This is a genomic window from Variovorax sp. GW821-FHT10B04 (assembly GCF_059415645.1).
The window spans coordinates 561,654-618,161 of record NZ_JBWKNQ010000003.1; the positions used below are offsets into that span (position 1 = coordinate 561,654).

Below are 56,508 nucleotides of genomic sequence, written 5' to 3' on the forward strand. Positions count from 1 at the left end.
ATCCTGCACGCAGACCACGAGCAGAACGCATCGACCTCGACCGTGCGCCTGTGCGGCTCGTCGGGCACCAACCCCTTCGCGGCGATTGCAGCCGGCGTGGCCTGCCTCTGGGGCCCGGCCCACGGCGGTGCCAACGAGGCGGCGCTCAACATGCTCTACGACATCCAGAAGCAAGGCGGCGTCGAGAAGATCGGCGAGTTCATCAAGAAGGTCAAGGACAAGAACTCGAACGTCAAGCTGATGGGCTTCGGCCACCGCGTGTACAAGAACTACGACCCGCGCGCCAAGCTGATGCAGGAAACCTGCAACGAAGTGCTGACCGAGTTGGGCCTGGAAAACGACCCGCTGTTCAAGCTGGCCAAGGAACTCGAGAAGATCGCGCTGGAAGACGAATACTTCGTGTCCCGCAAGCTCTACCCGAACGTCGACTTCTACTCGGGCATCGTGCAGCGCGCCATCGGTATCCCGGTGCCGCTGTTCACCGCGATCTTCGCGCTGGCCCGCACGGTTGGCTGGATCGCCCAGCTGAACGAAATGATCGGCGACCCGGAGTACAAGATCGGCCGTCCGCGCCAATTGTTCGAAGGTTCCGTCCAACGCAACGTCAAGCCGATCGCACAACGCTGATCGCCGGGCGCTCGTCGCAAAGGCTGCCTTCGGGCAGCCTTTTTGCGTTTTGGCTTACATGACGCACCGTTGGGGAGCCTTAGTTTCAGGGCTGGAGGGAATCTCCAACTCTGTCACTCTGTACAACCCAACGAATCGCAGGAGCCCAGTCATGAAGAAACTCGCCGCATTGATCGCAGTCACGTTCGTTTTCGGCGCATCGCTCGCCGGATGCAACACGATTTCCGGCGCAGGCCAGGACATCCAGAAGGGTGGCCAGAAGATCGAGAACGCGGCCGACAAGAAGAAGTAAGTCGTTCTCGACTGGACATAAAGCGGGCCGAGGCCCGCTTTTTTCATCGCGCCGCAGCAGCGGTGCCATCGTGGTTTGCGATGACAAGCCACCCCTTTGCATAGGACAATCGCAGGCTCAGCATCTTGCTCCACGATGCCCACGCTTGTGACCACCTCAGAACGCAACTTCGCCCGCCGCGTCGACCTCATGTCGCTGCAGCTGTTCGTTGCCGTTTGCGAACTGGGCAGCATCGGGCGAGCCGCCGAGCGCGAGTTCATCGCCGCATCGGCGATCAGCAAGCGCCTGTCCGATCTCGAAGCCACATTGGGCACGCCGCTGCTCTACCGCCATGCACGCGGCGTCGATCTCACGCCGGCCGGCGAAAGCCTGTTGCACCATGCGCGCTCGGTGCTCTACAGCCTCGAGAAGATGCAGGGCGAGCTCAGCGAATATGCGGACGGCGTGCGCGGCCATGTGCGGGTTCATGCCAACATTTCCGCGATCGTGCAGTTCCTGCCCGAAGACCTTGGCGCGTTCCGGCGTGCGCACGAGGAGATCAAGATCGACCTCGAGGAGCATCTGAGCAGCGAAGTGCTGCGCGCGGTCCAGGAAGGCGCCGCCGATCTCGGAATCTGCCATCTTGCAGACGGCGGCGGCGACCTGCAGAGCCTGCCCTACCGCCATGACCGGCTGATGCTCATCGTGCCGGTCGGCCACGCGCTCGCACGGCACGACAGCATCGATTTCGCGGCGTCGCTCGACCATGACCACGTCGGCCTGCACACCAACAGCTCGATCTATGTCGCGACGCGGCAGGCCGCGCTCGAATCCGGTCGAACCATCAAGTTGCGCATCCACGTGACCGGCCTCGACGCGATGTGCCGGATGATCGAGAACGGCCTCGGCATCGGCGTGATGCCGAGCCGGGCCTTCGAACTCATGCGCGGCGGCATCGGCCGTCAGCTCACCAGCGTCGCGCTGACCGATGACTGGGCGCAGCGCGAAATCCGCCTGGTGGCGCGCGATTTCTCGACACTGCCGGTCGCGGCGCGTTCGCTCGTGACGCATCTGCAAGCTTCCGAGCAGGCCGGCGCTCCAGCAGAGCACCCGGCACTCGTCGCCTGACCCGACGGCGGCCGGACCCACACAACATCACCCCCACGAAAGAAGAAGAGACCATGGCACGCACGCTCTACGACAAGCTCTGGGACGAACACGTCGTCCACACCGAGGAGGACGGCACGTCCGTCCTGTACATCGACCGCCACCTGGTGCATGAAGTCACCAGTCCGCAAGCTTTCGAAGGCCTGCGCGTCGCCGGCCGCAAGCTGTGGCGCGTGAGTTCGGTCGTCGCTACCGCCGACCACAACACGCCGACCACGCACTGGGAACGCGGCTACGACGGCATCGACGACCCGATCAGCAAGGAGCAGATCACCACGCTCGACAGCAATATCGCCGAGTTCGGCGCGGCCGCGTTCTTCCCTTTCCTGAGCCGGCGCCAGGGCATCGTGCACGTGATCGGCCCCGAGTCGGGCGCGACGCTACCGGGCATGACGGTGGTCTGCGGCGACTCCCACACCTCGACGCACGGCGCTTTCGGCGCGCTGGCGCACGGCATCGGCACGAGTGAAGTCGAGCACGTGATGGCCACGCAGACCCTGCTCGCCAAGAAGGCGAAGAATCTGCTGGTGAAGGTCGAAGGCAAGCTGCCGCTCGGCTGCAACGCCAAGGACATCGTGCTGGCCGTGATCGGCCGCATCGGTACCGCAGGCGGCACCGGCTACACCATCGAATTCGCCGGCTCCGCCATCCGCGACCTCAGCATGGAAGGCCGCATGACGGTGTGCAACATGGCGATCGAGGCCGGCGCGCGCGCGGGCCTGGTCGCGGTGGACGAGAAAACCATCGCCTACGTCAAGGGCCGCCCGCTCGCACCGACCGGTGTCGAATGGGACCATGCCGTGACCTACTGGAAGACGCTGCAATCCGACCCGGGCGCGCATTTCGACCTCGTGGTCGAACTCGACGCGACGCAGATCCCGCCGCAGGTCACCTGGGGCACCTCGCCCGAGATGGTGACCGCGATCAGTGGCCGCGTGCCCGATCCGGACAAGGAAAAGGACGCCAACAAGCGCGGCGCGATCGAGCGCGCCCTGACCTACATGGGCCTCGAACCCAACAAGCCGATGAACGACATCTTCATCGACAAGGTGTTCATCGGCTCCTGCACCAACAGCCGGATCGAGGACATGCGCGAGGCCGCCGCCGTCGTGAAGAAGCTCGGCCAGAAGGTCGCGAAGAACGTCAAGCTGGCGATGGTCGTGCCCGGTTCCGGCCTGGTGAAGGAGCAGGCCGAGCGCGAAGGCCTCGACCAGATCTTCAAGGCAGCCGGTTTCGAATGGCGCGAGCCCGGCTGCTCGATGTGCCTGGCCATGAACGCCGACCGGCTGGAGCCGGGCGAACGCTGCGCATCGACCAGCAACCGCAACTTCGAAGGCCGTCAGGGCGCGGGCGGCCGCACGCACCTCGTGAGCCCGGCCATGGCCGCCGCCGCGGCGGTGCACGGCCACTTCGTCGACGTTCGCCAATTCGCCTGATCCCGAGGAGACACCATGCAGAAATTCAACGTGCACAAGGGCCTCGTGGCCCCGATGGACCGCGAGAACGTCGACACCGACGCGATCATTCCCAAGCAATTCCTGAAGTCGATCAAGAAGACCGGCTTCGGCCCCAACCTGTTCGACGAGTGGCGCTATCTCGACCACGGCGAACCGGGGCAGGACCCGGCCAGCCGCAAGCCGAACCCCGACTTCGTGCTGAACCAGCCGCGCTATGCGGGCGCCTCGGTGCTGCTGGCGCGCAAGAACTTCGGCTGCGGCTCGTCGCGCGAACATGCGCCGTGGGCGCTCGACCAGTACGGCTTCCGCGCGATCATCGCGCCGAGCTATGCCGACATCTTCTTCAACAACAGCTTCAAGAACGGTCTGCTGCCGATCGTGCTGCCCGAAGCGCAGGTCGCACAGCTGTTCGACGAGACCTTCGCCTTTCCGGGCTACAGCCTGACGGTCGACCTGGAACGCCAGGTCATCGTCAAGCCGGACGGCAGCGAGCTCGCCTTCGACGTGCAGGCCTTCCGCAAGTACTGCCTGATGAACGGCCTCGACGACATCGGTCTGACGCTGCGTCACAAGGACAAGATCAAGGCCTTCGAGGCCGAGCGCCTCGCGACCAAGCCCTGGCTCGCGCATTCGATGATCGCCTGACCCGTATTCCTGAATTTCAACCCAAGACGCAACATGAAAATCGCAGTTCTCCCTGGTGACGGCATCGGCACTGAAATCGTGGCGGAAGCCATTCGCGTGCTCGACGTGCTCGAGCTGCCCTTCGAGATGGAATCGGCTCTGGTCGGCGGCGCCGCCTATGAAGCCCACGGCCATCCGCTGCCCGATGCCACGCTGAAGCTGGCCAAGGAAGCCGACGCCGTGCTCTTCGGCGCCGTCGGCGACTGGAAGTACGACAAGCTCGACCGCCCGCTGCGCCCCGAACAGGCGATCCTCGGCCTGCGCAAGAACCTCGGCCTGTTCGCCAACTTCCGCCCGGCCATCTGCTACGAACAACTCGTGGACGCGTCGAGCCTGAAGCCCGAACTGATCGCAGGCCTCGACATCCTGATCATTCGCGAACTGACCGGCGACATCTACTTCGGCCAGCCGCGCGGCCGCCGCACGGCCGTCGACGGCCACTTCCCGGGCGCCGAAGAGGCCTTCGACACGATGCGCTACTCGCGCCCCGAGGTCGAACGCATCGCCCGCGTGGCCTTCGAGGCCGCCCGCAAGCGCAGCAAGCGCGTGACCAGCGTCGACAAGGCCAACGTGCTCGAGACCTTCCAGTTCTGGAAGGACATCGTGACCGAGGTGGGCAAGGAGTATCCGGACGTCGAGCTCGACCACATGTACGTCGACAACGCGGCCATGCAGCTCGTGAGGGCACCGAAGAAGTTCGACGTGATCGTGACCGGCAACATGTTCGGCGACATCCTGTCGGACGAGGCGGCGATGCTCACGGGGTCGATCGGCATGCTGCCTTCGGCATCGCTCAATTCGACCAACCAGGGCCTGTACGAGCCGAGCCATGGCAGCGCGCCAGACATCGCTGGCAAAGGGGTTGCCAACCCATTGGCTACAATCCTGTCCGCTGCCATGATGCTCCGCTTCTCCCTCAACCAACCCGAAGCTGCCGACCGTATCGAGTCGGCGGTCAAGTCCGTGCTGGCTTCCGGCCTGCGCACGGGCGACATCTGGTCGGAAGGCACGAAGCGTGTCGGCACCCGCGAAATGGGCGACGCGGTCGTTGCAGCAATCACCAAAAAGACGATTACCGGCTAACCGCAGCCCGCTTCGTCACGCCCCTCCCCGGCTCGACGAGCCGGGCGCAAAGAAGACAACTTTCTTTTCTACAAAGGGCAATTGAAATGGCGAACGCATCCCAACCCCTGGTCGGCCTCGTAGGCTGGCGTGGCATGGTCGGCTCGGTCCTGATGGACCGCATGCAGGCCGAAGGCGACTTCGGGCTCATCGAGCCGGTCTTCTTCTCGACCTCCAACGCCGGCGGCAAGGCCCCGGCGATGGCGAAGAACGAAGGCACGCTGAAGGACGCCCACGACATCGACGCACTGCGCAAGTGCGACATCATCGTCACGGCCCAGGGCGGCGACTACACCACCGAAGTCTTCCCGAAGCTGCGCGCCGCGGGCTGGAACGGCCACTGGATCGATGCTGCGTCGACCCTGCGCATGCAGGATGACGCCGTCATCGTGCTCGACCCGGTGAACCTGCCCGTCATCCAGAACGCGCTCGCCAAGGGCGGAAAGAACTGGGTCGGCGGCAACTGCACCGTGAGCTGCATGCTGATGGGCGTCGGCGCGCTCTACAAGGCCGGCCTGGTCGAGTGGATGACCAGCATGACCTACCAGGCAGCCTCGGGCGGCGGTGCACAGCACATGCGTGAACTGCTGACCCAGTTCGGCACGCTGAACGCCGAAGTGCGCTCGCTGCTCGACGACCCGAAGTCAGCCATCCTCGAGATCGACCGCAAGGTGCTGCACAAGCAGCAGAACCTGAGCGCGGCCGAGACCGCCAACTTCGGCGCACCGCTGGGCGGCTCGCTGATCCCCTGGATCGACAAGGACCTGGGCGACGGCATGTCGAAGGAAGAATGGAAGGGCGGCGCCGAGACCAACAAGATCCTCGGCCAGGGCGCAGGCTTCGGCACCGCCGCCGTACCGGTCGACGGCTTCTGCGTGCGGATCGGCGCCATGCGTTGCCACAGCCAGGCACTGACCTTCAAGCTCAAGAAGGACGTGCCACTGGCCGACATCGAGGCCATGATCGCGCAAGACAACGCATGGGTGAAGGTCGTGCCGAACACGCGCGAAGCGACCGTGAAGGACCTGACGCCGGTCGCCGTCACCGGCACGATGAGCATCCCGGTCGGCCGCCTGCGCAAGCTGGCGATGGGCCCGGAATATCTCGGCGCCTTCACCATCGGCGACCAGTTGCTGTGGGGCGCCGCCGAGCCGCTGCGCCGCATGCTGCGCATTCTGTTGGACGCCTGAACCACGCGTGCGGCGCGAAGTTGCCGGCCGTTGCCGGTCGGCAACGAATTTGTGGACATACCGTCGCCGATGCGCGGCCTGTCGGTCCTGGGTTGCCTTGTCAGTGCTGGGTCATGATGTTAACGTCCACTTACACTTTCAAGGCCGCCGCGCCACATCAGCATGACAAGACATGAGTCGACCGCGCCGCGCCGCGCGGTCGCAGGCCGCCCTCCGAAATTCGCTGCATCTCTCTCATCCGTCGCCGCCCTGATCGCCGGCCTGGCAGTGAGCCAGGCGAATGCGTTGTCGCTCGGGCCGGTCAACGTTCAGTCTGCACTGGGTGAACCGCTGCGCGCGGAAGTCGATGTGTCCGACATCAGCGCCGCGGAGGCGGCGAACCTGCAACTCAACATCGCTTCGGCCGAACTCTTCCGGCAGGCCGGCATCGCGTACAACCCGGCACTCGGTGAGGTTCGCGCGAGCCTGCAACGCCGCGCAGATGGTCGCTACGTGATCCGTCTTGCAGGCACGCGTGCGCTAAGCGAGCCCTTCGTCGACCTGCTGCTCGAAGCCAATTGGAGCTCCGGACGGATCGTGCGCGACTACACGTTGTTGCTAGACCCGCCCAGCAATCGACCGGCCATCGCCCTTGCACCATCGTCACCTCAGGCCGACAACCCGCCGGCCGCGACGACTCGCGCCGTGCCGCTCCAGGCCGTGCCGCCGCCTCCGCAGATATCCGAAATGATTGCCGCGCGTCCGGCCCCGGCGCCCGCGCCAGCCGCTGCGCAGGCGCCCGCCGCGCGTCCGCCACTCTCAGAGGCGCGCAGCCTGCCGGTGATCCCGATTTCTCCCGCCGCTCCTGTCGCACCCGTCGATGCCGGCACGACGACGGCAAGCGCACCGCCCGCATCGGCAGAGCATCAAATCACCGTTCAGCAGGGCGACACCGCGGGGGAGATTGCGCGCACCTACAAGCCTGCCGAGATTTCGCTCGATCAGATGCTGCTCGCGCTGCTGCGCACCAACCCCAACGCCTTTATCGGAGGCAACGTCAACCGCATGCGATCGGGGGCGGTGATCAATCTGCCGACGGCCGCCGAGGCCGCTGCCGTGCCGCCTGCGAAGGCGCAGCAGACGGTCATCGCCCAGAGCCGCGATTTCGGCGAGTACCGCCGCCGCCTTGCAGACAATGCGCCCTCGGCGCGCATCGCCGCGGCAGATCACCAAGCCACCGGCCGGCTCCAGACGACCGTCGAGGACCGCAGCGCAGCCGCTCCGTCCGCCGACCGGCTCACCATCGCCCAGGGCGGTGCAGCCCCGGGCAACGACGAAGCACTGTTGAAGGCTCGCCAGGCCCAGGAAAGCCAGGCACGGCTGGCCGAGTTGTCCCGGAATATCAACGACCTGAACAAGCTGACGGCCGATGGCGGCAGCGCCTCGGGCGGAAGCGGAAGCGCGGCCACGACGCGAGGGTCGCCAGCGGTTGCAGCCGTGCCCGCCACCGTCGCGGTGCCGGCGCCGGGTGTCACGGGAGCCGCCACCGCCAGTGCAACCGCCCCGTCACGCACGGCGCCACCACCACCGCGCAGCTTCATCGACATCTTGCGCGCCAACCAATTCGTGCTTCTCGCCCTTGGGCTGGTGCTCTTGCTGCTGCTTCTGGCCTATCGCGTGCGTGGGCGCCGAAACACGCAAGACGCCGGAGAGAGCCTGTTCCTCGAAAGCAATCTGCCGAAGGACTCATTCTTCGGCATCAAGGGTGGCGAACCCGCTGGCCTCCAGAGCCGCCACTCGGCCATGCCGTCCGTTCCGAATACGCCCAGTCAACTCGACGGCGACGTCGACCCAGTCGCCGAAGCCGATGTGTACCTGGCCTACGGCCGCGACCAGCAGGCCGAGGAAATCCTGCGGGAGGCGCTTCGCATGAATCCGGATCGTCTGGCGATCCACTCGAAGCTGCTGGAGATCCATGCAAAGCGCCGCGATCTCCGTGCCTACGAGACGCTCGCCACGACGCTGCGCGAGCTGACCCACGGCACGGGTTCGGATTGGCAACGCGCTGCCGAAGCAGGCCAGGAACTCGACCCGGGCAACCCGCTGTACGACAGCGGGGCTCCGGCGTTCGCCGACACGGTCAGCGGCGCGCGGACCGGCACGGCCATCCCGGGTGCCGCAGAGGCGTTCAGCACGGCAATGGCCGCTGCAGGATCTGCGTACGTGCCCGCGCCGCCAACCAAGCCAACGGTCGCACCGATCGATTTCGACCTGGGCCTGGATGACGACGAATCTGAGCGGCATCCCGCCGCCATGCTGCCAGCCACGCCATTCCATGACACACCGGCGTTCGGACTGGCGAACTCGCCAAAGGCGGATCCGCTTTCCCGGCTGCCGTCGATGGGCGACTCCCGCCTTCTCGAGTTCGACCTGGGCGACCTGGCCGTGCCCGCGACGCGCGCAACGGATACCGATATCGACCGCCTGGGTGCCGCCTTCGACGCCGACGGTGAAAGCCCGCAAGCCATCAAGTTGTCGCTGGCACGCGAACTTCACGCGCTCGGAGACACCGAAGGCGCGCGCACCCTGGCCGAGGAAGTCGCCGCCGAGAGCTCGGGGGATCTGCAGGCAGATGCCGTACGCTTGCTGAGCCAACTGCATTGAGCACACGCCCGATGCAACCGCCATACCTGCATTGCCCAGGAGAACCACACCCGTGAGAATTGCGCTCGGGGTCCGCTACAACGGCCAGGCCTACCAGGGCTGGCAAAGCCAGTTGTCCGGCCGCACCGTCCAAGACAAACTCGAAGCCGCCCTTGCACGCTTTGCCGACCGGCCGGTGTCGACGCTGTGCGCCGGCCGTACCGACGCGGGCGTTCATGCGCTGATGCAGGTCGTGCACTTCGACACCGACGCCGAACGCACGCCTTTTTCCTGGGTGCGCGGCACCAACCGATACCTGCCGGACGACATCGCGATCCAGTGGGCCGTGCCGGTGCCGGACGCGTTTCATTGCCGTGCCAGCGCACTGGCACGGCGCTACGTGTATGTGCTGTCGCAGTCGCCGGTACGGCCCAGCCTGGACGCTGGCCGTGTCGGCTGGTCGATGCGCCGGCTCGACGGCGACGCCATGCGCGCTGCGGCAGGCATGCTGGTCGGCCAGCACGATTTCAGCTCCTTCCGCGCTTCGGCCTGCCAGGCCAAGTCGCCGGTCAAGACGATACGGCGCATCGAGGTGACGCGGCAGGCCGAAGGCCCTGACGAAGAACGCTGCCGCTGGCATTTCGAGTTCGAGGCGGATGCCTTCCTTCACCACATGATCCGCAACATCATGGGCTGCCTGGTGCGTATCGGCCATGGCGACGAGCGCCCTGAATGGATGGTCGACGTGCTGGCCGCGCGCAGCCGGAAAGTCGCCGCGCCGACCTTCTCGGCAGACGGTCTCTACTTTCTCGGGCCGCTCTACGACGCTGCCTGGACGCTGCCCGCCGAAGCGACGCTGCAGTCCGGGGGCGCTGCGTATGATGGCCCGCCATGAGTCTTTCGAGCCCACAGAACCTCCGCACGCGCATCAAGATCTGCGGTCTCACGCGTGAACAGGACGTCGATGCGGCTGTCGACGCCGGTGCCGATGCCGTCGGCTTCGTGCTGTATGCGCCGAGTCCGCGCGCCGTGAGCGCAGAACGCGCTGCGAGCCTCGCCGCCCGCCTGCCTCCTTTCGTCACGCCGGTGCTTCTTTTCGTGGACGAGCACACGGACACCGTCCTCGACGCCCTCGACGCGGTGCCCGGTGCCATCGCCCAATTCCATGGCAACGAATCGCCGGAGCAGTGCCGCAAGGCGAGCGGCAGCGGCGCCCACCGCTTCCTGCGCGCAGCGCGCATTCCCCTCGGCGCGGCGGGTGCCGGGTTCGACCTCGTAAAATACGCTTCCGATTTCTCCCACGCCCAGGCCATCCTGCTCGACGCCCACGTCGACGGATATGGCGGTGGCGGCAAGGCATTCGATTGGTCACTTCTTTCAACCGCCGTCGACGCTCACCTCGTCTTGAGTGGTGGACTCACACCTGCAAACGTGGCCGATGGCATTCGCCAGCTTCGGCCGCGCTGCAAATCGCTGGCCGTTGACGTGAGTTCCGGCGTCGAAGCTGCCAAGGGCATCAAGGACGCCGCCAAGATCCGCGACTTCGTCGCTGCCGTACGGGCAGCCGATCGCGCATTCCAAGCCTGACCGCCGCGCCGCTTCGATCGCGGGTGCGGCCCAACGATCGAGACCATGCAAACCTATCAGCAACCCGATGCCACCGGCCATTTCGGCAAATACGGCGGCACCTTCGCGAGCGAGACGCTCACCCACGCCATCGCAGAACTGCGCGACGCGTACGCGAAGTACAAGGACGACCCGGAATTCCTCGCCGAATTCCACTATGAGCTCAAGCACTTCGTGGGCCGGCCATCGCCGGTCTACCACGCTGCGCGCACCAGCCGCGAGATGGGCGGCGCCCAGATCTACCTGAAGCGGGAAGACCTGAACCACACCGGCGCCCACAAGATCAACAACGTGATCGGCCAGGCGATGCTCGCGCGCCGCATGGGCAAGCCGCGCGTGATCGCCGAGACCGGCGCCGGCCAGCACGGCGTCGCCACGGCCACCATCTGCGCGCGCTACGGGCTCGAATGCGTGGTCTACATGGGCAGCATGGACGTCAAGCGCCAGAGCCCGAACGTCTACCGCATGAACCTGCTCGGCGCCACGGTGGTGCCGGTCGAATCGGGCAGCAAGACGCTCAAGGACGCGCTCAACGAAGCGATGCGCGACTGGGTCACGAACGTCGAAAACACCTTCTACATCATCGGCACCGTGGCCGGTCCGCACCCCTATCCGACCATGGTGCGCGACTTCCAGAGCGTGATCGGCACCGAGTGCATCGCGCAGATGCCGGCCATGCTGGCCGCCGACGGCATCACCGGCGAGGCCGAAGGCAAGCAGCCCGATGCGGTGATCGCCTGCGTGGGCGGCGGCAGCAATGCGATGGGCATCTTCCACCCCTACATCCCGTTCGCGGGCACGCGCCTGATCGGTGTCGAGGCCGCGGGCGAAGGCCTCGACAGCGGCAAGCATTCCGCATCGATCCTGCGCGGCAGCGCGGGCGTGCTTCACGGCAACCGCACCTACCTGCTGCAGAACGAGGACGGCCAGGTGACCGAGACACACAGCATCAGCGCCGGCCTGGACTACCCCGGCGTCGGCCCCGAACATGCGTACCTGGCCGACATCGGCCGCGCGGAATACGTCGGCATCACCGACACCGAAGCGCTGGAGGCGTTCCACTACCTGTGCCGCACCGAAGGCATCATCCCGGCGCTCGAATCGAGCCACGCCGTCGCCTACGCGATGAAACTCGCGAAGACCATGCGGCCGGACCAGTCGATCCTGGTCAACCTGTCAGGCCGCGGCGACAAGGACATCGGCACCGTGGCCGACCTGTCGGGCGTCGATTTCTACGACCGCCCCTCGATGCGCGGCCTGAGCGTGAAGGGAGGCAAGTGATGAGCCGCATTGCCACCACCTTCGAAGCCCTGAAGAAGGACGGCCGCAAGGCGCTGATCCCCTACGTGACCGCCGGCTTCCCCTACGCGGACGTCACGCCTGAACTGATGCACGGCATGGTCGCCGCCGGCGCCGACGTGATCGAACTCGGCGTTCCCTTCTCCGATCCGATGGCCGACGGTCCGGTGATCCAGAAAGCCGGCGAGGAGGCCCTGGCGCTGGGTATCGGCATGGTGCAGGTGCTGGCGATGGTCGCCAGCTTCCGCCGCGATGACGACCGCACGCCGGTGGTGCTGATGGGCTACGCCAATCCGGTCGAACGCTATGACGGCATCCACGGCGCCGGCAGCTTCATCCGCGACGCGGCGGCGGCCGGTGTCGACGGCCTGCTGATCGTCGACTATCCGCCCGAGGAGTGCGAGGCTTTCGCGGGCGAACTGCGCGCGGCCGGCATCGACCTGATCTTCCTGCTGGCGCCGACCAGCACCGACGAGCGCATGGCGCAGGTCGCGCGCATCGCGACCGGCTACGTCTACTACGTTTCTCTCAAGGGTGTGACCGGTGCCGGCCATCTCGACACCGACGCGGTCGGCCAGATGATTCCGCGGATCCGCGCGCATGTGAGCATCCCGGTGGGCGTGGGCTTCGGCATCCGCGACGCGGCCACCGCCCAGGCGGTCGGCGCGGCGGCAGACGCGGTCGTGATCGGAACGAAGATCATCCAGCTGATCGACGGCCAGCCGCGCGACCAGGTCGTGCCGAAGGTCGCTGAATTCCTCGCGGGAATCCGCCAGGCGCTCGACGCGCTGCCTGGCGCTACCCCCTCTTCCTCGGCTGGCCGATAATCCCGGCACTTCAGGAGATGCCATGAGCTGGCTTGAAAAACTGCTACCCGCCAAGATTGCCCAGACCGACCCGAGCGAACGCCGCCAGGTGCCGGAAGGGCTCTGGATCAAATGTCCGAGCTGCGACACCGTCCTTTACAAGACCGATCTGGAACACAACCAGAACGTCTGCCCCAGCTGCAGCCACCACCATCGCATCGGCGCGCGCGCGCGCCTGGACGCGTTCCTCGACCCCGAAGGTCGCTATGAACTCGGCCAGGAAGTGCTGCCGGTCGACGCGCTCAAGTTCAAGGACAGTCGAAAGTACCCCGAACGCCTCAAGGATGCGCTGGAGAGCACCGGTGAGACCGATGCGCTGATCGTGATGGGCGGCTCGGTCCTCAGCATCAGCGTCGTGGTCGCCTGCTTCGAGTTCGAGTTCATGGGCGGCAGCATGGGCAGCGTGGTCGGCGAGCGCTTCGTGCGCGGCGTCGAAACCGCCATCGAGCAGAAGGTGCCCTTCATCTGCTTCACCGCCACCGGTGGCGCGCGCATGCAGGAAGGCCTGCTGTCGCTGATGCAGATGGCCAAGACCAACGCCGCGCTCACGCGCCTCGCGAAGAAGGGCCTGCCCTACATCAGCGTGCTGACCGACCCGACGATGGGTGGCGTGAGCGCCGGCTTCGCGTTCGTGGGCGATGTGGTGATCGCCGAACCGAAGGCGTTGATCGGCTTTGCCGGCCCGCGCGTGATCGAATCGACCGTGCGCGTGACGTTGCCGGAAGGCTTCCAGCGCGCCGAGTTCCTGCAGACCAAGGGCGCGATCGACTTCATCAGCGATCGCCGCGAGCTGCGCAAGACGATTGCACGGACGCTGGCCATGCTGCAGCGCCTGCCCGCCGACGCGGTGGGCTGACCTACAGCCTGAAGACGGCACCCATCAGGCTGCCGAGCACGATGCCGGCAACCTGCAACAGCACGATCGCGGCGAGCGGCGACAAGTCGACGCCGCCGATCAGCGGGATGTAGCGTCGCAGCGGGCGCACCAGCGGCTCGGCGAGCCGCGCGATGAGCTCGCTCAGCATCGACGACGTGTTCGGCAGCCACGAAAGCACGGCATAGACCACGAGCAGCGCGGTCAGCCCGGAGACGGCAAGCTGCAGCAGGCCGACCAGCGACACCAGCGGCAGGATCGCGAGCCGGCCCAGGTTGCCGAGAAGCAGCGACAGCAACAGAAACTTCACCAGGACGAGCAGCCAGGCGGCAATGGCGCTGGCCAGATCCCAGCGCCGGAACGATGGCACCACGCGCCGCAGCGGCATCACGATCCAGTCGGTCACGGCGAAGATGAAGCGGCCCAGCGGATTGCCGAAGGGCACGCGGTGGTACTGCATGTACAAGCGCAGCAGGCACGCGCCACCGACGAGGCCGACGATGACGTCCAGCAGGAACGAGGGAATCTGATAGAGCATGGCGCGCCGCAGGTGGAGGGAATGCGATGATAGTCACGCAAGGTTCCTCGATGACGACACAACCCCTACTGCACGCCCTCCCTTTGTTCCCGCTGAGCTCGGTGCTCTTCCCCGGGGGCATCCTGCCACTGCAGATTTTCGAGGTGCGCTATCTCGACATGATCGGCAAGTGCCACAAGCATGGCGCGCCCTTCGGCGTCGTCAGCCTGACGCGTGGCGCAGAAGTGCGCGCCGCGGGCGCGGCCGTCGAGGCCTTCAGCGACATCGGCACGCTCGCCCTGATCCGCGAACTCGAATCGCCGCAAGCCGGCCTGATGCGGATCGAATGCATCGGCACCCAGCGTTTTCGCGTGCGCGCCAGTTCGTTGCAGAAGAACAGCCTCTGGACTGCCGAGGTCGAGGCCATACCCGACGATGTCGACGTCGCCATCCCCGGCGACCTCGCCCATACCGCGACGGCGTTGCGTCGCGTGGTCGACACCCTCGAAGCGCGCCGCACCGCGGAAGACGCCCAGGGCCTGCGCCTGCCGGTGCGCGAGCCTTATCGCTTCGACGACTGCGGCTGGGTCGCGAACCGATGGTGCGAGCTGCTGCCGCTGCAGAACGCGCTCAAGCAGCGACTGATGGAACTCGACAGTCCGCTGATGCGGCTCGAACTGGTCAGCGACCTGCTGGCACGCGGCGGCATCGGCGACTGAGAGCACGCTGCAGGGGCCGGCCGGCTCAGAGGGCAGCGGGCTAAAATGGCGGGTTTCGCGCGGCGCCGCCCGCGCCATCCAGCCTCCCCTCTCCCATGACCGAATCCACGACCTCCCCTGCGCCAGCCAACGACGACAACCAATTGATCGCCGAGCGGCGCGAGAAGCTCGGCGCGCTGCGCAGCGCGCAGGCCGCGGGCAAGGGCGTCGCTTTCCCGAACGACTTCAAGCCGAAGCACCGCGCCCTGGCCTTGCTGCAGGCCCACGGCGATACCGAGCCCGACGCACTCGAAGCGCAGGCCATTCCGGTGAGCGTGGCTGGCCGCATGATGCTCAAGCGCGTCATGGGCAAGGCCAGCTTCGCGACCGTGCAGGACGCCACCGGCCGTATCCAGCTGTACGTCCAGCGCGAAGTCATCGGCGACGAGATCTATGCCGACTTCAAGCGCTGGGACCTCGGCGACATCATCGGCGCCGAAGGTACGCTGTTCAAGACAAAGACCGGCGAACTGTCGCTGAAGGTCACGACGCTGCGGCTGCTCACCAAGAGTCTGCGGCCCCTGCCCGACAAGTTCCACGGCATGGCCGACCAGGAGCAGAAGTACCGCCAGCGCTACGTCGACCTGATCACTGACGAGACGGCACGCCAGCGCTTCACTGCACGCAGCAAGGCCGTGAGCGCCCTGCGCGAATTCATGGTGGCCAACGACTTCCTCGAAGTCGAGACGCCGATGCTGCACCCGATCCCGGGCGGCGCGAACGCCAAGCCCTTCAAGACGCATCACAACGCGCTCGATCAGGAAATGTTCCTGCGCATCGCGCCCGAGCTCTATCTGAAGCGCCTGATCGTCGGCGGCTTCGAACGCGTGTTCGAAATCAACCGCAGCTACCGCAACGAAGGCATCTCGGTCCGGCACAACCCCGAGTTCACGATGATGGAGTTCTACGCCGCGTACTGGAACTACCAGGACCTGATGGACTTCACCGAGATGATCATCCGCACGATCGCGAAGAAGACGGTCGGCAGCGAGCAGCTGACTTATCAGGGCAAGCCGGTCGACCTCAGCCAGCCCTTCGAACGCCTCACGATCCGCGAAGCCATCGTCAAGTACACCGAGGCCGGTGCGCCGCTGGAAGGCGTCGAAGCGATCGCGCGCGTCGACAGCCGCGACTGGCTCGTCAACGCGCTGCGCAAGCTCGGCCTGAGCGAGGACAAGAACAAGCTGTCGCTGCGCAGCCTCGCCAGCCTGCAGGTGCTGTACTTCGAGGAAACCGTCGAAGAGAAGCTCTGGCAGCCGACCTTCATCATGGAACATCCGACCGAGATCTCGCCGCTGGCGCGCGCCAACGACGACCGGCCGGAAGTCACCGAACGCTTCGAGCTCTACATCACCGGCCGCGAATTCGGCAACGGCTTCAGCGAGCTGAACGATGCCGAAGACCAGGCCGCACGCTTCAACGCGCAGGTCGCCGCCAAGGATTCGGGCGACGACGAAGCCATGTTCTACGACCACGACTTCGTGCGCGCGCTCGAATACGGCATGCCGCCGACCGGTGGCTGCGGCATCGGCATCGACCGCTTCATGATGCTGCTGACCGACTCGCCGAGCATCCGCGACGTCATCCTGTTCCCGGCCTTGCGTCGCGAAGCTTGAAGACGTCGACACCCGCAATCGGCATCGATTTCGGTACCTCCAACTCCGCCATCGCCTTCGCGCTCGAAGGCGGCCTTGCGCAATCGCTGCCGCTCGAAGGCACGGCGACCACGATGCCGACCGCGCTCTTCTACAACGCCGAGGACCGCAGCACGCATTTCGGCCGCGAGGCGGTCGCGCTCTATCTGTCGGGCGTCGAAGGGCGGCTGATGCGCTCGCTCAAGAGCCTGCTGGGCAGCTCGCTGATGCAGGAAACCACCGCCGTGTACGACGGGCTGGTGAGCTTCCAGGACATCGTCGCGCGCTTCCTGCACGAGCTCGCCACGCGCGCCGAGCAGACGCTCGGCCAGCGGCCCGAGCGCGTGGTGCTCGGCCGGCCCGTGCACTTCGTCGACGACGACCCCAAGCGCGACCGACAGGCCGAAGACAGCCTGCGGCAAGCCGCGCGCAGCGCCGGCTACCGCGACATCTCGTTCCAGCTGGAACCGATCGCCGCGGCCTTCGACTACGAACAGCGCGTCACGAAGGAGTCGCTGATCCTGATCGTCGACATCGGCGGCGGCACCTCCGACTTCACCGTCGTACGCCTTGGCCCCGAGCGCATGGCACGCGCCGACCGCGCCAGCGACGTGCTCGCCACCAGCGGCGTGCACATCGGCGGTACCGACTTCGACCAGCGCCTGAACCTCGAATGCGTGATGCCGCTGCTGGGCTTCCGGCACCGCGATGCGCGCGGGCGCGAGGTGCCGAGCAAGGTGTTCTTCGAGCTGTCGTCCTGGCACCTGATCAACTGGCTCTATGCGCCCAAGGCCGTGCGCCAGGCGCAGGAGCTGCGCAGCAGCTACGCCGACATGCGCCTGCACGATCGGCTGATGACGGTGCTGGAAGAGCGCTACGGCCATCGGATCGCCAACGAGGTCGAGCAAGCCAAGATCGAGAGCTCGGTGAACGATGCACCGTCCACCATCGACCTGTCCTTCGCGGAAGCCGGCCTGAGCGCCTCGCTGACGCCGGCCGACATGGAGCAGCAACTTGCGGAGCTGCTGACCAAGACGGTGGCCAGCGCCCACGAATGCGTGCGGCGTGCGGGCCTGCGCAGCAATGACCTCGACGCGATCTACCTCACGGGCGGCTCGTCCGCGCTGCGCCCCTTCCAGCAGGCGCTGCGCCGCGGCTTCGCAGGCGTGCGCATGACCGAAGGCGACCTGTTCGGCGGCGTGGCCGCGGGCCTGGCGTACTCGGCCCGCGCCGCCGGAGTGCACGGCCGCGCATGAAATACCTGGCGCACTACCCGCCTGCGCTGCAGGCGCAGGTGCGGCAGTTGATCGCCGAAGGCAAGCTCGGCGAGCTGCTCCTGAAACGCTACCGGACGGCGCACGAGGTCCGTACCGACCGTGCGCTCTACGACTACGTGATGGGACTGAAGAACGACTTCCTGCGCAACGCCGAGCCGCTGTCGAAAGTGGCCTTCGACAGCAAGCTGCACGTGATCCGCAACGCGCTCGGCACGCACACGACGGTGTCGCGCGTGCAGGGCAGCAAGCTCAAGGCCAAGCGCGAGATCCGCGTGGCCAGCCTGTTCAAGGAAGTGCCGCTCGAGCTGCTGCGGATGATCGTCGTGCACGAGCTCGCGCACATGAAGGAGCGGGAACACGACAAGGCGTTCTATGCGCTGTGCACGCACATGGACGCCGACTACCACCAGCGCGAATTCGACCTGCGCCTGTACCTGACGCACCGCGACAACGGCGGGGCGCGGCTGTGGACGCCCGAGGCCGACCCGGCCTGACCCAGGTCGCCGACAGCCGGCAGGCCGTTCAGGCCGCGAAGCGCGCCGACATGCGGCCCAGCACGCCGAAGTCGGCCACGACCTCGTCGCCGGGCACGATCTCCAGCGGCGCGATGCAGGCGCCGGTCGTGACCAGCGCGCCTTCGGCCAGCGTCATGCCGTGGGCGCTCAATTCGTTCGCAAGCCAGGCCAGGGCAATGCGCGGATCGCCCAGCACATTGGCACCGATGCCGTCGCGCGCATAGCTGCGCGCCGTGCCGGTGACCGTTGCCTGCACACGGTGGCCGGCAAGGTCCAGCGTGCGCCAAGGCACGGCCGACCGCGGACCGAGCACGAAGTCGTGTGCGCAGGCGTTGTCGGCGATCAGTTGCGCTTCGCCGGCGCTCACGAAATCCGCGAAACGCGAGTTCGGCACCTCGATGCCGAGCCACAAATCGTCGACCGCATCGAGCACCTCGTCGAGGCTGTAAGGCACCGCGCGCGGCACCAGGTCGCGCGCCATGCGGAACACGAATTCGGCCTCGGCGACGGCCATGCGATTGCCCGCCATCGACAGCGCGTCGCCATCGGCACGCACGCGCTCGGCGAACAGGCGGCCTGCCAGCGGCCCGGACACGTTGATGTGGCGCTGCCCGGCCACGCTGGTCGCAGCGATCTTCCAGCCGGCGATCGGCCGCGGGCTGTGCGTGGCGAGTGCGGCCTGCACCGCATACCCCGCAACCCGCGTGGTCGGCCGGCAGGCATCCGGCAAGGCCGTCAGCGCGGCGCCGAGCTGCCAGGCGTTCCAGAGCAGATCGCCCGCCTGGCGGGCGTGCAGGTCGAAACCGGACGAAGTCATGTCGATATCTCCAAGGTAGGTCCTGGGTGGCACATCGGTCCTTGCGGAAGACGGCGTCGGCGCCGCGTTCAGGACGCCAGCATGGCGACCGCACGGCGGTAATCGGACGTGTCCTGCAGGGTGTCCCACGCGAGCGCTTCTCCGCGCGGCAGCAGCGCCCGGCGACGCGCTTCGCTCGCGGCGCTCGGCTGCCAGCGGCCCGAACGCTGCGCGGCTGCAAAGCCATCGAGCAGTTCGTCGAGCGGCAACCCCTGGCCGACGCTCTGGTTGCAAAGGAGCGCCAGATCGCAACCCGCATCGAGCGCCGCCAGCGCGGCATCGGTGTAGCTCAGCAGCTGGCCGTCGATGCGGCGCGCGGCTTCCATGCTGAGGTCGTCGCTGAACACCGCGCCATCGAAGCCGATGCGCGTGCGCAGGATCTCGCCCAGCCACTTCTTCGAAAAACCCGCGGGGCGCGCGTCGACCTTCGGATAGATCACATGCGCCGGCATCACCGCGGAGAGCGCGCCGCCCAGCCAGCCATAGGGCTGCGCATCGTCGGCGAGGATGGCCTTCAGACTGCGGCGATCGACCGGGACGGCCACATGCGAGTCGGCCTTGACGAAGCCATGCCCCGGAAAGTGCTTGCCGCAATTCGCCATGCCGGCCCGCAGCAGCCCGTGCGACAGGCTCTTGGCGAGCAGCGTGGCCACGCGCGGATCGCGGTGGAAGCTGCGGTCGCCGATCACGCTGCTTTCGCCGTAGTCGAGGTCGAGCACCGGCGTGAAGCTGAAGTCGACACCGCAGGCGCGCAGTTCGCTGGCGAGCACATGGCCGACGGCGGTGGCGCGCTGCGTTGCGGCCATCGGGTCGTGCATCCAGAGTTCGCCCAGGGTGCGCATCGACGGCAGCCGCGTGAAGCCGTCGCTGCGAAAGCGCTGGACCCGGCCGCCCTCATGATCGACACAGATGAGCAGGTCGGGCCGCAAGGCCTTGATCTCGGCATTGAGTGCCGAGAGCTGGGCTCGGTCCTGCCAGTTGCGCGCGAAATGGATCACCCCGCCGACCAGCGGATCCGCGAGCCGCCGCCGGTCGGCCGGCGTGAGCGCAGTGCCGGCAACGTCGACGATCAGGGGCGCATTCATGCCTTTTCCACCACGACGAAGCTGGCCGCGTACTCGGTCTCGTCGGTGACCGTCACGTGCGCAGTCAGGCCCTGCGCCTCGAACCATTCCTTCAGGCCGCCGTGCAGCACGATCACCGGCTTGCCGCTCTTCAGGTTGGCGATCTCGCAGAGCCGCCAGCTCATCGGCATGCGCATGCCCAGGCCGATCGCCTTGCTGAAGGCCTCCTTGGCCGAGAAGCGCGTGGCCAGGTAGCTCAGCCCGCGCTTCGGCCAGCGTGCGCTGCGCGCCTGCCAGATCGTGAATTCGGCATCGCTCAGCACCCTGCGCGCAAAGCGCTCGCCTTGCCGTTCATAGGTCGCGGCGATCCGCCGCAGGTCGCAGATGTCGGTGCCGATGCCGTAGATCACGCCGCGTCCTGGATGCAGCGCAGGTAGTCGCGGGTCGTGGCGGCATAGCCGAGCTCAAGTGCGTCGGCGACGAAGGCGTGGCCGATCGACACCTCTCGCACGCCCGGAACGGCCTTCAGGAAGGCGGCGAGATTTTCGCGGTTCAGGTCGTGCCCGGCGTTGAGTTCCAGTCCTGCCGCCTGCGCGGCGCGGCCGGCATCGACATAGCGCTGCAGCACCTCGTCGGCCTGGGGCGTGCCGCGCGACGAGGCATAGCTTTCGGTGTAGAGCTCGATGCGGTCGGCGCCCAGCGCCTTGGCCGCCGCCATCATGCGGGCGTCCGGGTCCATGAACAGGCTCACGCGCACGCCGAGCGCCTTGGTTTCGGCAATCAGCGGGCGCAGGCGCTCGGCGTCGTCGGGGAAGGTCCAGCCGTGGTCGCTGGTCGACTGGCTCTCGCTGTCGGGCACGAAGGTCGCCTGGTGAGGACGCAGCGTGCGCACGAAATCCATCAGGTTGTGGAACGGATTGCCTTCGATGTTGAACTCGGCCTGCGGCCAGTCGCGCGCCAGCAGCGCCGAGAGGTCGCGCACGTCATGGGCGCGGATATGGCGCTCGTCCGGCCGCGGATGCACGGTGATGCCATGCGCGCCGGCCTCGAGGCATTTCGTCGCCGCCACGCAGACGCTGGGGATCTCGAGGTGCCGCGTGTTGCGGACCAGCGCGACCTTGTTGAGGTTGACTGAAAGGGATGTGCCGGATGTGCTCATGCTCATAGCGCCTGGAGTTCTCTCATCATTTGCCGCGTGCGCAGCGTGGTGACGCCGCAATGGTAGTTGAGCAGCACGCGCAGCTGCGTGCGCAGCGCGCCGTTGCTGCCGGCGTTCAGCATGGCCACGCCACGCAAGGCGGCGGTGAACGGCGCCGGGTCGTCGAGCGTGGCCTGCAGGGCCTGCCATTCGGCGCCGCGCAACCCCGCCTCCTGCTCGTCCGCGTGGCGCAGGCCGGCCTCGGGCACCAGCCGGTAGCGAACGGTGCGCTCGAGCGGCGACAGCGTCAGCGTCTGCACGTCCAGTGCGGGCAGGAAGCCGGCTTCGCGCAGCAAGAGCAGTTCGAAGGCGCGCAGCGCCGCCGAGTGCGTGGCCGCCTGTGCGCCCCCGTGTTCGCCGGCCAGCACCTGGACCACGCCGGCATAGGCGTCGAACAGCGCTTCATGCGGGTCGTCGCGCGCCAACAGGCGCATCAGCAGTTCGTTGACGTAATAGCCCGAGAGCAGCGCCTCGCCGGTCGGCATCACATGGCCGCCCATCCATTCGGCACCCTTGAGCGTGCGGATCTCGGCGTCGCCACCGTAGTTGAGCTGCAGCGGCTGCAGCGGCAGCAGCACCGGCCGGAAGTTGGAGCTCGGCCGCTTCGCACCCTTGGCCACCAGCGCGATACGCCCGTGGTGCCGCGTGAACACCTCGAGGATCAGGCTCGACTCGCTCCAGTCGTAGCGATGGAGCACATAAGCCGGTTCGTGGGAAACGCGATGGGCGGCGGCCACTTCACTCGTAGCCGAAGGAACGGACGCGCGCTTCGTCGTCAGCCCAGCCGGAACGCACCTTGACCCAGAGTTCGAGGAAGACCTTCGCATCGGCCAGCTTCTCGAGCTCGACACGGGTTTCCATGCCGATGCGCTTGATGCGCTCACCCTTGTCGCCGATCACCATGGCCTTGTGGCCATCGCGCTCGACCACGATCGTCGCGGCGATGCGCAGCAGGCGCTTCTGGCCCTTCTTCTGCGGCGGCTCTTCCTCAAACTTGTCGATCACGACGGTCGAGGTGTAGGGCAGCTCGTCGCCGGTCAGGCGGAACAACTTCTCGCGCACCAGTTCGCCGGCCAGGAATTTCTCGCTGCGGTCGGTGAGCTCGTCCTCGTCGTAGAACCAGGCCTGCTCGGGCAGGTACTTCTCGCAGATGCCGAACAGGCGCTCGACGTCCTTCGGGTTCTTGGCCGACATCGGCACGAATTCGGCGAACTCGTGCTTCTTCTGCATGTCCTGCAACCACGGTGCGATGTCGCCGCGGCGATGCACGTTGTCGAGCTTGTTGGCCAGCAGCACGGTCGGGATGCCCTTGCCGAGCAGCTTGAGCACACGCTCGTCGGCCGGCGTGAAGCTGCCGGCCTCGACCACGAACAGGATCAGATCGACGTCGCCGACAGCGCCCTGCACCGTCTTGTTGAGCGACTTGTTCAGCGCATTGGCATGCAGGGTCTGAAAACCCGGCGTGTCGACGAACACGAACTGCGTGGCGCCCAGCGTGCGCATGCCGGTGATGCGGTGGCGCGTGGTCTGCGCCTTGCGCGAGGTGATGCTGATCTTCTGGCCGACCAGTGCATTCAGCAGCGTCGACTTGCCGACGTTCGGCTTGCCGACGATGGCGATCAGGCCGCAGTGCTGTGGGCCGGTCGGTTCGCCGCTCTCGGGCGGGGCTTCGTTGGGGACGACGTCGTTCATGGGTTCCTTGTTGCGCGTTCGGGTCCGCGCGGGTGCGTCAGGTGCGGTGCGACTTGAGCTTGATCAGCATCGCAGCGGCGGCTGCCTGTTCGCCGGCACGCCGGGAACCGCCGATGCCGCGCTCGCTGAGCTTCAATTCGGGCACTTCGCACTCGACGTCGAAAGTCTGTTTATGGGCTGCACCGACCGTGCCGGCCACGCGGTAGACCGGCAGCTTCATTTTGTGGCCCTGCAGCCATTCCTGCAATTCGGTTTTCGGATCCTTGGCGGCGGCATCCATGCGTGGATTGATCGCAACCGACTCATAGAGCCGGTGAACCAGCGCCTCGGCCGCCGCGTAACCAGCGTCGATATAGACCGCGCCGATCAGCGCTTCCACCGCATCGGCCAGGATCGACGGACGGCTCGAACCGCCCGACTTGGCCTCGCCTTCGCCGAGCCGCAGCAAGGGCGACAGCGCCAGCTTGAGCGCGAGCTGATGCAGCGTTTCCTGCTTGACCAGGTTGGCCCGTACGCGCGACAGATCCCCCTCGGGCAGTTCGGACAGGCGTCTGTACAGAAGATGCGCCACAGCGAGGTTCAGCACCGAATCGCCGAGGAATTCGAGCCGCTCGTTGTGGTCGGCCGAAAAACTCCGGTGCGTCAGCGCGAGCTGAAGCAGCTTCGCGTCGACAAACGAATGCTGGAGACGCGCCTGCAGCGCAGCGAGACCGTTTTCAGCCACGATCAACGGGACTGGCCCTTGTATTTCAACAACAGGAAGGCCGGACCCACAAGATGGATCTCGCGCTCGTAGGCATACGAGACCACGACCTTCTCGCCGACCTTGCGCACGTCGAGATCCTTGCCGCTGATCGCGGTGAAGTCGTCGACGGCCTGGGCCCGATCGAAGATGGCGCGGACTTCGGGCACCGTGGTGCCTTCCTTGGCCTTGTTGACGGCTTTTTCGATCGCCTGGTATTCGATCAGCGTCGGAATGACCTGCGCCGCGACCACGCCGACGCATCCCAGCACCGCGACCACGAAAAGCAGCCCGAGGAACGAAATGCCTCGCTGCCCGCCGCGTCGAATCGACCCGTTCTCGCTCATGAACCTATCGAGCCGCCACGTGTCACTGGAAGCCGCCGATGCGCTTCAGGTCACCGAAGTTCATCCAGACGAAGAATGCGCGGCCGACGATGTTCTTGTCAGGCACAAAGCCCCAATAGCGCGAGTCCAGCGAGTTGTCGCGGTTGTCGCCCATCATGAAGTACTGCCCTTCAGGCACCTTGCACACGACGCCTTCGACGCTGTAGCGGCAGTTGTCCTGGTTGGCGAAGGGCATGATCTCGACCTCCGAAATACCGGCCCGGCGGCCATCGTCGTTCAACAGCCTGTGCTGCTTGCCGCCGAGGTTCTCGTTGTACTGCTTGAGGTAGCGCATCGACTCTTCGTCGAAGAAGTCGGGCATCGCGTCCTTGCTGACGGGTTGGCCGTTGATCGTGAGCTTCTTGTTCAGGTAGGCGATCTCGTCGCCAGGCACGCCGACCACACGCTTGATGTAGTCGAGGCTGGGCTTGGGCGGATAGCGGAACACCATCACGTCACCGCGCGCCGGCGGCGTGCCGCTGGTGATCTTGGTGTTGACGACGGGCAACCGCAGGCCATAGGTGAACTTGTTCACCAGGATCAAGTCGCCGGTGAGCAGCGTCGGCATCATCGAGCCCGACGGGATCTTGAAGGGCTCGAACAGGAACGAGCGCAGCAGGAACACGACCAGGATGACCGGGAACAGCCCGGCGGTCCAGTCGAGCCACCAGGGCTGCATCAGCAGGCGCTCGCGTGCCTTGATGTCGACCGTGTCGACCTGCGTGATGCCCTGGCGCGCGAGCTCCTCGCGACGCTGCGTCAGCGAGGCGTCCAGCGTCGCAGCCGCACGGCGCCGCTTCGGCAGGAAATAGAAACGCTCGGCCAGCCAGTAGAGGCCGGTGACCACCGTTGCCAGAAACAGCAGCAGCGCGAAGTTGCCTTCGACCGCACCGAAATACCAGGCACCGATGTAGGCCGTGAAAGCCGCGAGGATGAGGGACGTGAGGAGAGGCATATTCAGTCTTCGACTTGCAGGATCGCGAGAAAGGCCTCTTGCGGGACCTCGACCGAGCCGATCTGCTTCATTCGCTTCTTGCCCGCCTTCTGCTTCTCGAGCAGCTTCTTCTTGCGGGAGATGTCACCCCCGTAGCACTTGGCGAGCACGTTCTTGCGGAGGGCTTTGATTGTCTCACGCGCGATGATGGTGACCCCGATGGCCGCCTGGATCGCCACGTCGTACATCTGGCGTGAAATGATCTCGCGCATCTTCGACACCACGGCCCGGCCGCGGTACTGCGACTGGCTGCGGTGCACGATGATCGACAGCGCGTCGACCTTTTCGCCGTTCAGCAGGATGTCGACCTTGACCACGTCGGACGCACGATATTCCTTGAACTCGTAGTCCATCGACGCATAGCCACGGCTCTGCGATTTCAGCTTGTCGAAGAAGTCGAGAACGATCTCGCCGAGCGGCATCTCGTAGGTCAGCATGACCTGGCGGCCGTGGTAGGCCATGTTCATCTGCACGCCGCGCTTCTGGTTGGCGAGCGTCATCACGGCGCCGACGTATTCCTGCGGCATGTAGAGATGCACGGTGACGATCGGCTCGCGGATCTCGCTCATGCGACCCACGTCGGGCATCTTCGATGGGTTCTCCACCATGATGACTTCGCCGTCGCTGCGCACCACCTGGTAGACCACGCTCGGCGCCGTCGTGATCAGATCCTGGTCGAACTCGCGCTCGAGACGTTCCTGCACGATCTCCATGTGCAGCAAGCCCAGGAAACCGCAGCGGAAACCAAAGCCCAGTGCCTGGCTCACCTCGGGTTCGTAGCGCAGCGAAGAATCGTTGAGCTTCAGTTTTTCCAACGCATCGCGCAGCGACTCGTATTCGCTCGCCTCGGTCGGATAGAGGCCGGCGAACACCTGGGGCTGGATCTCCTTGAAGCCGGGCAACGCTTCGGTTGCCGTGGCGGCCGCGCCGCCGGTGCCGGCCTTGATCAGCGTGACGGTATCGCCCACCTTCGCTGCCTGCAGTTCCTTGATGCCCGCGATGATGTAGCCCACCTCACCGGCCTCGAGCGACTCGCGCGGCTCGTTGGCCGGCGTGAACACGCCGATGCTGTCGGCGTTGTACATCGCACCCGACGCCATCATCTTGATGCGCTCACCTTTGGCCAGCCGGCCATCGACCACGCGCACCAGCATCACGACGCCAACATAGGAATCGAACCAGCTGTCGATGATCATCGCGCGCAACGGGCCATCGGGGTTGCCGCGCGGCGCAGGCATCTTCGCGACGATCGCTTCGAGGATTTCGTCGATGCCCAAGCCCGTCTTCGCAGAGCACGGGATCGCGTCGGTGGCGTCGATGCCGATGACGTCTTCGATCTCGGTGCGTGCGTTGTCCGGATCCGCGTTGGGCAGGTCCATCTTGTTGAGGACCGGGACCACTTCAACGCCGAGGTCGAGCGCGGTGTAGCAGTTGGCCACGGTCTGTGCTTCGACGCCTTGCGATGCATCGACCACGAGCAACGCACCTTCGCACGCGGACAGCGAACGACTCACTTCGTAAGAGAAGTCCACGTGGCCCGGCGTGTCGATCAGATTGAGGTTGTAGACCTGCCCATCACGTGCCTTGTAGTGAAGCGCTGCGGTCTGCGCCTTGATGGTTATCCCACGCTCCTTCTCGATGTCCATCGAGTCGAGAACCTGTGCCTCCATATCGCGTTCCGCAAGGCCGCCACAGCGCTGGATCAAGCGGTCTGCGAGCGTCGACTTGCCATGATCGATGTGCGCAATGATCGAGAAATTTCTGATGTGATTCATCAACGGGAACGCTTAAGTACTTGAATTGCCTCGTACGCAGAACGCGAAGGGCAAGAAAAAAGGGCGCGTCTGAAGGAGACGCGCCCTGAACCAACAAGCAATGGCAACTGCAGTAGTTGGAGCTTCATTGTAGGCAAAAAGGGGGGCGCGTACATGACGGAAGCTCAGCTGGAAGGGTCGTTGCAGGTCAGCAACATGGAAGTTATAAACAACTTATCAACAGAATCGGTGGATGAGTTTTGGGACAACTTGTGGGCGAACTGTGGAGCGTCGGTGGACGGCTCCAAGTCATACCGCATCGTGGGGCCAGCCTGTGTACTTATGCAGGAGGATGGCTCTCTCACACCGTTATTCTACTAAAAAGCATCGTTACAACTTCAAAAAAGTTGGCAATCACTAACAAACTGCATCCAAAGCGGCGCTTCAAAATTCAGATACGGGCGCATTGCCGGCGCATCTTTCGCAAGAAAAAGGCCCCAAATCCGACTAGCGGGTGGGGCCACTTGACGGTGAAACGGATGTCAGCGACTGCCGCGGATCAACGCATACTGCGCCCACTCACCGCGGCGGAACAACACACTGACGGGTTTGCTGCGATCCGCCCGCCCGATTGCAGCGTCGAACTCCTTCATGTTCGACACCTCGACGTTGCCCACGGCCAGAATGACGTCCCCCTCGCGCAGGCCGGCGCGTGCGGCGGCCTCGGTTGCCGCGTCGATCTTCACGCCGCCCTTGACCTTGAGTTCCTTCTTCTGCGCATCGGTCAATTCACTCACCGCCAGCCCCAGCGACTTGGCCGCCGCCGACGAGGACTGCTTGGGCGTCGGCTCCTCACGCTCGGGAGCGCGCGCAGTCGGCTTGTCCGGCTCGATCTCCGCAATCGTCACAGCGAGGTCGCGCGACGCACCACGGCGGAACACCGTCAGCGTGCTCTTGGTTCCCGGCTTGGTATTGCCCACGAGACGCGGAAGATCGCTGGGTTTCTCGATGGCCTTGCCGTCGAATTTCGTGATGATGTCACCGGGCTCGACCCCTGCTTTTTCGCCAGGGGAACCGACTTCCACACCGCGCACCAGCGCGCCCTGTGCCTTGCCCAGGCCGATCGACTCGGCCACGTCCTTCGTGACCTGATCGATCTGCACGCCGATCCGCCCTCGCGACACGCGGCCGGATGTCCTCAGCTGCTCGCTCACCCGGATCGCCTCATCGATCGGAATCGAGAACGAGATGCCCATGAAGCCGCCCGAACGCGAATAGATCTGGCTGTTGATGCCGACCACCTCGCCACGCATGTTGATCAGCGGTCCACCTGAATTTCCGGGATTGATCGCGACGTCGGTCTGAATGAAGGGCAGGTATTCGCCCGTGTCACGCTGCTTCGCGCTCACGATGCCAGCCGTGACCGTGTTTTCCAGGCCGAACGGTGAACCAATGGCCATCACCCACTCGCCGACACGCAGGCGGGAGATATCGCCGACCTTGACAGCAGGAAGGCCTGTGGCGTCGATCTTGACGACAGCCACGTCCGTGCGCTTGTCCGCGCCGACGATCTTGGCCTTGAATTCGCGCTTGTCGGGCAAGGTGACCAGCACCTCCGACGCGTCTTCGACCACATGCGCATTGGTCATCACGTATCCATCGGCGCTCAGAATGAAGCCGGAGCCGACACCACGCGGACGCTCCTCTTCCTGCTGGGGCTCCTGGGGACGATTCGGCCGAGGTGTCTGCTGACGCGGGGCGCCGGGCGCCGGTTGACCGAAAAAGCGCCGGAAGAACTCCTGCATCTCCTCGTCCATCTCGCCATTCGCGGCACCGCCACGCTGCACTTTCTCGACCGTACGGATATTCACCACGGACGGTCCGACCTGGTCGACCAGGTCCGTGAAGTCAGGCAATGTACGGGTCTGCGCGTGGACGGCCTCGATCGGCAGAAATGCACTGACGGCTGTAGCGGCCAATGCGCCAGCCAACAGACACGAACGAAGTCTTCTGGCTTCGATTTTGAACATCATCGGATTTCTTTCCTCGGAAGAACTGCGAACAATCACAGGAAGCTCTGGACCGGTGCCGCTCACTTGCCTCGGCATCAGCGCGTGCGAATCAATCCCTGCGCAAATGCCTCAAGCGTCTGCGCAGGAACCTCACCTACCGCAGTCAACCACCAGTCGCCGTTCTTGTCGATCAGACGACGCGTCAGCGTGTGGGTCGCGCCAAGCACCAAAGTCTCTTCGCGCGCCGCGCGTTGTGCATCGAAAGGCTCTATGAACAGCGACACCGAGGCCAGACCATCGGAGAACGTCCACTGCATGGTGCGTTCGGGCTTCGCAGCGCCGTCCAGCGCGCGGCGATAGCAGCTGACAGGCTTGAAACCTGCCACGGGATTCTTGAGCTCCCATCCCTCGACGGCAGCGGTCGTGCGTTCGAGTTCGGATTTTTCGACCCGATAGCCGGCCGTATTCCCCATCATCTGGGCCAGCACGTGCGCCTTGACCGGGGCATCGAGTTGGAGCTCGGAAAAAGCCGACTGTTCGACGACGCGACCTTCGCCATCGATCGTCTGCAATGCGATCACGAGGCCGGAACGCCGCTCGCTCCAGAGCCGATAGCCAAAACGCAGTCGATCGCGCGGCGCCAGTTGAACCACGTCTGCATCGAACCCGGCAACGCGGCCCTTTCCCAGCAGTCCAGCGCTGTAGAGCTCGCTGATCGACGAGTCGGGCTTGCCCGGAAGGTTGGGGAACAACTCCAGATTTTCGCGCGTCTCGCTCTTCGCAACCTTCGTGTCGGGGAGGAAGGTCATGACCTGCTCGTTGCGACGGAAGGTCGAACGTGCGGGCCCGGTGAGGACCTCGATTCGCTCCATCAGCTGCCCGGCTTCCGCCACATGCCATATGCGCGCGCTCGACAGATTGCCGGTCGGTGCCGATACGACAAAAGTACCCACATAGCTTCGCTGACGCGAAGCCACATGCATGCGTCGCAACCACTCGACGGCATCCAGAGAGGGTGGGGGTACATCAGCCAGTGGCGGCGCATGCGAGGCCGTACCTCGCGTCTCAGCGATCACCCAAGGCACCACGCAAAACGCTGCAAGCGCGAGCACGGCCCGGCGTGCAGGATTCGACATCGAAACGGTCATTGATGTCAGCGCGAAGGCCCTTCGAAAGTTGCATTGCGAAGGAAGCCGGACGGCATCTGCGAGGCGCCACCCGCCTGCTGATGAGCCTCGAGCAACTGGTCGAGTCTCGGATCGCGCAACATCACTTGTGGACGGTTGCCAACCAACACCTGATTGGACTCGAGCTGCGGAACGATTGCAGGACGGGTTGTTTCCGTCGCCGCCAACACGGCCGTACCTTGTTGCTGCGCCAATTGCGGCCCCGTCGGCGCACCAGCACTGCCGACCCAGTTCCAACCGATGGCCGCAGCGGCAGCAAGCGATGCGGCTCCGGCAACCAGCTTCCAGCGAAACACAGGCTCATTGGCTGCTTCGATGCGCGGTACGACAACCGGCGCGACAGGCACTGCGACTGGCGCAGCCACCGCAACGATGGGCTCCCGTTCGAGTCTTTGCTGCAGGCGTGCCATGAAAGCGGTGCTGTTGGTGCAAGGCGAGTGGGCGCCCGAGCGAAGCACGTCTCCGATCAGGTGGTAAGTCGACCATGTCGAGCGCAGCGCATCCGCTTCGTCCATCCGATCCATCGTCTGTGCGAACTCGCTACCTCGCAGTTGCCCGTCCACCAGGGCGGAAATCTGCTCACGCGTCATTTCTGTGTGCTTCATCTGATTCACCTGCTTACCAACGCTTCCCGGACTGGTTGTCGAGCAACGGCTTCACCCGTGCCGAAATGGCTTCTCGTGCACGGAATATCCGTGAACGCACCGTGCCGATCGGGCAGTTCATGACCTCGGCAATCTCTTCATAACTCATCCCCTCGATTTCGCGCAGCGTTACAGCCTGCCGCAACTCCGCCGGCAAGGCCGCCATGGCAGCCTCGACGACAGCCGCAATCTCGTTGGCGGCCAACACTGTTTCGGGGGTTTCGTCGGACGTTGGTTCGTTTCCGGGGCGGTAAGTTTCATCTTCGTCATCGGAAGACGGGCGCAACGCGCTTTCGGAGACCGTTGGATCGCGCTTCATGTCGACCAAGGCCTTCTTCGCCGTGTTCACCGCGATGCGGTATAGCCAGGTATAGAACTGGGCTTCCCCTCGGAACTGGTGGAGCGCGCGATACGCGCGAATGAACGTTTCCTGGGCGATATCTTCGACCAGGTCCACATCACGCACCATGCGGCCGATCAGTCGCTCGATACGTCGCTGGTATTTGATCACCAACAATTCGAACGCCTTCTGGTCTCCGGCGATGGTGCGCTGCACCAACTGGAAGTCGACTTCGCCCGGACGCGGCTCGGCAGGAAGGCTGTCGGGAGCGGCATTGTCCGGCGGTGCCGGCGGAGGGGAGGCTGTCATGAAAGGGATGAAGACGCGCCGGAATTCGGCAAAGTCGCCGCAGAGGTCGCGCGACGCGTCGCTGGGGCGCGCGAATATACAGCACGCCGCAGATCGTGCCAGCGTGATGGCAAGGACGATCGCTCCAGCCACATCCAGCGCCGGCGAGCCCCTGCAGGCCCGCTCAAATTCAACAGCATCAAGGACTGGAAGTCCAAACAGACCTCCAGTCGACCCTCGCTGGAGGACGGTACATCGGACAGCGACCATCCCTGCCCGTCGAAATACAGCGACTTTTCGGCAGCGGATGCTGCGCGGCCGGACACTAGCTGACGGGCCGATCCAGCCGCCACAACGATCGAAAGAGCGAGCACCGCAGTGCGCCAACCCGACATGCCGCCCGCGAATCCCGCTCCGGCGGCACACGCCACACCACCGCACCAAAGCGCGATGATCCAGCGGCAGGCCAAGCGCGAGCGCCCCACCGGGTAGCTCACCGACGGGGCGCTGTGCATGAAAGGCAGGAAATCAAACGCGTTTGAACACCAGCGTGCCGTTGGTACCACCAAAGCCGAAGTTGTTCTTCACAGCGACATCGATCTTCACGTCACGTGCCTCGTTGGCGCAATAGTCCAAGTCGCACTCGGGGTCCTGGTTGAAGATGTTGATCGTCGGCGGGCTCTTCTGGTGGTACACCGCGAGCGTGGTGAAGACCGATTCGATGCCTCCGGCACCACCCAGCAGATGGCCTGTCATGGACTTGGTGGAGTTCACGACAAGCTTCCTGGCATGGTCGCCGAACGCGAGCTTGATCGCGTTCGTCTCGTTGAGGTCACCGATCTGCGTCGACGTGCCGTGCGCGTTGAGGTAGCTCACCTCGTCGGCATTGACGCCCGCATTGGCCAGCGCCAGCGCCATCGAACGGCGCGGGCCATCAACGTCGGGGGCCGTCATGTGATACGCATCGCCAGTCAGGCCGAAGCCCGACACTTCCGCGTAAATCTTGGCGCCACGGGCCTTGGCATGTTCGTACTCTTCGAGCACCAGCACACCAGCGCCTTCCCCGAGCACGAAGCCATCACGGTCCTTGTCCCACGGACGAGAAGCCGTGGCAGGGTCGTCGTTGCGAGTGCTCAGGGCACGAGGCGCAGTGAAGCCCCCAATGCCCAGCGGAGAAATCGTGGACTCGGCACCGCCGGCGATCATCACGTCGGCATCACCGTATTCAATCATTCGGGCCGATATGCCGATGGCATGCAAGCCCGTGGTGCAAGCAGTCACGACAGCGAGGTTGGGGCCTTTGAAACCATACCGGATCGAGACGTGGCCGGAGATCATGTTGATGATCGAAGCCGGCACGAAGAACGGCGACACACGGCGCGGCCCGCGACTCATCAGCTCGCCATGCGTTTCCTCGATCATCGGCAGACCGCCGATGCCGGAACCGATGTTGCAACCGATGCGGACGGCTTGTTCATAGGACAACGCATCGCCAGTAGGCAACCCGCTGTCCTGCACGGCCTGCACCGCTGCGGCCAACCCCAGATGAATGAAGCGGTCCATGTGACGCGCTTCCTTCTCCGAGATGTATTGGGTGATGTCGAAACCCTTGACCTCACCGGCGAACTTGCAGGCAAATGCGCTTGCATCAAACGCTGTGATGTTCGCAATGCCCGATTTTCCGGCCAATAGATTCGCCCAGGACTCTTCTACAGAGTTCCCGACGGGGGCCAAGCAACCGAGCCCAGTGACAACGACACGGCGTTTGGTCATGCCGGCATACCTTTCTGGAAGCGCTGAAGTCGACGCCCTTCGCACGTGGACACATAAGCCACGAGCTGGAGCGGGATTTCAACGTACGGCCTGATCAGGCCTTTTGATTCTTGGTGGCGTAGTCGACAGCGTTTTGCACCGTCGTGATCTTCTCTGCGTCTTCGTCAGGGATCTCGATGCCGAATTCGTCTTCCAGTGCCATCACGAGTTCGACCGTGTCGAGCGAGTCGGCGCCGAGGTCGGCCACGAATGCTTTTTCGTTGGTGACTTGCGACTCTTCAACGCCGAGTTGCTCGGCAATGATCTTTTTGACACGTGCTTCGATATCGCTCATTTTGTTCCCTCTGGGGGTTGTAAAGAATCGGTGGATTTTAACTGGCCGGCGTGAGGCATTTGCCCCACCCGCCGTACGGGGAAAAAGGACGCGTCACAGACGCTACATGTGCATGCCGCCGTTGACGTGCAGTTCCTGGCCTGTCACGTAAGCGGCTTGCGGCGATGCGAGATAGGAGACCGCATGCGCGATGTCCGCCGGCTTGCCCAGATGGCCCAGCGGGATCTGCTGCAGCAAGGCCTGCTGTTGGGCTTCGGGAAGGCTGGCCGTCATGTCGGTTTCGATGAAACCAGGCGCCACGCAGTTGACGGTGATGTTGCGGCTGCCCAGTTCGCGCGCCAACGCGCGTGTCATGCCGGCAACGCCCGCCTTGGCGGCTGCGTAATTGGCCTGGCCTGCATTGCCTGCGGCACCGACCACGCTGGTGATGCTGATGATGCGCCCATAGCGCTGCTTCATCATCGGACGGATCACTGCTCTCGACATGCGGAAGACGCCCTTGAGGTTGGTGTCGAGCACCGCATCCCAATCGGCATCCTTCAGACGCATGGCGAGCATGTCGCGCGTGATGCCTGCGTTGTTGACCAGCACATGCAGTGCGCCATGCGTCTTGACGATGTCGTCGACGAGCGCCTCCAGCGCGGCGCCATCGTTGACATCGAGCGCAACGCCGCGGCCATCATGGGCGGCAAGTGCGGTCGTGATCTTGGCGGCACTGTCGGGCGTCGTACCGGTCCCGATGACCTTCAGGCCGCGCTGTGCGAGTTCGAGCGCAATGGCGGCACCGATACCACGCGAGGCGCCCGTGACCAGAGCGATTTGACCTTCGAATTTGGGAATGCTCATGACGAAGCGCTGAGGAGTTGACGGGTATCGGCCAAGGTCGCCGGATCGTAGATGGAAGCGGCAGCCACCTCGGGCGCGATGCGCTTGGCCATTCCGGCCAGCACCTTGCCAGGACCGCATTCGACGATCGCCTCGACACCGCGCGCACGCAATGCCTGCACACTTTCGACCCAGCGCACCGGTCCCGCCGCCTGGCGTACCAGCGCATCACGGATGCGATCCGCATCGACCTCGATGGCAACATCGATGTTGTTCACCACCGGTATCTGCGGCGCGGCGAACGTCACCGACGCTAGCCGCTCGCGAAGCGCTTCTGCGGCCGGCTTCATCAGGCTTGAATGAAAGGGCGCCGAAACGGGCAGCAACAACGCGCGCTTGGCGCCGTTGGCCTTCAAGACTTCGCAGGCCTTGTCGACCGCCGCCTTGCTCCCAGCGATCACCGTCTGCAGGGGATCATTGAAATTGACGGCCTCGACCACTTCGGCGCTGCCTGGACCGAAGGTCGCGGTGGCATCGGCGCAACCGGCCACGACCTTGGCCGCATCCATGCCGAGCACGGCGGCCATCGCACCGACGCCGACCGGCACCGCCTGCTGCATGGCCTGCGCGCGAAAACGAACCAATGGCGCAGCCTGTGCGAGCGAGAGGACGCCCGAGGCGATCAGCGCCGAATATTCGCCGAGCGAGTGACCGGCGACCACGGTCGGCTTGTCGCCACCTTCAGCGAGCCACGCCCGCCAAGCGGCCACGCCTGCCACCAGCATCACGGGTTGGGTGTTGGTGGTCAGCGCGAGTTGCTCTTTGGGGCCATCGTGGATCAGCGCCGCGACGTCTTCGTCCAGCGCGTCCGAAGCTTCACGCAGCGTCTCGACAACGGCCGGATGATCGCCCCAGGCGTCGAGCATGCCGACCGCCTGCGAACCTTGTCCGGGAAAGACAAAAGCAAAAGATTTCATGGTGTTCTTCTTATCTATCGGCGACAGCTGCGGCACGGTGAGGTGCCCCAGGCCTGTCTACAGATTCAGGAGCACGGCGCCCCAGGTGAAGCCGCCGCCCACGCCTTCGAGCATGAGCGTGTCGCCCTTCTTCACCTTGCCGCTGCGCACCGACTCGTCGAGCGCAAGCGGGATGGACGCGGCGGACGTATTGCCATGCTCGTGCACCGTCACGATCAATTTCTCGCGAGGCAGCTTCAGCTTCTTGGCCGTACCTTCCATGATGCGGATATTGGCCTGATGCGGAATCAACCAATCGATGTCGGCGTCGGTCTTGCCTGCCTTTTCGAGCGTGGCGCGCGCAGCCTCTTCGAGTACGCGGACCGCCAGCTTGAATACCGCCTGGCCGTCCATGTGAAGCAGTGGCGTACCGGACACCTGACCGCCCGATACGTGGCCCGGGACACACAGGATACCGACATGCTTTCCGTCGGCATGCAGATCACTGGCCAGGATGCCAGGCTCGTCGCTCGCTTCGAGCACGACTGCGCCAGCGCCGTCGCCGAACAGCACACAGGTTGTACGGTCGTTGAAGTCGAGAATGCGCGAAAAAACCTCGGCGCCAATCACCAATGCGCACTTCGCAGAGCCGGTCTTGATCATCGCATCGGCGACGGTCAGCGCGTACACGAAGCCGCTGCAGACGGCCTGCACGTCGAAGGCCGGGCAACCAGCGATGCCCAGCTTGTGCTGAAGAATCGCGGCGGAAGATGGGAACACCATGTCCGGCGTCGATGTCGCAACCACGATCAGATCGATCTCGTTGGCATTGCGGCCTGCGGCCTCCAGCGCTTTGCGCGAAGCCTCCAGGGCGAGATCGCTGCTGTTGACATCCGGCGCAGCAAAATGACGAGCGTGGATACCGGTGCGCTCCACGATCCACTGATCGGAAGTTTCGATACCACGCTCGGCAAGGTCGCGTGCCAGATCGTCATTGCTGACGCGGCGCGGCGGCAAGTAACTGCCGGTGCCGGTGATGCGTGAAAAGCGTGAGGAAAAAGTCATCAAGCGTGAAGCGCCGCGGCATCGGCCGGCGCCGCCGATTCCTGACGCGCCAACAAAGGCGCGGCGTGGGCGATGCGGGCCCGCACGCGATCGAGCAGGTTGTTGCGAGCGGCATCATAAGCGCGATCCAACGCGTGTCCGAATGCCAGCTCATCCGCCGAGCCATGGCTTTTGAAAACCAGTCCACGCAGGCCGAGAAGAGCGGCGCCGTTGTAGCGACGGTGATCAAGTCGACTTTTAAGCGCTTTTAGAACAGGATAAGAAACGATCGCAGCAAATTTGCTGAAGATCCCGTTCGAATACTCTGCTCGCAGGAAATCCACGATCATGGAAGCCACGCCTTCGGAAGCTTTCAACGTGACATTGCCCACAAACCCGTCGCACACCACGATATCGGTCGTTCCCTTGAAGATATCGTTGCCTTCTACATTGCCATAGAAGTTCAGATCCTGCGACTTGCCCGCAGCTCGCAGCAGTTGTCCGGCTTTTTTGATGGTTTCGCTGCCTTTGATGGCCTCTTCACCCACATTCAGCAAGCCCACGGACGGCGACTCATTGCCCGTCAATGCCGACACGAGTGCAGAACCCAGGACCGCGAACTGCAACAGATCTTCCGCGTCGCAATCGACATTGGCGCCCAGATCAAGAACGGTCGTTGCCCCGCCCTTTGCGTTGGGCAGCTGCGGCGCAATGGCAGGACGGTCGATGCCTTCCATCGTTTTCAGCAGATAACGTGCGATTGCCATCAATGCGCCCGTGTTGCCGGCGGATATGGCGGCCTGCGCCTTTCCATCCTTGACTTGCTGGATGGCAACGCGCATCGAGGAATCCTTCTTCTTGCGAAGAGCAATCTCGATCGAATCGTCCATATCAACGACTTCGCTCGCACCGATCACCGTGGCGCGCGGATGGTTGAAATCGCCCAGCGCATCCGGCATGCCGACCAACACCAGTGCCGCGTCCGGATGGCGTTCCAGAAACGCGCGGCAGGCAGGCAGCGTGATGCGGGGACCGTGATCACCTCCCATGCAATCCACGGCAAGCGTGATCACGGAAGGCGCGGACGCAGGAAAAGTCGGCGAGACCATCAAAACAAAGGCCCGACGCTACTGCAAGCGTAGCTTCGGGCCTCGGCCTTGGGTTGCTGGATCAGGCTTCGGACTTGTTTTTCAAGACCTGACGACCACGATAGAAGCCGTTCGGGCTGATGTGGTGACGCAGGTGGGTTTCGCCGGTGGTCGGCTCGACAGCGATGCCCGGCACGACCAGAGCATTGTGCGAACGGTGCATGCCGCGCTTCGACGGCGACTTCTTGTTTTGTTGGACGGCCATGATGGCTCCTGGAAAATTCGGTTGGGTGGGCGGGCATGCGAGGCAGCATCAAAAGCTCGGCAGATGTTGGAGACCGAACTTCGACGGCGGCGCGCGCGAAGCCCATGATTATAGCGCGACCAGCGGCACTGCGCCAGCCCGCCCGGTCTGGGCGCTCATTCGGACTTGCGCGGACGCAATGAGCCCAGTACCGCAAACGGATTGGGCCGCTCTTCTTCCGCCGCCTCGAAGGCCGGGTCAGCGACCGACAGCCGCACGGGCTCCGGACAAACGTCGTGCGTCGGCGTGATGGGAATGTCCATCAGCAATTCGTCCTCGATCAATGCATGAAGATCGAATTCCCTGCTCGTCACCAGCACATCCTCATCGGACAGCTCGTCTTCCGCAGCGGCCGTTTCCTCATCGGCGGCAAACCGAAACCAGCGATCGACCTCGAGCGTCGCATCGACCGGCGACAGGCAACGCTGACAGACCAACGGCAGCGTCGTGGCAGCCTGAAGATGCAGCCAAGCCTGCACCGATCCATCCGCACCGCCCCGGTCGTCGCCCTGCGCTTCCCACTGGACAGTGGCATCGGGCGCGGGCACTGCGAGCTCTGCGCTCAGGCGGCGGTAGTTCTGAAGCGGGTCGGCTGCGGCCAACGTGGCGGCGGCCTCGGCGAAGGCACGGATGTCGAGCCGTGCGGGCGTGAATTCTCTTTTCATCCCGGCCAGTCTAAACCTCTCGCGCACAATCTCCGCCCATGCAACGCCCCTTGATTCTTGCCTCGACCTCCCGCTATCGCCGAGAACTGCTGCAGCGCCTGCGACTGCCCTTCGACGTGCACGCCCCTGAAGTCGATGAAACCCCGCTTCCGGGCGAAACGCCGGCCCGGCTCGCGCAGCGCCTGGCGCTCGAGAAAGCCCGCGCTGTCGCATCGCGCTTCCCGGACGCGGTCGTCATCGGCTCCGACCAGGTCGCCGATCTTGCGGGCGAGCCGCTCGGCAAGCCCGGCGACCACATTCGCGCTACCGCCCAGCTCCAGCGCATGCGCGGCCAGACGCTGATATTCCAGACGGCGGTGGCGGTGGTCTGCCAATCCAGCGGATTCGCCGAGCAGGATCTGGCACCGGTGCGCGTGGTCTTTCGCGACCTCAGTGATGCAGCGATCGAGAGCTACCTGCGCGCCGAACAGCCGTACGACTGCGCAGGCAGCGCCAAGAGCGAGGGCCTCGGCATCGCCTTGCTCGAGGCCATCGACAGCGACGACCCGACCGCCCTGATCGGCCTGCCGCTGATCCGAACCTGCCGGATGCTGCGCGCCGCGGGCGTTGAACTGCTGTGAGTACGGGCAAGCTTTATCTCGTGCCGGCGCCACTGGACTTCGGCTGCGACGACCAGGCGCCGCTGCAGGATGCGCTGCCGCTCGGCACGCTGCAGATCGCCGCGGGGATCACGCACTGGATCTGCGAAAACGCCAAGTCTGCGCGCGCCTACCTGAAACGCATCGACGCGGTCGTGCCGCTGGCCGCGCCACTGCAGTCGCAGCAGATCCATGAATTGCCGCGCGAAGTGCACAAGAAGGGCGACCATGCCGGCCAGTTCGACGCTCGCCCCTTGCTGGCGGCGGCGCTGGAAGGACACGCCGTCGGGTTGCTCAGCGAAGCCGGCATGCCAGCCGTGGCGGATCCGGGCTCGTCGGTGGCACGCGCCGCGCACGATCTCGGGATTGCCGTCGTCCCGCTCACCGGACCGGTCTCGCTGCTGCTGGCACTCGCGGCCAGCGGCCTCAACGGCCAGAATTTTGCGTTCGTCGGCTACCTGCCTCAGGATGCGGATGCGCGCACCCAGCGAATCCGCGAATTGGAAGCGCTCGCCCTGCGCACAGGCCAGACACAGCTCTTCATCGAGACGCCGTACCGCAATGCGACGCTGCGGCAGGCGCTGACGAGCACGCTGCAGCACAACACGCGGCTCGCCGTGGCACGCGGCCTCACGCTGGGCAGTGCAGACGTCCAGAGCAGGACGGTCAAGGCATGGCGCACTTCAGCACCGCCTACGGACGATCGCCTGCCGGCGGTCTTCGCGATCGGGCGCTGAACTTTTGACGGCCACAACCAACCCGGTCTCGGCGCGCACACGCTGGGCCTCCCGCGCGCTGTTCTTCTGCTCGGGATTCATCTTCGCGACCTGGGGCGTGCACATCCCCACGGTCAAGGCGCACTATGGCATCGACGAGGCCGCGCTCGGCCTGGCGATGCTCGCTGCGGGCTTCGGCGCCCTGCTCGGCCTGAGCCAGGCCGGCCGCTGGATCGGGCATCATGGCGCACGTCGCGTTGCAGGCCTCTGCGGCACGGTGTATGCCGTACTGCTCGGAGGAATCGTGCTGATGCCGAACTACGGCGCGCTGCTCGCGCTGCTGGCGATGTTCGGGCTCGTGACAAGCGTGTTCGACGTCGCCATCAACACCGAAGCGGCGCAACTCGAGCTGCGGGGTGGCCAGCCGCTGATGAGCGGCATGCACGGCATGTTCAGCCTCGGCGGCATGGCCGGTGCCGTCACGGGCGGTGCGGCACTGGCCGCCGGGCTGCCGCCACAGCAGCACCTGTGGCTGGTCGCCGCGGCGATGGCCCTCGCCGTGGCATGGGCCGCCACTGCCATGCTGCCGCGCTGGGCGACGGCGTCGAGCCACACCGACAACGGCTTCCGGTTGCCGCGCGGGGCGCTCGCCATGCTCGGGCTGCTGGCAGCGCTGGGCCTGATCGCCGAAGGCGCGATCTACGACTGGAGCGTGCTTTATCTGCAACAGGAACTCGGCAGCTCGCAGCAAAAGGCCGCGCTGGCCTACGCCAGCTTCTCCGCAGCAATGGCCGCCGCCAGATTCGGCGGCGATGCCATGCGCGCCCGGTTTGCACCCGCCACGCTGCTGCGCGGCAGCGCCCTGCTCGCGGCGCTGGCGATGACGCTCGTGCTGTTCACAGGGACGCCCTGGGTCGCCCTGCTCGGTTTTGCCGGCGTTGGGGTGGGTTTCGCGAATGTGGTGCCGATCCTGTTCGCGGCCTCGGCGCGCGTGCCAGGCGTGGATCCGGCGCGCGGCATTGCGTCGGTATCGGCCGCGGCCTATCTGGGGTTCATGGCCGGGCCGCCGGCCATCGGCCTGTTGGCGCGCGCCATGTCACTGACGCTGGCGCTCAGCGTGGTGGTGATTTTTGCGTTGGCGCTCGCAGCCTCAGCACGCCACGCGGCGGCGCGCTGAGGAAAACGGCCGATCGATCGAGCCGCCGAGCCGCCTTCCGCGCCGGCTGACGCCGATCAGCGCAAGGCCGGCAGCGTACGCAGCGCGCCGACCGTGCCCTCGCCGATCGCCGCGCCGAACTTCTTCGCCAGCTTCTCGGCGACATTGTCGCGACGCGTGTAATCGATGACGTCTTCCGCCTTCACGACCTCGCGGGCGACGAAGTCCACGTTGCCCAGCTGATCGGCCAAGCCGAGTTCGACGGCCTGCTGGCCACTCCAGAAGAGCCCGCTGAACAGGCCTGGCGTGTCCAGCTTCAGCCGGTCGCCGCGCCCAGCCTTCACGACATCGATGAACTGCGTGTGGATCTGGTCGAGCATCTTCTGCGCATGCGCGCGCTGCGCGTCGCTCATCGGGCTGAATGGATCCAGGAAGCCCTTGTTCTCACCGGCCGTGAGCAGCCGCCGCTCGACACCGACCTTTTCCATCAGGCCGGTGAAGCCGAAGCCATCCATCAGCACGCCGATGCTGCCGACGATGCTGGCCTTGTCGACGTAGATCTTGTCGGCCGCGGCGGCAATGTAATAGGCGGCCGAGGCGCAGGTCTCCTCCACCACGGCGTAGACCGGCTTGTTGTGCTTGGCCTTCAGGCGCTTGATCTCGTCATTGATGATGCCTGCCTGCACCGGGCTGCCGCCAGGCGAATTGATCAGCAGGATCACGGCCTTGGCACCTTCGTCCTCGAAGGCAGTCTTCATGGCGGCCACCACGAATTCGGCGCTGGCATCGCCGCCGTTGGCGATCTCGCCCTTGATCTCGACGAGGGCCGTGTGTGCAGTGGTCTTGGCCGTGCTCGGCGCCGCGCGGGACATCACGGCCCATGCAAGGAAGATGAAGAAGACCAGCCAGCAAAGACGCACGAAGGTCTTCCAGCGACGCGTGGCGCGCTGCTCGCGCAATGCGGAGAACGCCAGCTTTTCGAGCGTCGCGCGCTCCCAGCCGGCTTGCGATGTGGGGTCGTTTTTGGCCATGGATGGTGCGCCTGCGGGCGCGGAAGAAAGAGGGGCGGCGCGCTCGAAAGGCTCGAAGCCCTCGGGTTCGGTACGCGTGGGGTCGGTCATTCAGAAGGCCAGGGGTTGGAGGTTCCAGTCAGTATGCCAGTGCACCACACCGTCACGTTCCGTGAGGGCGATCTTCACCAGTCCGCCGCGACAGGGGCCGCCCGCGCATTCGCCGGTATCCGGCGCGTACGCCGCACCGTGCGTGGCGCACAACAGCCATTGCCCGGAATCATCGAAGAAGCGGTCGGGCTGGAAGTCCATTTCCATCGCCACGTGGGTGCATCGATTCAGGTAGGCGTGCGGCGACCCGTCGTAACGCACGGCGAAGGCGCGGCAGGTTTCGCCACCGTAGACCACATCGAACGGAACGGCTCGACCGCCCTCGGCGAGGTCGGCCGCATTGCACAGGGGAATCTGTTCACTCACGACGGAACGCTCCAGCGGATTCACTCAGGCATTGTCGAGCAGCCAGGCGCTCAGGTCTTCCACAGAATGAGCGATGTGCAACGGCTTCAGCACGTCGAAACTGGCCGGCTCGTGCGCGCCATAGCTCACGCCGACGCTGGCGCAACCCGCGTTGAGCGCCAGTTGCAGGTCGTGCGTGGTGTCGCCGATCATCAGCGTGCGTTCGGCCGGCACATCCAATTCCTCCATCAGCTCCAGCAGCATGCGCGGATGCGGCTTGCCTTGGGTTTCGTCCGCGGTACGTGAGGCGTCGAAACGCTCTCGCAACGCCGAGCTGGCCAGCACCTCGTTCAGGCCCCGGCGCGACTTGCCGGTCGCCACCGCGAGCAGATGGCCGCGAGCCCGGAGGGCTTCGAGCATCTCCAGCACGCCATCGAACAGCACCAGGTCGTCCTGATGCTTCAGATAGTGATAGCGGTAGCGCGCGCCCAGTTCAGGGTATTTCTCCTTCGGCACGTCCGGCGCGGCACGGGCCAGCGCCTCGCCAAGGCCCAGGCCAATGACCCAGGCGGCATCGCGCTCGGTCGGCTGGGCGCCGCCGACGTCGACGACCGCCAGCTGGATGCAGCGCGCGATGAGCCGCGTCGAGTCGAACAAGGTGCCGTCCCAGTCGAAAGCGATCAGGTCAAAGCGGCGGGCAGAGTTGTCAGTCATGGTGTGGGGTCGTGGGTGATGCGGCGAGCGCGTCGCGCAGATTCTTCGGAACGAGCACTTCGAGTTCGGGTGGAAGGCCGGCTTGCAGCGCAACGCGCTTGCCGCCAACGGGATGATTGAACTGCAGTCGCCAGGCATGCAGGAACATGCGCTTCAGGCCGAGCTTCTGCAACTGCCTGTTGCGCTCGAAGGCGCCGTACTTGTCGTCGCCCGCGATCGCATGGCCGGCTGAAGCCAGGTGCACGCGGATCTGGTGCGTGCGCCCGGTCTTGATGGTGACGGCCAGCAGCGACATGGGCTGCGTGTCGCCCGGCAGCGTCAGGCTGCCGACCACGCGCACCAGTGTGATGGCGCGCATCGCGTCGGGATGATCCTTGGCGACCACGCGCACACGGCGCTCGCCCGGCTCGCTCGAACCCGCTACGCCAGGCAACAGGTATTTGGCCAGCGGCGCGTCCAGCACTTTCCGATTGGCCGGCCAGACACCATCGACCAGCGCCAGATAGGTCTTGCCGGTCTCTCGCTCGCGAAACTGGTCCTGCAAGGCCGTGAGCGCGCTGCGTTTTTTTGCGACCAGCAACACGCCCGAGGTTTCACGGTCCAGCCGGTGCACCAGTTCGAGGAATTTCACGCCCGGCCGCGCCGTACGCAATTGCTCGATCACGCCAAAGCTGACACCGCTGCCGCCGTGCACGGCGACGCCGGCCGGCTTGTCGATGGCGAGCATCACGTCGTCCTCGAGCAGCAACGGGAATTCGCGCCCGGGCGCGGGCGGCGTGGCGCCCTCCTCCGAACGCGCGGCCACGCGAACCGGCGGCAGGCGCAACACATCGCCGGGCTCGAGCCGGCTGTCGGCCTGCGCACGGCCCTTGTTGATGCGCACCTCGCCCGACCGGATGATCCGGTAGACGTGGGTCTTTGGAACGCCTTTCAGATGGCGGAACAGGAAATTGTCCAGTCGCTGACCTGCCGAATCGTCATCGACTGTCAAAAAACGGACTTCTGCCGCCGAGGGCTCAGGCTTCGCACCTATAATGTTTTTCACCAGCGCGTTTCTGTAAGTGCTTGATTAAACAGAAGTTTAGAGCACCACCGAAAGCGCTGTGAGGTCGATGCCGCTTTGGTGCCCCACCTGCAAACCCCGCGCTCCAGCGCAAAGTGGCAGGTCGGATGTCCGAGTCAAGCCGACGCCCACGAAACACCGATACGGAATACCCAGCCGGCAGGCTTCAATCTGCCGGCGGATCGAAGCGAGTCCACTTGTGTTGATGCTGCTGGTTCGAATATGTCTGCGTTGCCTCCACTGGCTGTTGCCAGCGGCCCGCGGCATTGAACCGCCCGCAGCGCGCGCTACCCCTGCGCACCCGGCCATCACCCACCTGGCCAATCGACACCACATCGGGCTCGCACCCATCCACGCCCCCCCACCCTTGCTGTCCTTGGGCTGACGCCCGAGACGGCTGCGCGCAGATCGCGCTGCAGCCAAGACATCCTGGAACAGCGGCAATTCCCCCTCGTTTCACAGGCGTCGTCCGTGCATCGTTGGCCCGTCATGGGCCGGTTCGAACGCATACCTATAAGGACAACGCATCATGAAGCGGATGTTGATCAACGCCACGCAGCCGGAAGAGCGCCGCCTGGCCATCGTCGACGGGCAGAAGCTCCTCGACTACGAAATCGAAATCGAAGGGCGCGAACAGCGCAAGGGCAATATCTACAAGGCGGTCGTGACACGCGTCGAGCCCTCGCTCGAAGCCTGCTTCGTCGACTACGGCGAAGACCGCCACGGCTTCCTGCCGTTCAAGGAAATCTCCAAGCAGTACTTCGCCGAAGGCGTGTCGGCCAGCCAGGCCCGCATCCAGGACGTGATCCGCGAAGGCCAGGAACTGGTCATCCAGGTCGAGAAGGAAGAACGCGGCAACAAGGGCGCCGCCCTGACGACCTTCATCTCGCTGGCCGGCCGCTACGTCGTGCTGATGCCGAACAACCCGCGTGGCGGCGGCGTCTCGCGCCGCATCGAAGGCGACGACCGCGCCGAGCTCAAGGAGGCGATGGACCAGCTGGAGTACCCGAAGGGCGCCAGCATCATCGCCCGCACCGCCGGCATCGGCCGCTCGGCACCCGAGCTGCAATGGGACCTGAACTACCTGCTCAAGCTCTGGAGCGCCATCGACGGCGCAGCCAAGGGCGGCAAGGGCGCCTTCCTGATCTACCAGGAATCGTCGCTCGTCATCCGCGCCATCCGTGACTACTTCAATCACGACATCGGCGACATCCTGATCGACACCGACGACATCTACGAACAGGCGCAGCAGTTCATGGCGCACGTCATGCCCGAGCATGCCGCCCGCGTGAAGCGCTATCGCGACGACGCGGCGCTGTTCAGCCGCTTCCAGATCGAGCACCAGATTGAATCGGCCTACGCCCGCACCGTGCAGCTGCCCTCGGGCGGCGCGATCGTGATCGACCACACGGAAGCGCTGGTCTCGGTCGACGTGAACTCGGCTCGCGCCATCAAGGGCGGCGACATCGAGGAAACCGCGACCCGCACCAACCTCGAAGCCGCCGACGAAGTGGCCCGCCAGATGCGTCTGCGCGACCTGGGTGGCCTGATCGTCATCGACTTCATCGACATGGACGAGTCCAAGAACCGCCGCGAAGTCGAAAGCCGCCTGCGCGACGCGCTGCGCCAGGACCGTGCCCGCGTGCAGTTCGGCTCGATCAGCAAGTTCGGCCTGATGGAAATGAGCCGCCAGCGCCTGAAGCCGGCACTCAGCGAAGGCTCGTCGATCCCCTGCCCGCGTTGCGGCGGCTCCGGCCACATCCGCGACACCGAATCGAGCGCGCTGCAGATCCTGCGGATCATCCAGGAGGAGTGCCTGAAGGACAACACGGCCGCCGTGCACGTGCAGGTGCCGGTCGAAGTCGCCTCGTTCCTGCTCAACGAGAAGCGCCCCGAAATCGCCAAGATCGAGCTCAAGCAGCGCGTCACCGTGCTGATGGTGCCGAACAAGACCTTCGAGACGCCGCACTACAAGCTCGAGCGCCTGAAGCACGACGACCCGCGTCTCGATCACATCGCCGCCAGCTACAAGATGGCCGAAGACCTGGACAACACGACGTCGGTCACGCGCCGCTCGCAGGAGCCGACCAACAAGCAGACGCCGGTGATCAAGGGCGTGCTGCCCGACGCTCCCGCGCCGGTCGTCGTGCCCAAGCCCGAAGCCGTGCGCCAGCCTGTGGCAGCGCCCGCACCAGCTCCTGTCGCAGCGCCTGCTCCAGTTGCCGCACCGGCACCCGCGGAAGCCGGCTTCATGGGCTTCATCAAGAAGCTTTTCGGCCTGGCCCCCTCGGCTGCACCCGCGCCGGCACCTTCGGCAATCCCGGTGGAAGCACCGAAGCCGATGCGCCGCGATGGTCGCCCGTCCCGTGACGGCGAAGCTCGCAGCCCGCGCGATGGCGACGCACGCCGCGGTGGACGCAACGGCGAAGGCCGCGGTGAAGCACGCGGCGCCGATGGCCGCAACACCGAAAGCCGCGGTGGACGCGGCGAAGGCCAGGGCCGCGACGGTGGCCGCAATGGCCGCTCGGGTGAGCGCCGCGACACGCGCGAAGGCCGTGGCACGGAAGTCCGCGCCGACGCTGCGGTGCGTGAACCACGCGAACAACGCGAAGGCCGTGGCCCGCGCGACGGCGAGGCACGCCGCAATGGTCGCGGCCCGCGCGAAGGCGAAGCTCGCCCGGTGTCGCTCGACGCGGCAGCCGTGAACGCCACCGAAGCATCGGCCCAGACCGCACTGGCGGACGACGGCCAGACCGAGCGCACGCCACGCCCGCGCCGTGAACGCGGCGAACGCACGGAACGCCCCGAGCGCAGCGAACGCGGCGCCGAAGGCACGCGCGAACGCAGCGAACCGAACGACAGCGCCCCGACGACTTCGGTCTACGCCGAACGGGCCCAGCGTGAAGAGCGCGCGCCACGTGAAGACCGTGCACTTCGCGAAGAGCGGGCACCCCGTGAAGAGCGGGCACCGCGCGGTGAACGTCGCGAACGGCGCCCTGACGCCGCACCGGGTACCGATGGCGTTTCGCAGTCGGCACCGCTCGAAGCCGCATCGGCCGTCGACGCTGATGTCGGCAGCGATGGTGTGCAGGGCGCCGAGGCCGCGCCGCGCCGGGACGGCGAAGAGCCGCGCCGCGGACGCTCACGCGACCGTTATGGCCGTGACCGCCGCGAGCGCGCACCGCGCGAAGAAGGCGATGCGGCCGCGCCAGCAGCACCCGCTGTCGTTGCAGAAGCGGGCGAGCAGGCCGCCGTTGAACCCATCGCGCCGGCCGTCGCCGCAGCGCCTGTCGTGGCCGAAACCGCCGCAGTTGCAGCTGCGCCGGCTCCTGTCGCTGCATCGGTGGCTCCGGCTGCGCCCGCTCCGGTCGCACGCACCGAGCGGCCGGTTGAACGACCGGCCACAGTGGCACCGAAGGCTGTTGAATCGGTCGTCAGCAAGCGCGCACTGCCCAAGGTGCAAGCCTTCGAGCTGCCGCTGGCGGAACTCGCTCAAGTGGCTGAAGGCTCGGGCCTGCAATGGGTGAACTCCAACCCGGAGCGCATCGCGCAAGCTCGCGCTGCCATTGCGGCAGAGGTGAAGCCGGCGCATGTGCCGCGCGAACGCCCGCCAGCGATCGTGATTGACGAGGGCCCGCTGGTCCTGGTGGAAACGCGCCGCAGCCTGTCCGGCATGACGCTGCCCTTCGAGAAGACGACCGAAGGCGCGGACGCATCGGCGCAGTAAGCACGCTGGAACATGCAAGACGGAGAGAGGGCAACGCACCTTCTCCACCTTGCTGCAAAAAGACAAGCCGGCCCTGTGCCGGCTTTTTTTGCGAGGAAATATGGTGATCGCCGGGGAAGAAGGATCGCCAAAGCCATGCAGCGATGTGCGGCGAGACCGCGGCCGCCTCGACTCTGGGCCCGGTGATCAGCAACCAGGCGAGCCCGCACTCGCCCCGGGTCCGACTCCGGTCAGGCGGCAATGCCGGCCTGAGCTGCGCGCTTCCAGGCAATGGCTGCCTGCTCTGCGTCGCCACGATCCTCGGCCAGCTGAGCCAACGCCAGCCATGCGCGCCGATAAAGCCCGATGTCCTGCAGCCCCATGCCGGCCTGGGCCAACAACTGCTGCGCCTTGCCCCACAGCTGGCGCTTCACGCAGGCCATGCCGGCCAGATATTGCAGATTGGCGTCGCGCGGGTTGCTCCGCTGTGCCGCCTCGATGCGCGCCAGCCAATCGGCGTCGACGGAATCGAGGCCGGCCTCCAAGGCGTTCACGAGCTTGACGCGCAATGCGTCCGTGAGCTCATGCGGTCGCGATGCCAGGATCTCCCACACGGGCAACAGCCAGCTGCGCGCGAGCGCCAGATCGCCATGCAGCGACACCATGCGCTGGGCAGCCTGGATCGCGACCTCGGCCATCTCGCGCTCGGCAGGTTCGAGCTCGCCCCAGGCACGGATCAGTTGCGCCGGATCGTGCGCACCCGACAACAACTCGGTCGCCAGACCACGCACGATGCTGTGTGCCGCGCTCGGCGAAAAGGCGCGGTGCTTGGCCAGCATCCGCGCTGTTTCCAGCGCCTCCAGCGTGCGCCGGTCCTGGCGTGCCGCCTTGAGGCGCAGACGCAACGCCAACGTGCGCCGCTGTGCGCCCTGCGGCAGTTCCTGCAGGCGTGCCAGCGCGGCGGCGGCGTCGCGGTCTTCCAGCGCCCAGCGCGCCGAACGCAGTTGCACGCCTTCACGGACACCGGACTGCAATGCGCTGCGATCGGTGCTCTCGTTCAAGGCAAGCTGCAGATGGGCATCGCGCGCCGCGCGGTCCTGCAAGGCCTGCGCGCTCTCGGCTGCCAGCAGATGCGACAGCACGCGCACCTGCTGCGCCTGAGGCAGGTCCACATTCATCGAATGCAGCGTGCGCTCCTGCACCAGCGCCGCCTGCGCGGCCTTGCCCGCACGGGAGAAGCGACCCGCCAGCAGTTGAGCGATCGCGTCGAGGATCGAGGCGTTCAGCGCACGCTCTTTCTGCTGCATGCGCCATTGGCGTGCCTGGTGCGGCAAGGAAAACAGTGCGGCGAGCGCGCGCAATGCCACGTGCAACAGCACGAACATCGCGATCACCAGCACGAGGACCAGATTCAGGGACAGGTCGACGCGCCAGGGCGGCCAGAACACGGTGATGGTGCCCTGGTTATTGCCTGCGAACAGCGCCACTGCGGCTGCAATGCCGAAGAGCGCGAGAAGCCAGAGAGCAGCGCGCATGGATCAGCGCCCGGCAGCGGCGGTGGCCAGTGCCGCGAGCGTTTCGTCGATGCGTGCGGGCGCGGTGGCCTTCACCAACAGCTGCAGTTGCTGCAACAGCGTGGCCGCGCTCTGGACCCTGCGCGAAGCAGGATCGAAGTAGCGATTCAGCGCGGTGGACACCGCGCCAAGTTCGGCGCGTGCCGTGTCGACCTGGCGCGACAGCAGCGCGAGCCGCGCACTCAACAGCTTCAGCTTGAGGTTCTCATGCAGGAAGAAAGTCTGGTCCGGCGCGAGCAGGACCGCATCGGGTTGTTCGATGCGGCCGACGCGCAGCAATGAACGCGCCTCACCGCGCACGGCCAGCAGAAAACGCTGCCACCACGGCGCATCGGCCGGCACCGGCTCCGCCTGCCAGCCATTGAAGCTGCCGCCGCGTGCGGCCACGGCATTGAGTGCGGGCAGATCGTCGATGCCGCGCATCAATTCGTCGAGCTTCTGGAGCGCTTCGGCGCTGTCGCCGTTGGCACCGGCGCGCAGCCGGTCGGCATCGCGCTGCATCGCACGCTGCAGCGGCGCAAGACGCGGCTGAGCGGCACGCGAGACACGCAGATCGCCGGCCCGCAAGGCCGCAAGCAGCGGCTCGATGTTGCCGGTCACCTCGGCCTGCTGAAGGGCCAGCCGCACAGCCGATTCGATGTCGACCACCAGGTTCTCGTCGCGCGAGCGCGACAGACTCTGCATGAGCTCTTCGAGCTGGGCGCGCTGCAACGAGACTTCGGCGAGGCGTGTTTCGTGGAGCGCGACGCGGGCCGCCGTGTCCCGCACCATTTCACTGGCCTGGCGCGCCAGCGTGCGCGCCTCGGTGGACTGGGCGATGGCGTCGGCACTCTGCCGCGCCAGTTGCTCCTGCATGCCGTTCACGCGTTGCCACAACACCAGCGCAAGCACCAACGCCACCACGGCGAACAGCGTCAACAGGCCCAGCGCGATACGCGACAGCAGGAGGGAGGCGGCAGCATGGGACGTCTGCAGCGTGGCCGGCACGGGCGCTCGCGGTGCAGGCTCCGGCGTGGTGTGATCGGTCGGGGAAGCAGCACTCATCCGAGGGATTCTATCGACGCCACCAGCGCAGGCAGGGCCGGCAGGCTGACGTGAACAGCGCCAAAACCGGCGCCGCGCGCGGCCTGCGCGATGCGGGCGTGCGTGACCACGGCGGTGGCGGCTTGCCAGTGCAGATCGGGCGCCGCATGGCACAGGTTGCCGATCGCTTCGGAACTGCTGAAGAGCCACAGCGCCCGCCCCGCAGCGCCTTCGGCGGCCAGATGCCGACCGGCCCCGTCGAGCGGAGGTGGAAGCCGCCTGTAAGCGACCACGGTGTCGACCCGGCCACCTGCAGCAGATATCTCGCGGGCCAGCCAGTCGCGGCCCGACGGCCGCCCCTCGGCATCGCCACCCCGCACGACGAGCACGCGCACGCCTGATCGAACCTGTGGACGGACGTGCGACCAGAGCGCCTCGGAGTCGAACTGCGCCGCATCCTCCGGCGGCATGTCGATCGATTCGGCCGCAACGCCGGCCTGGCGCAGCGCACGCGCCGTGCCCGGACCGGTGGCCCAGCATCGCAAGGACGCCGGCATGGCCATCGCTCCATCGAAGAAATGCACCACGGCGGCGGCACTCACGAACATCAGCGCCCCATAGTCGCGCAGGCGGTCGCGCGCCTGCTGCAGCGCACTCGCGTCGCTCACCGGCTGGATCAGGATCAGCGGCAGCGGCACGGCGTCGAAGCCGGCCGCGCACAGCGCATCGACCCAGCGTGCCGACTCCTGTGCCGGACGTGTGACGATCACTCGCCGCGGAGCCATCTAGCGTGCGCCAGCCTCGCGCAATCGCTGCGCCGCCAGCTCACCGAGCGCCTGCGCGGAAGCGAAATCGCCCGCATCGCCCGTGCAATCGATGCGCAGCAGCGCAGCGCCACCCTCCGGGTCGCCCCAGGCCGCGTCGACGCGCAGTGCGCCATCGGGCTGCCAGCGCGCGTGCGCCGCGAGCGGCATCGAGCAACTGCCGCCCATCGCACGGCTGACCGCGCGTTCGGCCGTGGCAACCAGCCAATCGGTGGCATGCGCGAGCGGCGCCAGCAGGTCGATCAGATCCTGCCGGTCGGCACGCACCTCGATGCCGAGCGCGCCCTGCCCTGCGGCGGGCAGCATCGTGTCGGGATCGAAGGCCACGCGGATGCGGTTTTCCAGCCCGAGCCGCTTGAGGCCCGCGGCCGCCAGCACGATCGCGTCGTAGTGGCCTTCGTCGAGCTTGCGCAGCCGCGTATCGAGGTTGCCGCGCAACGGCTCGATGCGCAGGTCGGGTCGCAACGCGCGCAGCAGGACGACGCGGCGCAGGCTCGATGTACCGACCACTGCGCCCCGAGGCAAGGCGTCGAGCGACTCGTACGCAGGCGACACCAGCGCGTCGCGCGGGTCCTCCCGTTCCAGCACGCAGCCGAGCGTGAAGCCCTCGGGCAACTCCATCGGGACGTCCTTGAGGGAATGCACGGCGATGTCGGCACGCCCCTCTTCGATGGCGAGTTCGAGTTCCTTGACGAACAGGCCCTTGCCGCCGACCTTGCTGAGGGTGCGGTCGAGGATCTGGTCGCCGCGGGTGGTCATGCCCAGCAGGCTGACCGTGTGGCCTCTTTCTTGCAGCAGCGCCTTCACATGCTCGGCTTGCCAGAGGGCCAGGCGGCTTTCGCGCGTGGCGATCACGATGTTGCTCAAGGCCGTTTTCCAGGTGTGACTAAGACCCGCGGGATGCTAGCATGTTGCGCCGCAGCAACGCTGTGGGCGTATCCCCAACGAGAGAGGAGAAACCGCGAATGACGACAGCGAAGAAGATCAAGACAACGACGCCGGCATCCAAGCGAGCCCGCAGCGAAGACCAGCCGCTCATCGACGACATCCGGCTGCTCGGCCGCATCCTCGGCGACGTGATCCGCGAACAGGAGGGCGAAGACACCTACGCGCTGGTCGAGAAGGTCCGGACGCTCTCGGTGGCCTTCCGGCGCGACGCCGACCAGGCCGCAGACCGCGCGCTCAAGACGCTGCTGAAGGGACTCAGCGCCAACGAAACGGTGCGCGTCATCCGCGCCTTCACCTACTTCAGCCACCTCGCCAATCTGGCCGAGGACCGGCACCAGATCCGCCGCCGCACCGAGGCCGACCGCGCCGGCGACAGCGCCGACGGCAGCCTGGAAACGGCGCTCGCGCGCATCCGCAAGGCGGGCGTGTCGCCCGAGGCGGTGATCGAATCGCTGGCGCACAGCTACGTGTCGCCGGTGCTCACCGCGCACCCGACCGAAGTGCAGCGCAAGAGCATCCTGGATGCCGAGCGCGCCATCGCACAACTGCTCACGGCACGCGACGAGATCAAGCAGCGCCAGCTGGCCTTCGCCGGCAAGAAGGACGCCCTCACGCCGATCGAGTACGCGGCCAACGAGACGCAGATGCGCACCCGTGTCACGCAGCTCTGGCAGACGCGGTTGCTGCGCTTCTCCAAGCTCACCGTGGCCGACGAGGTCGAGAACGCACTGAGCTATTACGAGGCGACCTTCCTGCGCGAGATTCCGCGCGTCTATGCCGAACTGGAACGCGCGCTGGGCCACGGCCACATCGCGCCGTTTCTGCGCATGGGCCAGTGGATCGGCGGCGACCGCGACGGCAATCCGAACGTCACGGCCGACACGCTCGACTACGCGCTGCGCCGCCAGTCCGAGCTGGCGCTGCGCCACTACCTGACCGATGTGCACTACCTGGGCGGCGAGCTCTCGCTGTCGGCCACGCTGGTCGACGTGTCGGTGGAGATGCAGGCGCTGGCCGAGCGTTCGCCCGACCAGAACGAACATCGCCACGACGAGCCCTATCGTCGCGCCCTGACCGGTGTCTATTCGCGGCTCGCCGCGACGCTGCGCGAGCTCACCGGCGGCGAGGCGGCACGCCACGCCGTCGCGCCGCAGAACCCGTATGCCAAAGCCGAGGACTTCCTGGCCGACCTGCGCACGGTCGAAGAGTCGCTGATCGACAAGCACGGCGCGGCACTGGTCGCCAACCGGCTCGGGCCGCTGATCCGCGCGGTCGAGGTCTTCGGATTCCATCTGGCGACGGTCGACCTGCGCCAGAGTTCCGACAAGCACGAGGCCGTGGTGGCCGACCTGCTGGCCCAGGCGCGCATCGAATCCGACTACGCCGCACTTGCCGAAGGCGCCAAGCAGACACTGCTGCTGCGCCTGCTGGACGACGCGCGGCCGCTGCGCATTCCGGATGCCGAATACACCGCGCTGACGAAAAGCGAGCTCGCGATCTTCGCGGCCGCGCGCCGCGCCCGCTCGCGCTACGGCGTGGCAGCGATCCGCCACTACATCATCAGCCACACCGAGACGGTGAGCGACCTGCTGGAAGCGCTGCTGCTGCAGAAGGAGGTCGGACTGCTGCGCGGTACGTTGACCGAAACGGGCGCCGGCGCCGCCACGAACGACCTGATCGTGGTTCCGCTGTTCGAGACCATCGAAGACCTGCGCAACGCGGCGCCGATCATGCGCGAGTTCTATTCGCTGCCCGGCATCCAGGCGCTGATCCAGCGCTCGGGTTCGCTGCAGGACGTGATGCTGGGCTACAGCGACAGCAACAAGGACGGCGGCATCTTCACCAGCAACTGGGAGCTGTACCGCACGGGAACCGCGCTGGTCGCGCTGTTCGATGAGCTGAACGCGCAATCGCCCGCGTCACCGATCCGGCTGCGGATGTTCCATGGGCGCGGCGGCACGGTCGGCCGCGGCGGTGGCCCGAGCTACCAGGCGATCCTCGCGCAGCCGCCCGGCACGGTGCGCGGGCAGATCCGGCTGACCGAACAAGGCGAAGTCATCGGCTCGAAGTACGCCAACCGCGAGATCGGCCGGCGCAATCTCGAGACGCTGGTCGCGGCCACGCTCGAGGCCACGCTGCTGCCTGGCGGCAAGGCCGCGCCGACGAACTTCCTGTCGACCGCGCAGGAGCTGTCGGTGGCGAGCATGGGCGCCTACCGCAAGCTGGTCTACGAGACGCCAGGTTTCGGCGAGTACTTCTTCAGCGCCACGCCGATCCGCGAGATCGCCGAGCTCAACATCGGCTCGCGACCGGCCTCGCGCAATCCGAGCCACAAGATCGAGGACCTGCGTGCCGTGCCGTGGAGCTTCAGCTGGGGCCAATGCCGGCTCACGCTGCCGGGCTGGTACGGCTTCGGCTCGGCGATCGAGCAGTTCGTCGCGGGTGGCGCCAACGCGACCGCACGCAAGGAACGCATGGCGCTGCTGCAGCGCATGTACCAGCAATGGCCGTTCTTCCGCACGCTGCTGTCGAACATGGACATGGTGCTGGCCAAGAGCGACCTTGCACTGGCATCGCGCTACGCGGAACTGGTCGGCGACCGCAAGCTGCGCCAGAAGATCTTCGGCATGATCGACAGCGAGTGGCACCGCACCTCCGATGCGCTGACCGCGATCACCGGCGCGAAGCAACGGCTGGAGGGCAACGCTGAACTGCAGCGCTCGGTGCGGCACCGCTTTCCGTACATCGACCCGCTGCACCATCTGCAGGTCGAACTGATGCGCCGCTACCGCGCGGGCGAAGGCGGAGAACGGCTGCAGCGCGGCATCCACATCTCGATCAACGGTGTGGCGGCGGGCCTGCGCAACACGGGCTGACGACCCTTGCGGCGACGCTTCCGGCGATACCGGACGCGTCGCCGGTTGCAGCGTCAGTCGCCCAGCAGTTCGCCGATCGGCTGCAGGTCTTCCACGCGGTCGCAGATGGCCTTCACGACCATCATGATCGGGATGCCGAGCAGCAGGCCCCAGACACCCCAGAGCCAGCCCCAGAAGATCACGCCGACGAACACCGCCACGGGGTTCATGCGGCTGCTGCGGCTGGTCAGCCAGGGCGTGAGCAGGTTGCCGATGAGCGTATGGATGAGCAGCGAAGTGCCGCCGACCAGAAACGCCATCTCTATCGTGCTGAACTGCAGGAAGGCCATCAAGGCCGACGCGCCCATCACGATGATCGAGCCCACATACGGGATGAGGTTCGTCACGGCCGCGAGGATGCCCCAGACGGCCGCGTTCTCCAGCCCGATGATCCAGAACGCGAGCCCCGTGGCGACGCCGACCAGTGCGCTGGTGAGTATCTGCACCAGCAGGTAGCGCTCGATGTGGCCGGTGATGTCGTCCAGCACGTGCACCGTGATCTTTTTCTTCTGCAGGCTGCTGCCCGTGATCTTGACGAGCTTGCGCCGGAAGGTGTCGCCGGAACACAGCGCGAAGAAGGTCAGGAAGGCCATGAGCGTCAGCTGTCCGGCGGCCGTCATCAAGCCCACAGTGCCGCTCCAGAGATAGTCCCGCACGTTGAACGGTGGCCGCTCGATCACGACCCGCGTGACGCCACGCCGCAGCGCCGATGGCGAACCCGCCTGGGCCGCCTGCTCCAGCTGCGCGGCGGCTTTCTGCACGGTGTCGAGCGCACTCGTGTTGTCGCTGCCGCCGGCGCGTGCGGCCAGGCGCAGCTTCTGCGCGGCGACCGGCAGGGAATCGAGCAGTTGCGAGGCGCTGCCGGACAGCGAGTAGCCCGTCCAGCCGAACACGCCACCGATGCTCAGCAGGATCAGCGCGGCGCCAAGCCACCGCGGCAGCTTGCAGCGTTCGAGGCGGTCGACGGCGGGCGACAGCGCATAGGTCAGGATCACGCTCAACATGAGCGGAATGAACACGGCCGCCGCCCAGCGCAGCGCGACGATGCTGGCGAGCACGGCGAGCACCACGAGCGCGGCGCTGCGGATGTCGACCGGCATGTGCAGCAGCACG

Annotated in this window: 54 protein-coding genes (2 of these 54 running past the window's edge); 22 read left to right on the plus strand and 32 right to left on the minus strand. The window is 65.8% G+C overall.

The window, feature by feature from the left end; translation table 11 throughout:
* The 13 genes from gltA to accD form a co-directional block, all read left to right on the plus strand.
* Window positions 1-627, plus strand: partial view of a citrate synthase gene (gene gltA, locus AC07PZ_RS10860; RefSeq protein WP_495295060.1) — the final stretch only. Its footprint begins 684 nt before the window's first position; the window shows 627 of its 1,311 coding nt (coding positions 685-1,311); the start codon falls outside the window, past its left edge; the stop codon is at window positions 625-627.
* A gap of 151 nt (window positions 628-778) precedes the next feature.
* Window positions 779-919, plus strand: coding sequence for an entericidin A/B family lipoprotein (locus AC07PZ_RS10865; RefSeq protein WP_495295061.1), 141 nt, complete (start codon window positions 779-781; stop codon window positions 917-919).
* Between the two features lie 147 nt (window positions 920-1,066).
* Window positions 1,067-2,026: a LysR substrate-binding domain-containing protein gene (locus AC07PZ_RS10870; protein ID WP_495295062.1), complete on the plus strand. Its 960-nt coding sequence runs from the start codon at window positions 1,067-1,069 to the stop codon at window positions 2,024-2,026.
* Between the two features lie 53 nt (window positions 2,027-2,079).
* Window positions 2,080-3,501 (plus strand): 3-isopropylmalate dehydratase large subunit, encoded by a 1,422-nt coding sequence (gene leuC, locus AC07PZ_RS10875; RefSeq protein ID WP_495295063.1) that lies wholly within the window; start codon window positions 2,080-2,082, stop codon window positions 3,499-3,501.
* A gap of 15 nt (window positions 3,502-3,516) precedes the next feature.
* The gene (gene leuD, locus AC07PZ_RS10880; protein WP_495295064.1) at window positions 3,517-4,167 is read left to right on the plus strand and encodes a 3-isopropylmalate dehydratase small subunit; all 651 of its coding nucleotides are present in this window, start codon (window positions 3,517-3,519) and stop codon (window positions 4,165-4,167) included.
* A 33-nt stretch (window positions 4,168-4,200) separates the two neighbouring features.
* Window positions 4,201-5,289: a 3-isopropylmalate dehydrogenase gene (gene leuB / locus AC07PZ_RS10885; RefSeq protein ID WP_495295065.1), complete on the plus strand. Its 1,089-nt coding sequence runs from the start codon at window positions 4,201-4,203 to the stop codon at window positions 5,287-5,289.
* Between the two features lie 86 nt (window positions 5,290-5,375).
* Window positions 5,376-6,518: an aspartate-semialdehyde dehydrogenase gene (asd, locus tag AC07PZ_RS10890; RefSeq protein WP_495295066.1), complete on the plus strand. Its 1,143-nt coding sequence runs from the start codon at window positions 5,376-5,378 to the stop codon at window positions 6,516-6,518.
* A 162-nt stretch (window positions 6,519-6,680) separates the two neighbouring features.
* A complete protein-coding gene (locus AC07PZ_RS10895; RefSeq protein ID WP_495295067.1) occupies window positions 6,681-9,161 on the plus strand; it encodes a FimV/HubP family polar landmark protein in 2,481 nt (826 codons plus the stop codon).
* Between the two features lie 52 nt (window positions 9,162-9,213).
* On the plus strand, window positions 9,214-10,035 hold the full coding sequence (gene truA, locus AC07PZ_RS10900; protein ID WP_495295068.1) for a tRNA pseudouridine(38-40) synthase TruA: 822 nt from the start codon (window positions 9,214-9,216) through the stop codon (window positions 10,033-10,035).
* Entirely contained in the window at window positions 10,032-10,727 is a 696-nt protein-coding gene (locus AC07PZ_RS10905) for a phosphoribosylanthranilate isomerase (protein ID WP_495295069.1), read from the plus strand. The genes truA and AC07PZ_RS10905 overlap by 4 nt, the downstream gene beginning before the upstream one ends.
* Before the next feature lie 45 nt (window positions 10,728-10,772).
* On the plus strand, window positions 10,773-12,047 hold the full coding sequence (gene trpB / locus AC07PZ_RS10910; RefSeq protein ID WP_495295070.1) for a tryptophan synthase subunit beta: 1,275 nt from the start codon (window positions 10,773-10,775) through the stop codon (window positions 12,045-12,047).
* Window positions 12,047-12,892: a tryptophan synthase subunit alpha gene (trpA, locus tag AC07PZ_RS10915; RefSeq protein WP_495295071.1), complete on the plus strand. Its 846-nt coding sequence runs from the start codon at window positions 12,047-12,049 to the stop codon at window positions 12,890-12,892. The genes trpB and trpA overlap by 1 nt, the downstream gene beginning before the upstream one ends.
* A 22-nt stretch (window positions 12,893-12,914) precedes the next feature.
* Window positions 12,915-13,787, plus strand: coding sequence for an acetyl-CoA carboxylase, carboxyltransferase subunit beta (gene accD / locus AC07PZ_RS10920; protein ID WP_495295072.1), 873 nt, complete (start codon window positions 12,915-12,917; stop codon window positions 13,785-13,787).
* Window position 13,788: 1 nt separating this feature from the next.
* Here accD and AC07PZ_RS10925 read toward each other — a convergent pair whose 3' ends face one another.
* Entirely contained in the window at window positions 13,789-14,343 is a 555-nt protein-coding gene (locus tag AC07PZ_RS10925) for a YggT family protein (RefSeq protein WP_495295073.1), read from the minus strand.
* A gap of 50 nt (window positions 14,344-14,393) precedes the next feature.
* On the opposite strand from AC07PZ_RS10925, the gene AC07PZ_RS10930 reads away from it, so the two are divergent.
* The 4 genes from AC07PZ_RS10930 (at window position 14,394) to AC07PZ_RS10945 (ending at window position 18,485) form a co-directional block, all read left to right on the plus strand.
* Window positions 14,394-15,041: an LON peptidase substrate-binding domain-containing protein gene (locus AC07PZ_RS10930; protein ID WP_495295074.1), complete on the plus strand. Its 648-nt coding sequence runs from the start codon at window positions 14,394-14,396 to the stop codon at window positions 15,039-15,041.
* Between the two features lie 95 nt (window positions 15,042-15,136).
* On the plus strand, window positions 15,137-16,696 hold the full coding sequence (gene lysS, locus AC07PZ_RS10935; protein ID WP_495295075.1) for a lysine--tRNA ligase: 1,560 nt from the start codon (window positions 15,137-15,139) through the stop codon (window positions 16,694-16,696).
* On the plus strand, window positions 16,693-17,970 hold the full coding sequence (locus AC07PZ_RS10940) for an Hsp70 family protein (RefSeq protein ID WP_495295076.1): 1,278 nt from the start codon (window positions 16,693-16,695) through the stop codon (window positions 17,968-17,970). The genes lysS and AC07PZ_RS10940 overlap by 4 nt, the downstream gene beginning before the upstream one ends.
* On the plus strand, window positions 17,967-18,485 hold the full coding sequence (locus tag AC07PZ_RS10945) for a M48 metallopeptidase family protein (protein ID WP_495295077.1): 519 nt from the start codon (window positions 17,967-17,969) through the stop codon (window positions 18,483-18,485). Before AC07PZ_RS10940 ends, AC07PZ_RS10945 begins: the two co-directional genes overlap by 4 nt.
* Window positions 18,486-18,513: 28 nt before the next feature.
* On the opposite strand, the gene AC07PZ_RS10950 is transcribed toward AC07PZ_RS10945, so the two are convergent.
* The 22 genes from AC07PZ_RS10950 to AC07PZ_RS11055 form a co-directional block, all read right to left on the minus strand.
* Window positions 18,514-19,323, minus strand: coding sequence for a 2-keto-4-pentenoate hydratase (locus AC07PZ_RS10950; protein ID WP_495295078.1), 810 nt, complete (start codon window positions 19,321-19,323; stop codon window positions 18,514-18,516).
* A 68-nt stretch (window positions 19,324-19,391) separates the two neighbouring features.
* Window positions 19,392-20,447: a beta-N-acetylhexosaminidase gene (nagZ, locus tag AC07PZ_RS10955; RefSeq protein ID WP_495295079.1), complete on the minus strand. Its 1,056-nt coding sequence runs from the start codon at window positions 20,445-20,447 to the stop codon at window positions 19,392-19,394.
* Window positions 20,444-20,836: a holo-ACP synthase gene (gene acpS, locus AC07PZ_RS10960; RefSeq protein WP_495295080.1), complete on the minus strand. Its 393-nt coding sequence runs from the start codon at window positions 20,834-20,836 to the stop codon at window positions 20,444-20,446. Before acpS ends, nagZ begins: the two co-directional genes overlap by 4 nt.
* Window positions 20,833-21,585: a pyridoxine 5'-phosphate synthase gene (locus AC07PZ_RS10965; protein WP_495295081.1), complete on the minus strand. Its 753-nt coding sequence runs from the start codon at window positions 21,583-21,585 to the stop codon at window positions 20,833-20,835. The genes acpS and AC07PZ_RS10965 overlap by 4 nt, the downstream gene beginning before the upstream one ends.
* A 2-nt stretch (window positions 21,586-21,587) precedes the next feature.
* Complete coding sequence (recO, locus tag AC07PZ_RS10970) at window positions 21,588-22,361, minus strand: DNA repair protein RecO (protein ID WP_495295082.1); 774 nt, start codon at window positions 22,359-22,361, stop codon at window positions 21,588-21,590.
* Between the two features lies 1 nt (window position 22,362).
* Complete coding sequence (era, locus tag AC07PZ_RS10975) at window positions 22,363-23,316, minus strand: GTPase Era (RefSeq protein WP_495295083.1); 954 nt, start codon at window positions 23,314-23,316, stop codon at window positions 22,363-22,365.
* A 37-nt stretch (window positions 23,317-23,353) separates the two neighbouring features.
* A complete protein-coding gene (gene rnc, locus AC07PZ_RS10980; protein ID WP_495295084.1) occupies window positions 23,354-24,040 on the minus strand; it encodes a ribonuclease III in 687 nt (228 codons plus the stop codon).
* 2 nt (window positions 24,041-24,042) lie between these two features.
* Window positions 24,043-24,405, minus strand: a complete 363-nt coding sequence (locus tag AC07PZ_RS10985; protein ID WP_495295085.1) for a DUF4845 domain-containing protein — start codon at window positions 24,403-24,405, stop codon at window positions 24,043-24,045.
* A gap of 22 nt (window positions 24,406-24,427) precedes the next feature.
* Window positions 24,428-25,399, minus strand: a complete 972-nt coding sequence (lepB, locus tag AC07PZ_RS10990) for a signal peptidase I (RefSeq protein WP_495295086.1) — start codon at window positions 25,397-25,399, stop codon at window positions 24,428-24,430.
* A gap of 2 nt (window positions 25,400-25,401) precedes the next feature.
* Window positions 25,402-27,213 (minus strand): translation elongation factor 4, encoded by a 1,812-nt coding sequence (gene lepA / locus AC07PZ_RS10995; protein ID WP_495295087.1) that lies wholly within the window; start codon window positions 27,211-27,213, stop codon window positions 25,402-25,404.
* Window positions 27,214-27,734: 521 nt separating this feature from the next.
* On the minus strand, window positions 27,735-29,225 hold the full coding sequence (locus tag AC07PZ_RS11000) for a DegQ family serine endoprotease (RefSeq protein ID WP_495295088.1): 1,491 nt from the start codon (window positions 29,223-29,225) through the stop codon (window positions 27,735-27,737).
* A 74-nt stretch (window positions 29,226-29,299) separates the two neighbouring features.
* Window positions 29,300-30,352 (minus strand): MucB/RseB C-terminal domain-containing protein, encoded by a 1,053-nt coding sequence (locus AC07PZ_RS11005; RefSeq protein WP_495295089.1) that lies wholly within the window; start codon window positions 30,350-30,352, stop codon window positions 29,300-29,302.
* A gap of 5 nt (window positions 30,353-30,357) precedes the next feature.
* Window positions 30,358-30,996: a sigma-E factor negative regulatory protein gene (locus AC07PZ_RS11010; protein ID WP_495295090.1), complete on the minus strand. Its 639-nt coding sequence runs from the start codon at window positions 30,994-30,996 to the stop codon at window positions 30,358-30,360.
* A gap of 13 nt (window positions 30,997-31,009) precedes the next feature.
* Entirely contained in the window at window positions 31,010-31,684 is a 675-nt protein-coding gene (rpoE, locus tag AC07PZ_RS11015; protein ID WP_495295173.1) for an RNA polymerase sigma factor RpoE, read from the minus strand.
* A gap of 507 nt (window positions 31,685-32,191) precedes the next feature.
* A complete protein-coding gene (gene fabF / locus AC07PZ_RS11020) occupies window positions 32,192-33,436 on the minus strand; it encodes a beta-ketoacyl-ACP synthase II (RefSeq protein WP_495295091.1) in 1,245 nt (414 codons plus the stop codon).
* Window positions 33,437-33,530: 94 nt separating this feature from the next.
* Window positions 33,531-33,770 carry an acyl carrier protein gene (gene acpP / locus AC07PZ_RS11025; RefSeq protein WP_007830471.1) on the minus strand — a complete coding sequence of 80 codons (240 nt, stop codon included), beginning with the start codon at window positions 33,768-33,770 and terminating at the stop codon, window positions 33,531-33,533.
* Window positions 33,771-33,872: 102 nt separating this feature from the next.
* Window positions 33,873-34,616 carry a 3-oxoacyl-ACP reductase FabG gene (fabG, locus tag AC07PZ_RS11030; protein ID WP_495295092.1) on the minus strand — a complete coding sequence of 248 codons (744 nt, stop codon included), beginning with the start codon at window positions 34,614-34,616 and terminating at the stop codon, window positions 33,873-33,875.
* Complete coding sequence (gene fabD, locus AC07PZ_RS11035; protein ID WP_495295093.1) at window positions 34,613-35,572, minus strand: ACP S-malonyltransferase; 960 nt, start codon at window positions 35,570-35,572, stop codon at window positions 34,613-34,615. The genes fabG and fabD overlap by 4 nt, the downstream gene beginning before the upstream one ends.
* Before the next feature lie 57 nt (window positions 35,573-35,629).
* A complete protein-coding gene (locus tag AC07PZ_RS11040; protein WP_495295094.1) occupies window positions 35,630-36,616 on the minus strand; it encodes a beta-ketoacyl-ACP synthase III in 987 nt (328 codons plus the stop codon).
* On the minus strand, window positions 36,616-37,668 hold the full coding sequence (plsX, locus tag AC07PZ_RS11045; RefSeq protein ID WP_495295095.1) for a phosphate acyltransferase PlsX: 1,053 nt from the start codon (window positions 37,666-37,668) through the stop codon (window positions 36,616-36,618). The genes AC07PZ_RS11040 and plsX overlap by 1 nt, the downstream gene beginning before the upstream one ends.
* A 97-nt stretch (window positions 37,669-37,765) precedes the next feature.
* Window positions 37,766-37,948, minus strand: a complete 183-nt coding sequence (gene rpmF / locus AC07PZ_RS11050) for a 50S ribosomal protein L32 (RefSeq protein ID WP_007830466.1) — start codon at window positions 37,946-37,948, stop codon at window positions 37,766-37,768.
* 155 nt (window positions 37,949-38,103) lie between these two features.
* Window positions 38,104-38,652, minus strand: coding sequence for a YceD family protein (locus tag AC07PZ_RS11055; protein WP_495295174.1), 549 nt, complete (start codon window positions 38,650-38,652; stop codon window positions 38,104-38,106).
* A 38-nt stretch (window positions 38,653-38,690) separates the two neighbouring features.
* Here AC07PZ_RS11055 and AC07PZ_RS11060 point away from each other — a divergent pair, with 38 nt between their 5' ends.
* From AC07PZ_RS11060 to AC07PZ_RS11070, 3 genes are read left to right on the plus strand one after another with little or no spacing between them, the layout of a single operon-like run.
* Window positions 38,691-39,272 carry a Maf family nucleotide pyrophosphatase gene (locus AC07PZ_RS11060; protein ID WP_495295096.1) on the plus strand — a complete coding sequence of 194 codons (582 nt, stop codon included), beginning with the start codon at window positions 38,691-38,693 and terminating at the stop codon, window positions 39,270-39,272.
* A complete protein-coding gene (locus tag AC07PZ_RS11065) occupies window positions 39,269-40,027 on the plus strand; it encodes an SAM-dependent methyltransferase (protein ID WP_495295097.1) in 759 nt (252 codons plus the stop codon). Before AC07PZ_RS11060 ends, AC07PZ_RS11065 begins: the two co-directional genes overlap by 4 nt.
* A gap of 4 nt (window positions 40,028-40,031) precedes the next feature.
* A complete protein-coding gene (locus AC07PZ_RS11070; protein WP_495295098.1) occupies window positions 40,032-41,183 on the plus strand; it encodes an MFS transporter in 1,152 nt (383 codons plus the stop codon).
* A gap of 56 nt (window positions 41,184-41,239) precedes the next feature.
* Here AC07PZ_RS11070 and AC07PZ_RS11075 read toward each other — a convergent pair whose 3' ends face one another.
* Genes AC07PZ_RS11075 through AC07PZ_RS11090 form a run of 4 tightly spaced genes read right to left on the minus strand, consistent with a single transcriptional unit; the run spans window position 41,240 to window position 44,387 of the window.
* Window positions 41,240-42,283 (minus strand): S49 family peptidase, encoded by a 1,044-nt coding sequence (locus tag AC07PZ_RS11075; RefSeq protein ID WP_495295099.1) that lies wholly within the window; start codon window positions 42,281-42,283, stop codon window positions 41,240-41,242.
* Window positions 42,284-42,649: a Rieske (2Fe-2S) protein gene (locus AC07PZ_RS11080; protein WP_495295100.1), complete on the minus strand. Its 366-nt coding sequence runs from the start codon at window positions 42,647-42,649 to the stop codon at window positions 42,284-42,286.
* Window positions 42,650-42,673: 24 nt separating this feature from the next.
* The gene (locus AC07PZ_RS11085) at window positions 42,674-43,342 is read right to left on the minus strand and encodes an HAD family hydrolase (RefSeq protein ID WP_495295101.1); all 669 of its coding nucleotides are present in this window, start codon (window positions 43,340-43,342) and stop codon (window positions 42,674-42,676) included.
* Window positions 43,335-44,387 carry an RluA family pseudouridine synthase gene (locus AC07PZ_RS11090; protein WP_495295102.1) on the minus strand — a complete coding sequence of 351 codons (1,053 nt, stop codon included), beginning with the start codon at window positions 44,385-44,387 and terminating at the stop codon, window positions 43,335-43,337. Before AC07PZ_RS11090 ends, AC07PZ_RS11085 begins: the two co-directional genes overlap by 8 nt.
* A 547-nt stretch (window positions 44,388-44,934) precedes the next feature.
* On the opposite strand from AC07PZ_RS11090, the gene AC07PZ_RS11095 reads away from it, so the two are divergent.
* The gene (locus AC07PZ_RS11095; protein ID WP_495295103.1) at window positions 44,935-48,132 is read left to right on the plus strand and encodes an Rne/Rng family ribonuclease; all 3,198 of its coding nucleotides are present in this window, start codon (window positions 44,935-44,937) and stop codon (window positions 48,130-48,132) included.
* A gap of 230 nt (window positions 48,133-48,362) precedes the next feature.
* Here AC07PZ_RS11095 and AC07PZ_RS11100 read toward each other — a convergent pair whose 3' ends face one another.
* The 4 genes from AC07PZ_RS11100 to hemC are packed head-to-tail and all read right to left on the minus strand — an operon-like array spanning window position 48,363 to window position 52,399.
* The gene (locus AC07PZ_RS11100) at window positions 48,363-49,646 is read right to left on the minus strand and encodes a heme biosynthesis protein HemY (RefSeq protein ID WP_495295104.1); all 1,284 of its coding nucleotides are present in this window, start codon (window positions 49,644-49,646) and stop codon (window positions 48,363-48,365) included.
* Between the two features lie 3 nt (window positions 49,647-49,649).
* Entirely contained in the window at window positions 49,650-50,729 is a 1,080-nt protein-coding gene (locus AC07PZ_RS11105) for a uroporphyrinogen-III C-methyltransferase (protein ID WP_495295105.1), read from the minus strand.
* On the minus strand, window positions 50,726-51,493 hold the full coding sequence (locus AC07PZ_RS11110) for a uroporphyrinogen-III synthase (RefSeq protein ID WP_495295106.1): 768 nt from the start codon (window positions 51,491-51,493) through the stop codon (window positions 50,726-50,728). The genes AC07PZ_RS11105 and AC07PZ_RS11110 overlap by 4 nt, the downstream gene beginning before the upstream one ends.
* Window positions 51,494-52,399 (minus strand): hydroxymethylbilane synthase, encoded by a 906-nt coding sequence (hemC, locus tag AC07PZ_RS11115; protein WP_495295107.1) that lies wholly within the window; start codon window positions 52,397-52,399, stop codon window positions 51,494-51,496.
* A 98-nt stretch (window positions 52,400-52,497) separates the two neighbouring features.
* Between hemC and ppc the strand changes: the two genes are divergently transcribed.
* Window positions 52,498-55,356 carry a phosphoenolpyruvate carboxylase gene (gene ppc, locus AC07PZ_RS11120; RefSeq protein WP_495295108.1) on the plus strand — a complete coding sequence of 953 codons (2,859 nt, stop codon included), beginning with the start codon at window positions 52,498-52,500 and terminating at the stop codon, window positions 55,354-55,356.
* Window positions 55,357-55,409: 53 nt separating this feature from the next.
* Here the strand turns inward: ppc and AC07PZ_RS11125 are convergent, their stop codons facing one another.
* On the minus strand, window positions 55,410-56,508 hold the 3' portion of the coding sequence (locus AC07PZ_RS11125) for an AI-2E family transporter (protein WP_495295109.1). 158 nt of this gene lie beyond the right edge of the window; only the last 1,099 of its 1,257 coding nucleotides appear in the window; its start codon lies beyond the right edge, outside the window; its stop codon occupies window positions 55,410-55,412.

Excerpts from the sequence above, each read along its gene's own strand:
- AC07PZ_RS11075 (WP_495295099.1), bottom strand. The coding sequence starts at position 42,283 with ATGACCGACCCCACGCGTACCGAACCCGAGGGCTTCGAGCCTTTCGAG.
- AC07PZ_RS11095 (WP_495295103.1), top strand. The coding sequence starts at position 44,935 with ATGAAGCGGATGTTGATCAACGCCACGCAGCCGGAAGAGCGCCGCCTG.
- AC07PZ_RS11000 (WP_495295088.1), bottom strand. The coding sequence starts at position 29,225 with ATGATGTTCAAAATCGAAGCCAGAAGACTTCGTTCGTGTCTGTTGGCT.
- AC07PZ_RS11100 (WP_495295104.1), bottom strand. The coding sequence starts at position 49,646 with ATGCGCGCTGCTCTCTGGCTTCTCGCGCTCTTCGGCATTGCAGCCGCA.
- leuB (WP_495295065.1), top strand. The coding sequence starts at position 4,201 with ATGAAAATCGCAGTTCTCCCTGGTGACGGCATCGGCACTGAAATCGTG.
- fabG (WP_495295092.1), bottom strand. The coding sequence starts at position 34,616 with ATGAGCATTCCCAAATTCGAAGGTCAAATCGCTCTGGTCACGGGCGCC.
- trpB (WP_495295070.1), top strand. The coding sequence starts at position 10,773 with ATGCAAACCTATCAGCAACCCGATGCCACCGGCCATTTCGGCAAATAC.
- fabF (WP_495295091.1), bottom strand. The coding sequence starts at position 33,436 with ATGACCAAACGCCGTGTCGTTGTCACTGGGCTCGGTTGCTTGGCCCCC.
- AC07PZ_RS10895 (WP_495295067.1), top strand. The coding sequence starts at position 6,681 with ATGACAAGACATGAGTCGACCGCGCCGCGCCGCGCGGTCGCAGGCCGC.
- AC07PZ_RS11005 (WP_495295089.1), bottom strand. The coding sequence starts at position 30,352 with ATGACCGTTTCGATGTCGAATCCTGCACGCCGGGCCGTGCTCGCGCTT.
- asd (WP_495295066.1), top strand. The coding sequence starts at position 5,376 with ATGGCGAACGCATCCCAACCCCTGGTCGGCCTCGTAGGCTGGCGTGGC.
- leuC (WP_495295063.1), top strand. The coding sequence starts at position 2,080 with ATGGCACGCACGCTCTACGACAAGCTCTGGGACGAACACGTCGTCCAC.
- rpoE (WP_495295173.1), bottom strand. The coding sequence starts at position 31,684 with ATGACAGCCTCCCCTCCGCCGGCACCGCCGGACAATGCCGCTCCCGAC.
- AC07PZ_RS11055 (WP_495295174.1), bottom strand. The coding sequence starts at position 38,652 with ATGAAAAGAGAATTCACGCCCGCACGGCTCGACATCCGTGCCTTCGCC.
- AC07PZ_RS10930 (WP_495295074.1), top strand. The coding sequence starts at position 14,394 with ATGACGACACAACCCCTACTGCACGCCCTCCCTTTGTTCCCGCTGAGC.
- AC07PZ_RS11085 (WP_495295101.1), bottom strand. The coding sequence starts at position 43,342 with ATGACTGACAACTCTGCCCGCCGCTTTGACCTGATCGCTTTCGACTGG.
- nagZ (WP_495295079.1), bottom strand. The coding sequence starts at position 20,447 with ATGAATGCGCCCCTGATCGTCGACGTTGCCGGCACTGCGCTCACGCCG.
- lepB (WP_495295086.1), bottom strand. The coding sequence starts at position 25,399 with ATGCCTCTCCTCACGTCCCTCATCCTCGCGGCTTTCACGGCCTACATC.
- AC07PZ_RS11110 (WP_495295106.1), bottom strand. The coding sequence starts at position 51,493 with ATGGCTCCGCGGCGAGTGATCGTCACACGTCCGGCACAGGAGTCGGCA.
- AC07PZ_RS11010 (WP_495295090.1), bottom strand. The coding sequence starts at position 30,996 with ATGAAGCACACAGAAATGACGCGTGAGCAGATTTCCGCCCTGGTGGAC.
- AC07PZ_RS11060 (WP_495295096.1), top strand. The coding sequence starts at position 38,691 with ATGCAACGCCCCTTGATTCTTGCCTCGACCTCCCGCTATCGCCGAGAA.
- AC07PZ_RS11105 (WP_495295105.1), bottom strand. The coding sequence starts at position 50,729 with ATGAGTGCTGCTTCCCCGACCGATCACACCACGCCGGAGCCTGCACCG.
- trpA (WP_495295071.1), top strand. The coding sequence starts at position 12,047 with ATGAGCCGCATTGCCACCACCTTCGAAGCCCTGAAGAAGGACGGCCGC.
- AC07PZ_RS10945 (WP_495295077.1), top strand. The coding sequence starts at position 17,967 with ATGAAATACCTGGCGCACTACCCGCCTGCGCTGCAGGCGCAGGTGCGG.
- acpP (WP_007830471.1), bottom strand. The coding sequence starts at position 33,770 with ATGAGCGATATCGAAGCACGTGTCAAAAAGATCATTGCCGAGCAACTC.
- lepA (WP_495295087.1), bottom strand. The coding sequence starts at position 27,213 with ATGAATCACATCAGAAATTTCTCGATCATTGCGCACATCGATCATGGC.
- leuD (WP_495295064.1), top strand. The coding sequence starts at position 3,517 with ATGCAGAAATTCAACGTGCACAAGGGCCTCGTGGCCCCGATGGACCGC.
- AC07PZ_RS10950 (WP_495295078.1), bottom strand. The coding sequence starts at position 19,323 with ATGACTTCGTCCGGTTTCGACCTGCACGCCCGCCAGGCGGGCGATCTG.
- AC07PZ_RS10985 (WP_495295085.1), bottom strand. The coding sequence starts at position 24,405 with ATGAGCGAGAACGGGTCGATTCGACGCGGCGGGCAGCGAGGCATTTCG.
- fabD (WP_495295093.1), bottom strand. The coding sequence starts at position 35,572 with ATGAAATCTTTTGCTTTTGTCTTTCCCGGACAAGGTTCGCAGGCGGTC.
- era (WP_495295083.1), bottom strand. The coding sequence starts at position 23,316 with ATGAACGACGTCGTCCCCAACGAAGCCCCGCCCGAGAGCGGCGAACCG.
- AC07PZ_RS10925 (WP_495295073.1), bottom strand. The coding sequence starts at position 14,343 with ATGCTCTATCAGATTCCCTCGTTCCTGCTGGACGTCATCGTCGGCCTC.
- ppc (WP_495295108.1), top strand. The coding sequence starts at position 52,498 with ATGACGACAGCGAAGAAGATCAAGACAACGACGCCGGCATCCAAGCGA.
- AC07PZ_RS10965 (WP_495295081.1), bottom strand. The coding sequence starts at position 21,585 with ATGAGCACATCCGGCACATCCCTTTCAGTCAACCTCAACAAGGTCGCG.
- AC07PZ_RS10865 (WP_495295061.1), top strand. The coding sequence starts at position 779 with ATGAAGAAACTCGCCGCATTGATCGCAGTCACGTTCGTTTTCGGCGCA.
- AC07PZ_RS10905 (WP_495295069.1), top strand. The coding sequence starts at position 10,032 with ATGAGTCTTTCGAGCCCACAGAACCTCCGCACGCGCATCAAGATCTGC.
- accD (WP_495295072.1), top strand. The coding sequence starts at position 12,915 with ATGAGCTGGCTTGAAAAACTGCTACCCGCCAAGATTGCCCAGACCGAC.
- lysS (WP_495295075.1), top strand. The coding sequence starts at position 15,137 with ATGACCGAATCCACGACCTCCCCTGCGCCAGCCAACGACGACAACCAA.
- rpmF (WP_007830466.1), bottom strand. The coding sequence starts at position 37,948 with ATGGCCGTCCAACAAAACAAGAAGTCGCCGTCGAAGCGCGGCATGCAC.
- AC07PZ_RS11040 (WP_495295094.1), bottom strand. The coding sequence starts at position 36,616 with ATGACTTTTTCCTCACGCTTTTCACGCATCACCGGCACCGGCAGTTAC.